Below are 56591 nucleotides of genomic sequence, written 5' to 3' on the forward strand. Positions count from 1 at the left end.
GATCCTACAGAAGGTTTGGTTATCAATGAAGTTGTGAACGAAGGCGAAGTAACAGGTTCTGATCCTGCAGGCCAGCCAGCTTCCGAGGAAACGGAGAATCCTGCGGCTGCTGAGGGACAGCAGGCTGCTGAAACAGAGCAAACTCCAGCAACAGAGTCGAGTGAGAACAAGGCTGAAACGAATGAAGAAGCAGATAAAGGAACGGCCACCACACCTGATGCCAGCAGTCAAACAGAGGGAAGTGCAACCAAAACGGATGAAGAAGTACTGAAGGAGATGGAAGAACAAAATACGGCAGCATCCGCAAGCAGTCAGTTCCAAAATTATCAATGGCAGCGTGAAGAGAGCAACAATCGCAAGTATGAGGAACTTATGACCATTGCCGGCGATCTGAGCAAAACGCCAGAGGAAAATGCGAAAGCGACTGAAGAGCTCCGTGCATTGGAGGAAAAAGAAGCCAAAATTAACGGCATTGAAGAAACGCTGTCCCAACAGTTCGCCAATGCGATTGTGCAAGAAGATGCTGACAAGTATAAAGTAGTCGTGCTTAGTGATAAACTGGATGTTAAGCAAGCAGTTTCTATCGTCGACTTGGTCATGAAAGAGCTCGCGGTTACGCAAAACAGAATTAGCGTGCAATACGTGACAGAACAGTAATCCGATCCATGGAGAAGTGCCCCGGGAGCTTGTTAAAGTCTCGGGCTCTTTCCATTTTTAACGATTATGATATAATACATAAAGCCATATGACCGTCCTAGTGAGACTGGCATGATGCCGAAGGAGTGAATAATGGAAATGTTTAAATTGAGTGAGATCAAAGAACTGATCAAACTGGTGGATGAAAGTTCCGTTCAGGAGTTGGAAATTGAAAATGAAGGATCACGTCTGTCGATCCGCAAACCGGGTAAAACCGAAATCGTTCAGGCAGCTGCGGTTCAACCGCAAGTCATTGCTGCTCCGCAGGCACAACAACCTGCTGCAGTCGTAACAGAAGCTGCTCCGCAAGTGGATACTACAAGCCATTTACATAAAATTGTATCCCCGATGGTGGGTACTTTTTACAGAGCTTCCTCACCGGAAGCGGGTCCTTTTGTAAGCGTTGGTGATAAGGTTGTTGATAAAACAACGGTATGTATCATTGAAGCGATGAAGCTGATGAACGAGCTTGATGCCGACATCAAGGGAGAAATCGTTGAAGTGCTGGTTGAGAACGGACAGCTGGTCGAGTATGGACAGCCCCTGTTCCTGGTTAAACCGGAATAACGGTAAATCGCCGGAGAGCGGCAACCGCATGAGCTTCGAAGGAGGACAATAACGAAATGAAATTTCAAAAAATACTGATTGCGAACCGTGGAGAGATTGCGGTACGCATTATTCGTGCCTGTCGTGAGCTCGGTATTTCGACAGTTGCGGTTTATTCGGAATCGGACAAGGACTCGCTGCATGTACGTCTTGCAGACGAAGCCTATTGTATTGGACCTACGTTGTCCAAAGACAGCTATCTGAATTTCACCAACCTAATGAGTGTGGCCACATTGACGGAATGTGACGCAATACACCCTGGTTATGGATTCCTTGCGGAGAACGCCGATTTTGCGGAAATTTGTGATTCCTGCAACATCACCTTTATCGGTCCTTCCCCTGAAGCCATAACCAAGATGGGTGACAAAGCTGTCGCCAAGCAAACGATGAAAGACGCAGGCGTTCCTGTTATTCCTGGATCCGATGGTCTTGTCGAAAGCATGGAAGAAGCGATTATGCTTGGCCGGGATATCGGCTACCCTGTTATTATCAAAGCTACTGCAGGTGGCGGAGGTAAGGGGATTCGTATCGCGGAAGATGAAGAAGCCCTAATCAAACAGATTACGGCTGCTCAGCAGGAAGCGCAAAAGGCTTTTGGCAACGGCGGGGTGTACCTGGAGAAATTCCTGACAGGCATGAAACACGTCGAGATTCAGATCATTGCCGACAAGCATGGGAACGCAGTACACCTTGGCGAGCGTGATTGTTCTGTTCAACGCCGTCGTCAGAAGCTGGTGGAAGAAGCACCTTGTCCAGTGCTGAATGAGGAAGTACGTACACGGATGGGCGAGGCTGCCGTTCGTGCAGCACTGGCTGTGGACTACTCCGGAGCAGGAACACTTGAATTTTTGCTCAGCCCTAACGGTGAATTCTATTTCATGGAAATGAATACGCGTATTCAAGTGGAACATCCCGTTACCGAAATGGTGACAGGCGTGGATCTGATTCGCGAAATGATCTCGGTAGCAGAAGGTAACCCGCTGTCATTCCGTCAGGAAGATGTTGTCATCAACGGATGGTCGATCGAATGCCGAATCAATGCCGAAGATCCGGATCGCAATTTTATGCCTTCACCAGGTAAAATTGGTTTTTATCTTGCACCAGGTGGTCCAGGTGTCCGCGTGGATAGCGCAGCTTATCCGGGCTACACGATTTCTCCGTTTTACGACTCTATGATCGCTAAATTGATTGTGTGGGGTGCGAACAGGGAAGAGGCGATTGCCAAGATGAAACGTGCGCTTGCTGAGTTTGCCATTGAAGGCATCTCAACGACGATTCCTTTCCATCAGAAATTGCTGGAACATCCAACGTTCATTCGGGGCGATTTTGATATTAAATTCCTCGAGGAAAACGAGATTTAACAAGCATATTGGGCTTGTTTGTCATAATCTAGCCCAAATGATATAGTATGTAATAATAAGAGCGCATGTCTCCTGCAAGGGATAAGCCCACACGTTTCGTGGTAAAGTTTGCTTGCAGGGGTTCCGGAATAGCCCGGACCGGCAGGGTGTCCAAAGCCATCAAGCCTGTAGGACAGCGCCCTGACGGATGGCCGCAAACTTATTACGCGAAAGGTGTGTTGAACAGTTATGAGTACACTACCGACAGAATTTGAACGAACGGATATCGGTGAAATCCAGATCGCACCTGAAGTCATTGAAGTAATCGCTGGGCTGGCTACGGTAGAAGTTAAAGGAGTAGCGGGCATGAGCGGTGGTTTCGCTGGTGGATTTGCTGAATTGCTTGGTCGCAAAAACCTCTCCAAAGGCGTTAAAGTGGAAGTGGGCCAACGCGAGGCTGCAGTGGATGTATCGGTTATCATCGAGTATGGTTATCGTCTTCCCCAAGTAGCTACTGAAATCCAACAAAATGTTAAACGCTCCATTGAGAATATGACTGGATTGAATGTGAACGAAGTTAATGTGCACATTCATGACGTTCAATTCAAAAGCACTGAAAAAGTGGAAGAGATTGACCTGAACAGTCAGCGTGTAAAATAAAAGAAGACAGATTCCCCCGGCATGACTGCCGGGGGTTATCCCGTCTTGGACATGTCTTCATCCTCCATTGGACATATGGATGAAAATGTTGACATGATATGCATATGTACAGGTTACAGCAACGTTAGTGAGCAAGGGAGGCTGTGCAGTTCGTGGCGAAAATACTGGATCGGCTTCTGTTGTTTATATACAGCATAAGCGTTGGAGCAATATCGGCAGTTGTCATTCTACTCATTAGTGGAGTACTGCCTTACGAATTGAATTACCAGCAGGAACAGAACGTCATTGTTGCAGCCGTTGTTGCAGCTGCGATCTTGTTTATCCTGAGTTTGCGCTTTTTTTACATCTCGGTACGGCGTGGGCGGGCTTCGTTGCCATCTGTAGATCAGCGTACGGAATACGGTGATGTGCAGATCTCAATGGAGACCATTGAAAATCTCTGCCTGAAAGCCACTTCCCGCTTCCGGGGAGTACGCGATGTTAAGGCACGTATTCGTGTGGTTGAGTCGGGATTGGAGATTATGATCCGTGCAGTGGTCGATGGCGAGACGCCAATTCCAACGCTGAGTTCGGATTTGCAAAAGGCCATACATGATCATGTACACGAGATTACGGGCATCCCGGTTTCGAATGTAACCGTGTATGTTGCCAATGTTACCCAGTCGCCTAACTACAAGAGTCGAGTGGAATGAGGTGAGTTTCACTGATGCTGTGGAGAGAGATTTGGGATAGTCACAGAGGCCGGATAACCGGAATTGTGGGCGGCATCTTTTTTGGATTTCTTTATTTGTTTACCGGGTTTTGGGATATGTTGTTCTTTGCACTTTTGGTGTTCATCGGTTATACATTAGGCAGACGAAGCGATTCGAAGCTGGGCTTGTTCATTCCCTGGAGGGAATGGGGACAATGGCTCGGAGAGCGCTGGCGTCCGTTTAAGTGAGCCACCTGAACCCTGCAATATGTTTCTTCCGAAAAGAGCTTAGTTTAATATGCCCGTTTTTTGGAGGAAACGTATTGCAGGTTTTTTTGTGAAAAGGGATAACAATAACCATATCGTAAAGGCCACTTCAATTCGCATCACAAACATGATGCGTGGATGGTTCTTTTATTTTAAAATAAGCATGATGACGCTCGAATGAGCGCTGCAGGAGGCAGGACATGAAAAGACGTTTGGCAAGGGAAATTGCGGTACAAAGTCTGTATCAGATGGAAATGAATGAAGTGGGTGCAGCTGAAGCTGTAAATATGCTGATTAACGAAGCGGCCGAGGAAAATGAAACGGAAGTCGTTATTCACGATGCAGATGTAATGCGCAGTTATGTAACGGAAATTGTTCAAGGAGCATGGAATCACAAGGAAGCCATCGACGGATTGCTGGTGGATTATCTCAAGGGCTGGCAAATTAGCCGTCTGTCTCGGGTAGACCGTCAGATCTTGCGGCTGGCCGCTTATGAAATGGTATTTCGGGATGACGTTCCGGCGAAAGTATCGGTCAACGAAGCGATTGAACTGTCCAAGCATTTTGGTACAGAAGAATCCGGGAAGTTCGTTAACGGTGTGCTTGGACGCATGATCCAGGAAGTTGACACGATCAAAGCAAAATTGTCCTAAAATAGCGAGTTACTTATTAAATGTTCACATAAGGGAGAGAGAGTACAATGACAGCATCTATTATTAACGGTAAAGAAGTGTCCCAGGAGATCCGCGCAGGCATAACTGAAGAAGTAAAGCAGCTTAGCGAACAGGGGGTTGTGCCTGGTCTGGCTGTTGTGCTCGTCGGGGAAGATCCGGCATCCCAAGTCTATGTGCGAAATAAGGAAAAAGCTTGTCACGATCTCGGTTTTTACTCCGAAGTACATCGTCTCGATGCAGATACGTCCCAAGAGGACTTGCTTGCTCTGGTGGACAAGCTGAACAATCAGAATTCGATCAACGGGATTCTCGTTCAGCTCCCATTACCGAAGCATATTGAGGAAAAAGCTGTTATTGATGCAATAGCGGTTGAGAAAGATGTGGACGGTTTCCATCCGGTCAATGTGGGTAACCTTGTGATCGGCGATGACAGTTTGCTGCCATGTACACCTGCTGGAGTGATTGAACTGATCAAGCGGACTGGATTGGAAATGTCGGGTAAGCATGCAGTTGTGATCGGACGCAGCAATATTGTGGGTAAACCAGTATCTTTGCTGCTTCAACGTGAGAATGCAACCGTAACAATGTGTCATTCACGTACGGCAAACATGAAAGAAATTACACGTCAGGCCGACATATTGGTTGTAGCGATCGGTCGTGCAAACTTCGTGGATGCCGATTATGTGAAACCGGGTGCTGTAGTTATCGATGTGGGTATGAACCGTTTGGACAATGGTAAATTGGCTGGAGACGTGGATTTTGAAAGTGTGAAGGAAGTTTCCGGTCCGATTACTCCAGTTCCGGGTGGCGTTGGACCTATGACGATCACCATGTTAATGCAAAATACACTGATCGCTGCCAAACGCGCTCACGGATTGGCCTAGGTACATCTGTGGCAGATCGGCAGATCTACTCCATCAAAGACCTGAATCGGTATATCCGAATGAAATTGGAATCCGATCAGGTCCTGTCGGACGTCTGGCTGCGTGGGGAGATATCCAACTTCACACATCACTCTAGCGGCCATATGTATTTCACATTGAAGGATAAGGACAGCCGGATTAAGGCTATTATGTTCGCGTCCCATAATCAGCGATTGCCCTTTGTGCCAAAGGAGGGTGCAAGGGTTATTGCTCGTGGTAATGTATCGGTTTATGAGCGGGACGGTCAATATCAATTTTACGCTACTCAGATGCAGCCTGACGGGATCGGAAGCCTCTATCTGGCATATGAGCAATTGAAAAAGAAACTCGAGGATGAGGGGCTTTTCTCTTCGTCCAGGAAACGTGCTATTCCGCGGTATCCCAAAACGATCGGTGTAGTTACGTCTCCTACAGGAGCAGCGGTACGGGATATCATGATTACATTGCAGCGCAGATACCCTTCTGCGAAAGTGCTTCTATATCCTGTTCTGGTTCAGGGTAAAGGCGCAGCACCTTCAATCGTAAAAGCCATTCGTAACTTGAATCTCCTTGGTGAAGCGGACGTGCTGATTGTAGGCCGGGGCGGGGGATCACTGGAGGAACTGTGGGCTTTTAATGAAGAGATGGTCGCCAGAGCCATTGTTGATTCAGATATCCCTGTGATCTCTGCAGTCGGACACGAAACCGATTTTACCATTGCAGACTTTGCTGCAGACCTGCGGGCTGCGACGCCAACAGCGGCTGCTGAACTGGCTGTGCCAAATCGTGCAGAGCTGCTGGACCAGATTGCGCTAAGACAGCGTCAGCTCCAGCATAGTCTGCGTCAACGGGCTGCACATAACCGTGAACGACTTGCAAGATTACAGCGTTCGCCGGTACTTGTTCACCCAAGACGGACATTGATGCAGCATACAGAACGATTGGACATGCTGCATCAGCGGCTTTTGAGGACAGTAGATACACGAATGAAATGGACCGCGGAGAAACAGGAGCGTCTTCGTGCTGCTCTGCAGCGGTTTAATCCGCGTGAACAGGTGAATACGGCTCAACGGGAAAATGCCGCAGCGCGGCGTCAGCTTGAACTTGCGATGAGGTCTATCGTCAGATCGAAGCAGCAGCAATGGAAATCTTCCGTGCGCCACCTCGATGCTCTAAGCCCGCTAAAAGTGATGTCTCGCGGATATAGTCTGGTATATGACGAGCAGGAGCAAAGACTGATCAAATCGTTGAAGGAAGTGCAGCCTGGAGATTCAATTAAGATTAAATTAACAGACGGACAGCTGGACTGTCAGGTTTGGGGAATGAAGGAGGATGACAACATCCATGGCGAATGAACCGGAACTGAATTTTGAAGAGGCAATGGCGGCACTTGAAGATATCGTAGCTCAGCTGGAGCATGGGGATGTTCCATTAGAACAGGCCATTGATTTGTTTCAGCGAGGAATGAAACTCTCCCAGTTATGCGGAATCAAGCTGGAACAAGTGGAACGCAAGATTGAAATGATCGTAGAAGAAGATGGGGAACTTCGGAAGAAGCCGTTCGGAGCTTCGGAAGTTGAGAGCGGTGAAGGCAATGAGTAGTCGTCCCTCCTTTGAACAGTATCTCCAACAGACAACAGATGAGGTTACGGAAGCTTTAAAAGAGATTCTCCCAGTTCACTGGGATGTGCCTCAATCCCTGCGTGATGCGATGCAGTATTCACTTATGGCTGGAGGCAAGCGCCTCCGTCCTCTTCTGGTCGTCGCTGCGGCGGAAGCCCTCGGAGCACAGCGTGCAGCTGCGCTTCCGGTAGCCTGCGCCGTGGAAATGGTACACACGTATTCACTTATCCACGATGACCTGCCTGCAATGGATAATGATGACTATCGTCGGGGAAAATTAACGAATCACAAGGTTTATGGTGAAGCCACAGCTATTCTTGCAGGGGATGCTTTGTTGACTCATGCGTTCTATAGTGTGGTGCAAGCAGGCCGCAAGAACAGTGTGCCGACAGAAGCTTTGCTTTCTATTGTGGAGGATCTTTCCGAACTGGCTGGTGCACGTGGCATGGTTGGTGGGCAAGTGGCCGATATGGAAGGTGAGCAAGGGATGACTGATCTGGAACAACTGCAATATATTCATTTGCATAAAACCGGTGATTTGATCGTGTTCTCCTTGCTGGCTGGTGCCCGTATTGGTGGTGCAACAGAAGGACAGCTTGATGCGTTGCGTGTATTCGGGCGTGATCTTGGTCTTGCTTTTCAGATTCAGGACGATATCCTTGATCTGACTGGGGATGAGCAAAAAATGGGCAAGAAAACCCAAAGTGACGTCAATCAGCAAAAGGTGACTTATCCATTTTTCATAGGTATGGAAGCGTCTCAAGAACAGGTGAAGTCCTTGACCCAATCTGCAAAAGAGGCCCTTGGCAGAGCGGAGTTGGCAGATTCATCGCGGTTGATGGAGATTGCAGATTATTTGATGCGCAGAGATCATTAGTCTAAAAAGTAAATGAAACTCTCCTGCGGCTGTTTCGTAAGATTCAGATCGGTGTAATAATGTTAATGTGCTTTTTGCACGGTGATTACATTTGACATAACGGATACATAATAATGGTTCAATTCATTTATCTTGCTGGCGAAAAAGCTCGCAATCTGGAGTATGAAGCCGTAAATTATGATTCCTGTTCTTTTATGTTATAATGATTTAATGTTATTTAATAAAATTCAGTTTTAAAAAGTTTTATCCAATTAATCAAACAATCTAGGAAAGCGGGGAGATTCTCGTGCTGCTTCCACAAATTAAACAACCCAGTGATCTAAAATCGATGTCTCCGGATGATCTTGTTTTATTGTCCGCAGAGATTCGGCAATTTCTGATTGAGAAATTGTCCGTAACGGGGGGGCATCTGGCACCGAATTTAGGCGTGGTTGAGCTCACGGTAGCCCTGCACTACTGTTATAACAGTCCGGTAGACAAAATGATTTACGATGTAGGGCATCAAGCGTATGTGCATAAAATTCTTACTGGACGCATGGACCGTTTTGATACATTGCGTCAGCACAATGGATTGTGCGGGTTCGTCAAGCGTAATGAAAGCGAGCATGATGTATGGGAGGCTGGACACAGCAGTACATCCTTGTCTGCTGCCATGGGTATGGCACTTGCACGTGATTTGAAGGGTGAAGATAATCAGGTTATTGCCATGATTGGCGATGGAGCTCTTACAGGTGGTATGGCCTTTGAGGCACTGAATCATATTGGTCATGAGCAGAAAAAACTGATGGTCATTCTGAATGATAATGAAATGTCCATTGCGCCCAATGTTGGGGCGATGCATAAATATTTAAGCAAAATCCGTTCCGATCGCCATTATCTAAAAGCCAAGGATGATGTGGAAGGAATGCTCAAAAAGATTCCTGCCATTGGAGACCGTTTGGCCAAATCGGCAAGCTGGATTAAGGATAGCGTCAAATATATGATGGTTCCGGGTGTTTTGTTTGAAGAACTTGGCTTCACTTATTTGGGACCCATCGATGGACATGACATTCCCAAATTAATTGAGACGTTCAAACAAGCGGATAACGTGGAGGGACCAGTTCTCGTTCATGTTCTCACAACCAAGGGCAAAGGATACCAGCCAGCGGAGGCAGACTCACACAAATGGCATGGCATCTCCCCATATAAAATAGAATCCGGTCAGGTGCTCAAGGCAGTTGGCAAACCAATGTACACCGAAATATTCGGGCAGACACTGGTTGAACTCGCGAAAGAAGATCAGCGTATTGTTGCTGTAACGCCTGCTATGCCGACAGGATCGGGGCTTATTCCATTTAGCAAGGAATTCCCGGACCGCATGATTGATGTAGGGATTGCAGAGCAGCATGCAGCAACCATGTGTGCTGCACTGGCCATGGAAGGTCTGAAGCCTGTCTTTGCCGTATATTCTACGTTTATGCAGCGGGCTTATGATCAGATCGTGCATGATATCTGCCGTCATAATGCCAATGTGATCTTTGCCATTGACCGTGCGGGATTTGTTGGACCTGATGGAGAGACGCATCAAGGCGTATATGATGTGGCGTTTATGAGACACATTCCTAACATTGTACTTATGATGCCGAAGGATGAGAATGAACTGCGTCACATGATGAAAACGGCACTTGATTATAATGAAGGACCTATTGCTTACCGGTATCCTCGAAACAATGTGGTAGGCGTTCCAATGGATGAGCAGCTCGTACCGATTCCAATTGGTACTTGGGAACAGCTGCGACCATCTGAAGGTTATGCCATCATCGCTTCGGGTTCCATGGTACAAATTGCTGAAGAAGCAGCTGAAACCGTGAAAAAGGAAGGCATTACAGCCGGAGTGATCAATGCACGTTTCCTCAAGCCACTGGATGAACAAATGCTTCGTGATCTCGCGATTCGTGGTACCAAACTGATTGTGCTTGAAGAAACTTCTCAAGCAGGCAGCATGGGCAGCGCAGTGCTTGAGTTCTATGCTGAACAGGGTCTGCATGATGTACATGTTGATCTTATGGGCATTCCGGATCGCTTCATTGAACATGGCAGCATCAATGAACAACGGGCTGAAGTTGGGCTTACGGTGGACAATGTATGTGTGAAGCTGCGCAGTTTGGCAGCTCAAACCTCTTACGGCATGTCCAGAACCCGCTTTCCTTCTTGATCAATGGAATGCTTTACCTAAATAAATGAATTAACTATATGATAGGAGAAAGACATGTCACTCCCGAAAGAACGAATTGATGTTCTGCTGGTCGAGCAGGGTTATTATGAAAGTCGTGAGAAGGCAAAAGCGGCGATCATGGCTGGGCTGGTGTATGCCAACAATGAACGAATTGAAAAGGCAGGCATGAAAATACCACGGGAAGCTGAACTAAAGGTTAAAGGCTCGGTGCATCCTTATGTGGGGCGGGGTGGATTGAAGCTTGAAAAAGCGATTAAACACTTCGGTCTTGACATGAATGGTCTGGTCATGCTTGATATTGGTTCGTCAACGGGTGGATTTACGGATTGTGCATTACAACATGGTGCATCGCATGTATATGCCATTGATGTAGGATACAACCAACTGGACTGGTCGTTACGCAATGATGACCGGGTTACCGTGATGGAAAGAACCAATTTTCGTTATGTGACATCTGAAGATTTAATTGGACCTGAGCCGAACTTTGCCAGTATTGATGTATCCTTCATATCGCTGCGCATTATACTGCCTCCCTTGCTTGCTCTTCTGAAGCAGCCGGCAGATATTGTAGCATTGATCAAGCCTCAATTTGAGGCAGGACGTGAGAAGGTAGGTAAGTCTGGTGTGGTTCGGGATCCAAAAGTACACAAGGAAGTACTGGAAACCATGCTTCACTTCGCGAATGAACTTGGTTTAAATCTTCGGGGCTTAACCTTCTCGCCTATTACCGGTGGAGAGGGCAATATCGAATTTCTCGCTCATTGGCGTCTGGAAGAACCGGATGCATCACAACAAGAGAAGGATCTGGCTTCACTCGATGCACTTGCTCATCAAGTTGCTATGGAAGCCGCTCATACTTTTACGGGAAACTCATCATAGGATGAGTTTCTTTTCGCTGGAAAGGTGATCCTAATAACAGGAGATTGACTGCCGGACCTCGAATAAGTCTTCGAGGTGAACGATGATGAATGGGCAATCCGACACAATCGTTATTGGTGTACTTGCTGTCATTTTAATCATATGGCTCTTTTACGGTTTGCGTAATTGGCTGAATCGACCGGTACCGGTAAGTTTGTCAGGCATGCAGCTGAATTCCGACATACCGCATTCCCCGGTTGTTGATCTGCTTGAAGCAGAGGGGTATGAAGTCATCGGAGGCAAAATGAAGATACCGCTCGCCTTTGAGGTCAATGAATCCGTTTTTTATAGTCGGTTGTTCGTTGATTATGTTGCCGAGCGTGATGAGATCAGATATTTGGTCAAAACGTCAAGGCGTAGACAGCCGTTGGAATTCACAGGTCCTGCCATACGGGATCGCTTTTTGTACTATTTATTGTTGTATCCAGGTTGTGAAGGTATATTGTATGTGGATACGGAAGAATCCAGCGTAAAGATCATCCGTTTGATGGATTATGAGGAAGATGTATACGATGGGGATGATCTGAGCTAGGAATCAATGGTAACTATTTAAACTGGAGGCATGTATGAAAGGACAACGACACATTAAGATACGTGAAATTATTAGTCAGAATGAAATAGAAACCCAGGATGATCTGGTTGAAGCGCTGCGTCAAGCCGGTTTTCAGGTGACACAGGCCACGGTATCCCGTGATATTAAAGAATTGCTGTTGATCAAAATTCCAATGGATGATGGTCGTTACAAGTACTCATTGCCAACAGACCAACGTTATAATCCAATCCAGAAGTTGAAACGGGCATTAGTGGATAACTTTCTTCATATTGACCACACCAATAATCTGGTTGTAATGAAATGTCTGCCAGGAACGGCAAACTCCATTGCGGCCTTGCTGGACAATATTGAATGGACTGAAGTTATGGGTACAATCTGTGGTGACGATACGATTCTCATCATTTGCCGTACTGAAGATAATAGCGTGACGGTTATCGATCGAATTATGGGTTACATTTCTTAAAATCCGATTTTAAACATAATTGCTGAGTTTGTCATCCGGAGGTGCTTTGGCCGATGCTAGTTACATTATCGATTCGTAATCTGGCTGTTGTAGAAGAAGTGGATGTAGTATTTCACGCAGGATTTCATGTGTTATCAGGGGAAACAGGTGCAGGTAAATCAATCATTATAGATGCGCTCGGTTTGATCGCAGGTGGTCGGAGTTCGGCCGATCTGATCCGTTACGGTTGTGACAAAGCGGAGATGGAAGCTCTGTTCGAGATGGAACAGGGTCATCCAGTGTGGGAAACACTGGAGAAGCTTGGGATTCATTGTGAACCTGAAGAACACCTCGTTATTAGACGGGAGCTGAATACCCAGGGTAAGAGCACATCCCGCATCAATGGTCAGTTGGTCAATCTGACGATGCTGCGAGAAGTGGGAGAGAAACTGATTAATATTCATGGTCAGCATGAGCACCAAAGTTTGCTGCGTGCTGAAAGTCATCTAGGCTTATTGGATACCTACGGAGCAGCTATCATTGGTCCAGTAAAGTCGGAATATCAGGAAAGGTACAGCCGGTTCATTACTGCTGAGAAAGAACTGCGTGCCCTTCAGGAGTCAAGTCAGCGTGCATATCAGCTGCTGGACATGTATCGTTTTCAACTGGAGGAGATTGCTGCCGCCGGGTTAACAAGTGGTGAAGATGAATTACTTGGTGAAGAACGGGTCAAGCTATCCCATAGTGAGAAAATGATGGACAGCGTTGCCGGTGCATATGATCTGCTCAGTGGTCAGCGCGGACTCGAGGCAGTGAGCATTGCCCTCTCTCGGATAGAAGATATCTCTGGTTACGATAGCAAAGGACTACAGCCTATTGTGGAACAGCTGCAGTCGGCCTTTTATCAATTGGAGGATGCTACATTTCAATTAAGGGATTACCGTGAAAAAATAGAGTTTAACCCCGGTCGACTGGAAGAGGTTGAGCAGCGCTTAAACTTGATTTCTGGTCTAAGACGGAAGTACGGGGACAGTGTTGACCTTATTTTGAATTATTATGAACAGATTAGCCATGAAACAGACCAGTTGGAAAACAAGGACGAGCGCCTGGAGAAACTGCGTGCTGAGCGTGACAAGCTCCTGGTTCTGGTGATGGATTCTGCAGAGGATCTGAGCCGGGTACGCAAGCAGTGTGCCGATGAACTCGCTGCTCAGGTGGAGAGTGAGCTGAAGGATCTTCAAATGGAGCGTACAACGCTGCGTGTACAAATAACGCCATCAGAAGATCCAAAGGGGATTGAATGGAATGGGCGCAGGCTTCGGCTGAGTCGTCAGGGAGCAGACAATGCGGAATTTCTCATCTCGCCGAATCCGGGCGAACCGCTGCGCCCATTAGGTAAAATTGCATCAGGTGGTGAGTTATCCAGAATGATGCTTGCCATGAAGAGTATTTTCGCGCGTCACGATCGAATTCCCGTCCTCATATTTGACGAGGTTGATACTGGAGTTAGCGGACGGGCGGCACAATCCATTGCAGAGAAACTGTTCCGTTTATCCTCAACCTGCCAAGTATTTTCGATTACACACTTGCCACAAGTCGCCTGTATGGCAGATCACCAGTACCTCATTGAAAAACATGTCGTTGACGGGCGTACAATGACGCAGGTGGAATCGCTGTCAAACGAGGGTAGAGTGAAGGAATTGGCACGTATGCTCGGCGGTGTTGAAATTACAGAAAAAACACTGCATCATGCACAGGAAATGCTGAATTTGGCGGAAGCCAAAAAAGGAGGAAACGAGCGACCGGCGTAATGATTGACAGTAATAAAAGCCTGGGGGCAAGGTTATCTTATAGGTACGCAATTGGCGACCACCTTTCGTCAAGCGAAAGAAGCAAAGGGAGTGTGACAGCCATTGAATTCCCCCCTCAGGAAGAAATTGCTAGGTCTTTTATTTGCCTTCTTTCTATGTGTAATCAGCCAGGCCATTCAGCCTGTGCAGAGTTATGCCTCCTTACCTGACGAATTACAGGTATTTGCAGGCAGGCAAGCAGATGTACGACTCGCTGTACCGGCTTCTTCCAGCGCCGTTGTAGACCGACCGGATATTGTTGGTTTAGATGGACAGGAGCAAGCAGTGCATGTCACGAAGCAGCAACCATTGCATCTTCATCCTCAGCAGACAGGGCAAGCGAAATTAACCTTGAAGCTGTGGGGCAAAATTCCGGTCAAAACGGTTAATGTGAACGTGATTCCGGATTTGCGAGTTGTACCCGGGGGTCAAACCATTGGCGTAAAAGTAAAGTCCGCTGGGATTTTGGTAGTAGGTCATCACTTGGTCCGTGCTGAAGGAGACCAAAGAGTCTCTCCAGGAGAAACAGCAGGCATTAAACTTGGGGATCTGATAACCCATATGAATGGCAAACGTCTGGATGGCGTTGCAGGCGTTGCTGAAGCTGTAGAGCAAGCGGGAAAAAGCAAAAAAGGGATCGATGTGGTATTGCAACGTGGGAAGGAAACCGTTAAAACACGACTCACACCAGCATACGATGCCGAAGATCAGGCCTGGAGGCTTGGATTGTACATTCGTGATTCTGCGGCTGGCGTAGGTACATTAACGTTCTATGCACCAGACCAAGGCGTGTATGGAGCTTTGGGGCATGTGATTACGGATATGAATACTCAAACATCCATTGTCGTAGGCAGTGGACAGATTGTCCAGTCGAATGTGACGTCTATATCCAAAAGTGAATCCGGAGATCCGGGTGAAAAGCGTGCACATTTTCTTAAGGAAAGCAAAATATTAGGCAATATTGAGCGTAATACGGCTTTTGGCATATTTGGTAAGATGTCTGACAATCCTGATCACAGTTTATACACCAAAGGAATTCCTGTCGCTTTCTCACATGAAGTGAAGGAAGGACCGGCAGAAATTCTGACTGTTGTCGATGGTCAGCAGGTTGAACGTTTCGCCATCGAAATTGTCCATGTGGCCGATCAATCGGAGCCTGCAACCAAAGGTCTTGTGCTTCGCATTACAGATCCTAAGCTGCTTGATAAAACGGGTGGGATCGTTCAGGGAATGAGCGGCAGCCCAATCGTTCAGAATGGCAAGCTCATTGGCGCTGTGACACATGTGTTTGTTAATGACCCTAAATCAGGTTACGGGTGTTTCATCGAGTGGATGTTACAGGATGCCGGCGTGATGATCAAAAAGGAAAAAGCAAAAAATCTTAAGGCTGGGTAAACCGCCTTAAGATTTTTTTGTCGAATGAAAAAGATAATTATCACATAATGAAATAAATTATTTATTATATAGCAATGCGAAAAAAAAATAAAGAAAAATAATTTTCGACAGAAGGAATTTCCTCGCCTGTGTCGAAAATTTAACCTGTAAGGAAATGTACGAAACAGTGGTTAAACCAAAGGAGGATACCGTTTTGCAAAAAATCGAGGTATTGCTGGCTGATGATAATCGTGAATTTACGAATTTGCTTGCCGAATATATATCCGAACAGGAAGATATGGAAGTTACCGGAATTGCCTACAACGGGGAAGAAGTACTGCAGTTGTTGGAGCAAAGTCGTGATGTGCCGGATGTATTGATTCTGGATATTATTATGCCTCATCTGGATGGGCTGGGTGTATTGGAGCGTCTGCGCAACCTGAACCTGAATCCACAACCGAAAGTGATCATGCTTACGGCATTCGGTCAAGAGAACATCACACAGCGTGCCGTGCAGCTCGGTGCTTCTTATTACATCCTCAAACCTTTTGACATGGAGGTACTCGCTAATCGGGTTCGCCAGCTTGTAGGATCCCAGACAACCGTCTCTTCAAGCACGAACAGTGGTTCATCCATGTTTATGACCAACAAATCCAATGTGGTGCCAATGGGCAAACACAAAAATTTGGATGCCAGCATCACGTCCATCATACATGAAATCGGCGTTCCTGCGCATATTAAAGGATATCAATATTTGCGTGAAGCCATCACCATGGTATATAACAACATCGAAATTTTGGGTGCAATTACCAAAACGCTGTACCCTGCGATTGCCGAGAAATTCAAAACAACGCCGTCCCGCGTTGAACGGGCTATCCGCCATGCGATTGAAGTGGCCTGGACACGCGGAAACATCGACAGCATCAGCCACCTGTTTGGTTACACGATCAACATCAGCAAGTCGAAACCGACGAACTCCGAGTTTATCGCAATGGTTGCCGACAAGCTGAGAATTGAGCATAAGGTGTCTTGAAAGGACCGGGAGTAGTTAGGTAATTATGAAAGCAACAGCATACTGAATGCCGTGATTTACAGGTCGATTAGCGTCCTATAGATTGCGGCATTGTTTTTTGTTTTCATAAGTTTGAAATAATATTTAACAAAAAACGATGTGTTGGCAACAAACTGATGGATAACCCGGTTTGGAACTGCATTTCAGCGGTGAAAGAAGGTTGTCTGATCGAGATTGATTGTAACTTCTTCTATGATTCTGATATCTATAAAAATTGTTTTGTTTTTATCCATTGTATTTTGATAAGATTCCCATTAAACTATGGATTAAGTGATAATGAGAATCGATATCAAATACTCGATGTTAGGGATCGAATTAACGGAGGTAACTTTAATATGGATCAGCAGTTGGAACTATATGATGTAACCATTATCGGCGGAGGTCCCGCCGGGATGTACTCTGCCTTTTATAGCGGTATGCGGGATATGAAAACGAAATTGATTGAAGCACGGGACAGACTCGGCGGACGCATGCTCTTTTATCCGGAGAAGATGATCTGGGACGTGGGTGGTGTAACACCGATTTTATGCGCAAATCTGATTAAGCAGCTGGAAGAACAGGCGAGAACGTTTGAACCTACGATTGTGTTTGAACAGCAGATTGAAGGTTTCGAACGTCAGCCGGACGGTACAATTATTCTGACGGCTGCTACTGGTGAGAAGCACTGGACTCGGACCGTCATTATGGCAATCGGTTACGGAATATACAAAATGGCGAAGCTGGAACTTGAAGGAGCTGACCGTTACGAGGTAACGAATCTGCACTACACAGTGCAGGAGTTGGAACCTTTCCGGGGCAAACGTGTCCTTATCTCTGGGGGAGGCGATTCTGCAGTCGACTGGGCCAACGAGCTTGAAGCTCTGGCAGAACAAGTCACGGTTGTACATCGACGCGATCACTTCGGCGGACTGGAGCGAAATGTCATTCGTATGAGAGAATCCTCGGTGGATGTTCGTACACCCTATGCAGTGAATACGCTGCACAGTGTTAGTGGAGAAGTAATTGAACAAGTGACGATATCCCACGTGGAAACAGGTGAAAGTGAACTGCTGGAAGTCGATGCAATTATCGTTAATCACGGCATGAAGAGTGACTTTGGCCCCATTCGGGACTGGGGGTTGGATCTTGGAGAGTGGCATGTAACCACAACAGAGAAGCTTCAAACTAATATTCCGGGTGTATTTGCGGCAGGCGACTTTGTAGATTATGGCAGCAAGCTATATCTTATTGCAGGAACATTCACGGATGCTGCCCTGGCGGTCAACAGTGCCAAACTTTACATGGATCCTGAGGCAGAAAAAGTTGCCTACGTATCTTCTCATAACAGCCGATTCAAAGAGAAAAACAAAGCTCTCGGTGTTGTAGAAGAATAAATACCCAATTAAAAAACCATAACCTTAATTACCTTGACTGAATACCAGGTATTAGGGTTGTGGTTTATTTTTGTGCGTGTTTAAAATTTATTAAGCTAAAATGTCAATTGATGTATTAGGGTTTATCATTGTCGGAGAATTCGAATGTTGTTTGTTGTCCATAACCTCGTTGTTATCCGAAAGTATATCGTCTTTATTGTCCTTTTCCGCTTTCACCTCTTCTGTAGATGATTTCTCAGCAGTCGGTTCATTGCGTGGAGCTGTATCGTTTATATCTTTGAGTAATTCCCCAATTTTCTTATCCGTACTTCTAATGTGGGATTTAACTTCCTGAACCATTTCTCGCTTCATCTGAAAAACAGTATGCTCTGCATTTTCAAGCATTACCGATTTTCCGTTATCTGCATGAGGATTACTATCTAATAAAGTACGATCAAAACGAACGCCGCCCTCAAGCGTGTTGATTGAAGCTTGCATTTTCTCACGGGAGCCAACCAGCTTTCCCAATTGATCGTATGTATTGCTATTCTTAATTACAGAACCGAGTGAGACCGTATCTTCAGGTTGAGAATCAGAACTTTTGGGCCTTTCATTCTCTTTTTGGCGTGTCTTTTCCTGAATTTCTTCTGCTTTAATTTGAGCAATTTGAGCGTCAATTTCCTGGATACTGGAGGTCAAGGTTTGAATGCGCTGCATTTTCGTTTTTGTATCCAGTTTTTCATTGGATCTCACGTTTGCATTTCTTCGCTTAGTCTTGCCTTCTGTTTATTTAGGTCCTGAATGATCTTGTCCGTTTTGGTAGCTGTATTACTGCTGCTCTGATTGGTTCCGGTGCTTCTGTTCGATGATGAAACGGATAACATAAGGGATTCCTCCTGGGTGTGATAGTTGCATGATTTTTTAATCATACTTATTATAATATCGGAATTTTGGGTTATTCTGTTAAGAGACACTGAAACATGCAGTAGCTAAGATTGTATGGCAGTTTGATCAGTTCCGAAGTGAAAACTATAATATGAAAATAGACGAATAAATCTGACAGAGTGGAGAATACGGGGTGGAGTATGTCTAAAATGTTTCGGAGTTTCATTTCCTCTGTCCTCAGGGTTACCAAAGGAAAGAAACGAATCAAATACGCAGCCATTTATCTTGCTGTTGCCGGTGCTTTGCATCGATTACTGGTTGAGAGTAGGCGTGAGCGATCGGCAGCCAAACGGCTGCAGCAGGATCTTCCTGTCGCAGAACTTGGGCAAATGAAGCTGGAACCGGGAGATATCGTGTATACGCCAAGTTCGGAATCAACCTATTATGCAGGACATATGGGGATTATTGGGCTGGACGGCAAAGTGTATCATGTTCATCCTTATGGACCCGTGTTCGCCGATTCCCTGGAGTGGTATCTTACAAGGTTCTATGAAGGAGATCGTTTCATTGTATTTCGTTCACGTTTAAACCAGGCTGGGCAGCGTGCGGCTGAGTGGGTGCATGAACACTACAAGCAGGTTAAGTTCTATCGATTGCAGACCAATCTGCGAAGTATTGAACGAAATTATTGCTCCAAATTTGTATATCAGGCCTATCAATTTACCACAGGGCTGGATCTGTGGAGCAGAAGGTTTACCCGGTTTAATCAAGGGTACATCTATCCGTTTCGAATTGAGCGTTCACCGGCACTGGAAGTGCTGGGTACCTTTTATAAATGAAGAATCACCACTGGCATGGCTGTCCTTGACCCTGCATAGGGAGGATAGCTTTTGTCGGTTTTTTTTGATATGTGTATCGATTAAAGACAGGAAAAGGCTCTAAAACGTCGAATAGATTATGAGATAGACGTGCACAACTGGGAATTGTATACATAATACCGGCAAGTTCAATTTGACCGGAGAACGACGAAGAATGGCTGCAATCTAGTCTAGAGAAAGAGTGAGAGTGAGATGAAATGGCTGGGCTTCTTACGCGGATTCAGACGCAAACAAAACGTAGTGAAGCTATCGGACTACACACCCAAAAAAGAAAGGAGGCACTACTGCTCCATATGCAAGAAAAAAGTTGAATCAGTCGTTCATTACGCAGCGCCTCAGGGAAATGTTGCAGGTGTATGCAGTTCCTGTAAGCTATTGGCGGATGAACGTGGAATGTACCCCATTTAATAGGAAGAATCATGCTCAGGAAATAACATTGCTTTGATTTATGAGCATTTTTGTAGTACATTAGCAAATGTATTCGAAGGAGGATTCTAATGTACTCAGGTAGACAAGACGATACTTTATACATCATGACCTACACCTTAAACAGCGGTATCAAGGGTACGGTTCCACTGTCTAATAAGCAGATTGTTGAGTGGCTGGATTGCTACAGAAATGAGAAGCGCTTCGTGACCGAGATTGGGAAAGAGTTCTTTGGATTGAATGCAGGCCTCGTGGCAGACTTCAAAGTTCAAAATCATTTATCCGATTATCAACAGACCATCATGCCCACACAGCAGCAGGATAATCTGGAACGCTTGTCCAGTGCATATAAATCAACCGAGCTATTGATGAAAATTGATTGCAAATGCGGTACGGCATATGTAACGGAATCTCCATATAAGCGAACCAAATGGTATTGTACGAAGTGCAAAGAGATCGTATTTCTGGACGCCAAAAAAGGAATGGTAGAAACGTCCCGCGGTGACGCATACTACATGACCAACAAATATTTTGTTTCCCGCGACTAGTGGGAGACTACGAATTAGAGCATCGCTGTGAAGCGGTGCTTTTTTGTAATGAATGTGAACCGGGTAGAGCACATGCAATAGTTAAGCAAAAAAAGCCCTTCAGGGCTTTTTAAGAATAGACAGGTCAGACTCAGAGTTCTGTCTCAGAGGACCTGCGGAATGTATAATAAAAGCTGAACTAGCATTCTACTTTGTGAGGAGGAATGAAACAGCAGCGGCAGCGTGGTTCGTAGGCTTCGGAATCGCCAATCATGACAACCGGGCCAAGAGTGACTGGCTCTCCGTTCACAATACGCTGAGTGAAGGCAGCATCAGGGCTTCCGCAAACCGCACAAAATGCGGAGAGTTTCTCGATGTCATCTGCCATAGCGAGCAGACCCCCAATATATCCGAATTCCTTGCCTCGATAATCCATATTAAGACCATCTACAATCACGTGTTTGCCGCAATAGGCAAGCTCGGAGACCAGGTCCATAATGGCACTGCTGAAAAATTGCACTTCATCAAAAGCAACCACATCAGCATCTTTGGTCTGGGCAAGAATCATCTCCACGGATTCCGGAGTTAATTGCCGGGGGATGGAATGGGCAGGAAGGCGATATCCGATTCGGCTGACAATCTCGTCCTGAGCAAACCGATCATCTTCGGCTGGTTTGTAAGCAACGACCTTTTTACGGCCAAATTGAATTAATTTCTGACAACGGCGAATGAGTTCACCGGATTTTTCACTGAACATAGGTCCAGTAATTACGGTAATACGTCCTGTTTGCACGGTGCTGCTACTCCTCTCACATACGGATTCAACAAAAAAAGCGACCATTACAGAGTACCACAAAATCTCCGGTCAGAGCTAGAACTAATCCAAGCTGCTTTGTGTTACTATATGGATTATTACACTGTTGGTAACGGCAGTTGTGAAGTTGTAGTATTGGAAAAGAGGTGTTTTACAAGTGAATGAAGCGATAAATGAAATGCAGCAACGGTATGAGGAATTAAAGGGACAGGCTGTCCTTCATGAAGGCGCGGAGGCGCTGATTGCCGATCTGTTTGCGGAAATAGAGCGGCTGCAGGCCAGCAATTTAACCCTGCGCAGAACCATTCTGAAGTCTTCTTCCAAAGAATCCCGCATGTCAACGAAGCTGAGGGATGCATTATACGAATAACCCGGAGATTACTCCGGGTTCTCTTCTGTCTGCAATTTGCGAGGAAATAGAATACCTGCTGTAATTCTGGCAATCATGGCAAAGGTAAGGCCAATGCCGGCATACATGTAGATCACGGTAAATGCTTTGCTGAATCCGGTGGTAGGCACAAATTCAGGATGCCCCACCGTCGTCAGAGTCACGGCGCAGAAATAAAGCGCATCGATCCAGTGCAGCCCTTCCACACGGGTATAGAACAAGGTTCCTGACAGCAGTGTTGCTGCAGTCAAGATAAAGAGTGCGAGAAACTTGGGGTCCTTGAACGCGTGGAAAATGCCCTTGAGCAATCTTTTCAGCGTCATGAGAAACGATATCATGTTAAACCATCCTGTCTTTTTTTGATGTCGATCATTCGCATCATTTTCTTCTAGTTACGTGCGGGATGATGCAGAGATATCCATGTGAATAAATAAGCATTATACCTGATCCTGTTTGAATGATAAAGCTAGGGAGAACAGCAAAAAGCCCGGACTTATGAAAGCTTGCCGGGTGTCTCTGCCTGTTCGGTTGTGTTTTTGGAACGGAAACGGGGACCCACATAATTGCGTTTACGGTCACGGAACAAAATCCAGCCCCCCAAGAAACTCATGCCTGCAGCAAATAGGAGAAGCCCGCCTCCAAAGGAAAGCCACTGGAAACCTGGTGAGATCTGATCATTCCCGTGCTCAGCATAATATAGGAAAAGGGCGTCTTTCATCATCAAAAAACCTTTCATGGCCATTAGTCCAGGAATAACCAGGACCAAAATCGCCAAAAACCGTGCAAAGACCAGTCTAGTATTCATCACCATTTAACCCCTTCTGCCAAATGTCGACGTAAAATAAAGGTTGCGTTTACAGGTCATGCCTGATTCCATCATAGCTTGGTTTGTGCACGCTGTCCATGTGTTAGGACAAACTTTGAGTTGACTGTCCAAGGGGAGTACAATGGAATATAGTAAAGTTCTGCAAAAGGCTTTTCATCATCATCAACAACGTTCCATTCATAATTAATCATATTGATAGAGGAGAACATAAAAGATGCCAATTACATGTGATGTTGCCATTCTCGGAGGAGGGACCGGGGGTTACGTTGCCGCAATTCGTGCTGCCCAGTTGGGTAAACAGGTCGTCATTATTGAGAAGGACAAGCTTGGGGGTACCTGCTTGCATCGCGGGTGTATTCCTAGCAAGTCGCTATTGAGAAGTGCGGAGGTGTACGCTGAGATTCAAGAGAGCGAATCGTACGGAATCGAAACAGCTGGAGCAACGCTGGTATTTCCCAAGGTACAGGCGCGTAAGGATGCTATTGTGGAGCAGCTGCATCAAGGTGTTCAATATTTGATGAAAAAAAATAAGATCCAGGTCGTATACGCCAAAGGGCGTGTAATCGGACCGTCCATATTCTCACCTCAGAGCGGAGCAGTAGCTGTGGAGTTTGAAGATGGGGAGATGGATACGGTTGTGCCAACCAATCTCATCATTGCTACCGGGTCACGTCCGCGCGTACTTCCGGGCCTGGAGCCGGATGGCCGGTACATCATGAGCAGTGACGAAGCTCTGCGGATGGATGAATTGCCAACATCACTCATTATCGTGGGTGGTGGCGTGATTGGGCTGGAATGGGCATCCATGCTGAATGACTTCGGGGTGGACATTACGGTTGTCGAAGCTGCCGATCATGTATTACCCGCAGAAGACGAAGACGTGGCAAGGGAGATGCAGCGGTTGCTTGGCAAACGTGGAGTACGCTTCCTGACAAAGGCTAAAATCATGCCAGAATCATATGAGGCTGGTCATGAAGGTGTTCGAATTGATGTTCAGATGAATAACGATCAGCAGGAGACGCTCAGTGCGGACAAAATGCTGATATCAGTCGGGCGGCAGGCTAATGTCGAAAATATTGGACTTGAAAACACCGATATCAAACTGGACCGCGGATTCATCGCGGTAAACAAACATCTACAGACTGGTGAAGGACATATCTATGCGATCGGGGATTGCATTGGTGGATTACAGCTTGCACACGCTGCGAGTCATGAAGGCATTCTGGCTGTGAATCACCTGGCAGGTCAATCGGTTCATGCCGTCGAATCCCATCGCATTCCGCGGTGTGTGTACACTCGTCCTGAAGCAGCAAGCATTGGTTTCACGGAGCGCGAAGCGAAAGAGCGCGGTTTCGATGTTAAAACCGGCAAGTTTCCGTTTCAGGCGATTGGCAAATCGCTCGTTCATGGAACCCGGGACGGTTTTGTGAAGGTAATCGCCGATGCCAAGACGAATGATATATTGGGTGTACATATGATTGGTACCCATGTAACGGAACTGATTGCTGAGGCTTCGCTGGCACAAATGCTGGATGCGACGCCATGGGAAGTCGGACAGACGATCCATCCGCATCCTTCATTGTCCGAAATTATGGGCGAAGCCATGCTGGCCGTAGACGGAAAAGCCATTGGAATGTAGGTCTGGACAGACTTATGAGAAAGGTTCTTTCCTTTTTTGGGCAAAAGGGATTATAATAAGGTTAAGCCAAGTCTTAGTACCAGGTTATAAGATCGGGTTGTAAGACGGGCACAGGCTCTGATTAAAAGGAGGTACCTCATATGAGTTCACAAGGTACTGCAGATGCGGTCCACCGGCATGAACAGCTGGGACTTAGCGATGGAGAAGTATTGGACATGTACAAATACATGCTGCTTGCACGCAAGTTCGATGAACGTTGCCTGCTCTTGCAGCGGGCCGGCAAAATTAACTTTCACGTATCCGGAGTAGGTCAGGAAGCTGCACAAGTGGGTGCTGCTTTTGGACTGGACCGGGATCACGATTATTACTTACCTTATTACCGCGATTACGGCTTCGTATTGGCAGTAGGCATGACGCCTCGCGAGCTGATGCTCTCTGCATTTGCCAAGGCGGAAGATCCGAATAGCGGCGGCCGTCAGATGCCGGGCCATTTTGGCCATAAAAAGCTGCGAATTGTTACGGGCTCAAGCCCGGTTACTACTCAAGTACCGCATGCCGTAGGTTTTGCACTGGCAGCCAAAATGCAGAAAAAAGAATTTGTTTCTTTTGTAACGTTTGGTGAAGGCTCAAGCAACCAGGGAGACTTCCACGAAGGTGCTAACTTCGCTGGAGTTCACAAGCTGCCTGTCATTATTATGTGTGAGAATAACCAGTACGCCATCTCGGTTCCGGTCCATAAGCAGCTTAGCGGCAAGATATCGGATCGCGCACTGGGGTACGGCTTCCCTGGACTACGGGTTGACGGCAATGATGCGCTCGAAGTATATGCTGCCGTCAAAGAAGCGCGCCGCCGTGCAATTGCCGGTGAAGGCCCTACCCTGATTGAAGCCATGATGTACCGTTTATCTCCTCACTCCACTTCCGACAATGATCTGGCATACCGGACCAAGGAAGAGGTTGACGAGAATTGGAAGAAGGACGGCGTTCTTCGGATGAAAAATTATTTGATTGATTGCGGCATCTGGGACGAAGCCCGGGATGCGGATCTGGCTTCCCAGCTTGCGCTGGAAATGAAAGAAGCGACTGAATATGCAGACAACGCGCCATATCCGAAACCTGAGGACACTCTGACGCACGTTTACGCGGACAGCGAAGAAGGGGGACGGTAATCATGGCGGTTATGGAATATATTGATGCGATCCGTCTTGCGATGAAAGAAGAGATGGAGCGAGACGAGAATGTCTTTGTACTGGGTGAGGACGTCGGTGTCAAAGGCGGCGTGTTTACCACAACCAAAGGCTTGCAAGAGCAATTTGGCGAGATGCGTGTGATGGATACACCTTTGTCCGAATCGGCCATTGCAGGGGTAGCCATTGGGGCGGCTATGTATGGCATGAAGCCAATTGCGGAGATGCAATATTCGGACTTTATGCTGCCGGCAACCAATCAGATCATTAGTGAAGCGGCCAAAATCCGCTATCGTTCCAACAATGACTGGAGCTGTCCGATTGTTATCCGTGCGCCGATTGGCGGAGGGATCTTCGGAGGATTGTATCATTCACAATGTCCGGAATCCATTTTCTTTGGGACACCTGGTTTGAAAATCATCGCTCCTTACTCGGCATATGACGCCAAAGGTTTGCTCAAAGCTGCCGTCCGTGACCCGGATCCGGTATTGTTCTTCGAAAATAAGAAGTGTTACAAGCTGATTAAAGAAGACGTACCAGAGGATGATTACATCGTTCCGATCGGCAAAGCAAATGTGCTTCGTGAAGGCGCGGATATCACGGTTATCGGGTACAGCCAGCCGCTGCATTTTGTAATGCAGGCTGCGGAAGAACTGGAGCGTGAAGAAGGAATTACTTCCCACGTTCTGGATCTGCGTACACTGCAGCCGCTTGACCGTGAAGCGATCATCGCTTCCGCACGTCAGACAGGCAAGGTGCTTATTGTTCACGAGGACAACAAAACAGGTGGTGTTGGTGCCGAAGTTGCGGCGATTATCAGCGAAGAGTGCCTGTTCGATCTGGATGCACCCATTCAGCGTCTTTGCGGACCGGACGTACCGGCAATGCCAATCAGCCCAACACTGGAGAAATTCTACATGCTTAGCAAGGATAAAGCGAAGGAAGCCATGCGCACCCTTGCGGAGTATTAATTCGGTTGATCATAAGTATCGACAATCTATTCGAAAAAAAGGTTAAAAGCAAAGTTTGGAGTGATATAACAAATGGCTGAACGTATGAAATGGATCGAGGTCATTATGCCGCAGCTGGCAGAATCGCTGGTCTCGGCTACCATTGGAAAATGGTTAAAAAAACCGGGCGACCGGGTTGAACAATACGAGCCAATCTGTGAAGTAATCACCGATAAGGTCAATGCAGAGATTCCATCGACAGTTGATGGAATCATGGGCGACCTTCTGGTGGAAGAAGGTACGACGATTGCTGTTGGCGAAGCCATCTGCCGTATGCAGGTAGCAGCTGCAGATGATGAGCAAGTGGCAGAGCAAGTGACACCGATATCCCAGCAGCACAATGCACAGCAAGGATCAGCGACTCCAGCAGGTCATGATCCCAATCAGCCTATGCGTAATCGCTACTCTCCTGCGGTACAGTCACTTGCAGCAGAGCATGGTCTCAACTTGCAGGCCATTCAAGGCACAGGTGCAGGCGGACGCATCACACGCAAGGACGTGCTTGCTGTTATCGCTCAAGGTGGCCAAACAGGTATACCGTCAGCACAACCTTCCTCTGCAGCTAGTCCATCTGCTTCACCGTTTAGCGGTTTGAACAAAAGCGGTGCAGATACAGGAATCTCTGCAAGAGAAGCGATTTCTGCGGCGGATGCAGGCGTTCCCGTGAGACATTCAGGGATTCATTTGACGGAATCTCCGAAAATCCCGCAGATTGAAGTAGAAGGTGGTGGCCAGGGAAGATCGGAATATTTTATCGATGTTACTCCTGTGCGTAATGCCATTGCCCGGAACATGCGTCAAAGCGTATCGGAAATTCCTCACGCATGGACCATGATTGAAGTGGATGTTACCAACCTGGTCATGCTGCGTAATAAGCTAAAGGATGAGTTCAAGCGTAAGGAAGGCATTAATCTAACGTACCTCTCCTTCATGATGAAGGGTGTTGTAAATGCGATTAAGGATTACCCGATCATGAACTCGGTTTGGGCTGTCGACAAAATTATCGTTAAACGGGATATTAACCTGTCCATGGCGGTAGGTACGGAAGACTCTGTACTGACACCTGTAATCAAGCATGCGGATCAGCGTAATATCGCAGGTCTGGCCCGGGAAATCGACGATTTGGCACGCAAAACCCGTGAAGGTACCCTGAAGCTGGATCATATGCAAGGTGGTACGTTTACGGTCAATAATACCGGTTCGTTTGGTTCAATTCTATCGCAACCGATTATTAACTATCCACAAGCGGCAATTCTCACGTTTGAGTCAATCGTGAAGAAGCCTGTAGTCATTAATGACATGATTGCCGTTCGTTCGATGGCCAACCTGTGTCTGTCTCTGGACCATCGGATTCTGGATGGCGTCATCTGCGGCCGGTTCTTGCAGCGGGTCAAAGAAAACCTTGAAGGTTATAATATGGAAACAAAGGTGTATTAATGAAATAGAGTTGTCAAGGAAAAGTGTATGTGCCAAAGGCCGTGCACTTTTCCCGCTGTCTGCGGTTAAACGATCAAATATGGTTTGGACAATGAAGCGGAAGGGTGTGGGGAAATCATGAACAAGCCGCTGGATGTGACATACATACCGATGCTTGATTATGAACAGGCTTGGAACCGCCAAAAAGCAATTGTACAGCAGCTGGACGTAGGTGAGGGAATCGAGCAGATGCTTCTGCTGCAGCATCCTCCCACGTATACCATCGGATCTCAGAATCATCCGGAGCATTTGCTTCTCAGCAAGGAGGAGCTCGAGGCAAAGGGGATTACCTTGTTTCAAATTGATCGTGGCGGTGATATTACATATCATGGCCCTGGCCAGCTTGTTGGTTATCCACTGCTCGTTCTCGGCCGTGATGAAGCTCTTGATTTACATGGATATTTGCGCAATCTGGAGCAGGTCATCATTGATTACCTGGCAGATGAGGGTATTGAGGCTGGCCGGAAAGAAGCATACACCGGAGTATGGATCGGAGATATGAAGATCGCTGCCATCGGGGTAAAGTTCAACCGTTGTAAGCATCGGCGAGGATTCGTGACGAGTCATGGTTTTGCTTTTAATATTACTTCAGGTATTCAGGATGAAGGATTTCAGGGGATTATCCCTTGTGGCATAGAGCAGTACGGCGTGACCTCTCTCGAGGACATCACCGGCAGAACCTACACCGTGGAGCAAGTTGCCCAGCAGATTGTCCCCTATTTCGGACGCATTTTTCCATATGAGATGACTTGGAGAACCGAAAAAGAAGCCATTGTCCGTCTCTAGTTCAGACAGTCAAGGGCTTCAGATTCTATCCAAATAGTAGGGGTTCAAGAGCGATGAAAAGGGTAGACCCGATCATGGCAATCAGCATGAGATAGATCACGATTTTGAACCATTTCTTTTTTTGCATGAAGAGAGAACTCCTTTCAACAAATGAAAAATAAACAAGCATATTAATTGTATTGTACCGTATCCATGAGAGGGAGGAAAGTCCTATGATTAAACAGGAACGTGTCATACATCAGTTTATGGAACTGGTGCAGATCGACAGTGAAACGAAGAATGAACATAACATCTCCAACGTATTGAAGGAACAGTTTACCAAGCTGGGTCTCAGCATATATGAGGACGAAACCATGGAGAAAACCGGGCATGGCGCAGGTAACCTGATTGTTACCTGGGAAGCGGATGGTGCTCCGGAGGCAGCGCCGATCTTTTTTACCTGCCACATGGATACTGTAACTCCTGGACAAGGGATCAAACCTGAGCTTGGGGAAGACGGTTGGATTCGCAGCGATGGCACAACGATCCTCGGAGCAGATGACAAGGCAGGCATTGCTGCACTGCTTGAAGCGATTCGGGCGATCCAGGAGAACAAGATTCCACACGGGAAAATTCAGTTCGTCATTACCGTTGGCGAAGAATCCGGTCTGGTTGGTGCCCGTGCGATGGATCCAAAAGATATTGAGGCTGAATTCGGTTATGCACTTGATTCCAATGGTGCAGTGGGAACGATTTGTGTTGCTGCCCCGGCGAGAGCCGAGATACAGATGAACATTTATGGAAAATCGGCACATGCAGGGGTGAACCCCGAAGACGGCATCAGTGCCATCCAAGTGGCGGCCAAGGCCATTGCAGCAATGACACTGGGACGGATCGATGATGAGACTACGGCCAATATTGGCAAGTTTCAAGGCGGATCTGCACTGAACGTTGTGTGTGATTTTGTACAGATTGAAGCGGAAGCACGCAGTATCGTGCAGGAAAAAGTGGAAAAGCAAATTGCTCAGATGCGTGAAGCTCTGGAAACAACCTGCCGCAAATACGGTGCCACAGCCGAATTCCGCAGCGAGATTTTGTATCCTGCCTTCGGGTTCCATGATGAGCATGAGGTTGTGCAGCTTGCGCAGCGTGCGATTCGTAGCCTGGGTCTGGAAACAAGTACGTTTGCTTCGGGTGGAGGCAGTGATGCCAACATCTTCAATGGCTTCAACATTCCTACCGTCAATCTGGCGGTAGGTTATGAGGATATTCATACGACGAAAGAGCGCATTCGTGCGGATGATATCGTTAAACTGTCCCAGGTTGTCGTAGCCATCATTCAGGAGACGGCTTCTGGCAGTAAGTAAGCATATATAGAGGTGTTACTTGGAAGGAAGGAAACACCTCTCTACGTAAAAGTCCGAAACCGGTTAGCATCGGATTCGGACTTTTTGCGAATTCATGTTATATTTCATGAGAGAAATGAAAGTCAACAAGGATTACTTTCGTCCCGCAATCAGTTCACTTAGTTTGGCATCGGGGCCCCATTCACGCAGCCATTGCTTGAGTATAAGCTGGACTTGCCTTGCTTGTCCGACCACATGTACCGATTGAGATGTCACATAACTGTTCATTGGATATCCCCCTGATTTTGTTTTATATTTCTCGAAAGGCTATAGACTCACAATATGCCAAAAAACGGGGGATTATACGTATTGTGAATATAAAATCTTGAAAAAGTGGAGTTGATCCTATATGAATCCTACCAATCAAACGGGCTCTAACCACCCGTCTAATCCCAAGCTCGATGAAGTAACGGTCTCGACGAAGCCAATCTTCGAAGGAAAAGTCATTTCTCTTCAGGTCGATACGGTCAAGCTGCCTAATGGACAGACAGCTTCACGTGAGATTATCCGTCACCCCGGTGCGGTAGCTGTACTAGCCTTGAACGGGGATCGCATGCTGGTGGTTGATCAGTATCGTCAGGCAATGGGGCGAACCGAGGTGGAAATACCTGCAGGCAAACTTGATCCGGGAGAAGAGCCGGAGGCTGCGGCCGCTCGTGAACTACGGGAAGAAACCGGCTATGCAGCCAAGTCGCTGCGTCATCTGCGTTCATTCTATACATCACCTGGCTTCGCAGACGAGATCATTCACTTGTACATTGCCGAGGAGCTCGAAGCCGGAGACATGGCACTGGATGAAGATGAATTTCTCGAGGTATCTGAAATTACGCTTGAGGAAGCGTATCAGCTTATGGATCAGAACCGGATCAGTGATGCCAAGACGATGATGGCTGTGTACGCATGGGATCTGTACAGAACGACAGGGCGGTTTTAACGATGGCAGATCAGCAGACAACGTCTAACACGTGGGATTCCTGTTACGCAGACCTGCATATCCACATTGGGCGTACGTCCCGCGGTGAAGCTGTTAAAATCAGTGGCAGCCGGGATCTAACCTTCGAGAATATTGCTCGTGAAGCGTCAGAGCGCAAGGGAATTCATCTGCTCGGCGTCATAGACTGCCATTCACCGGTGGTACAGATGGATATCGAGCAGCTGCTTGAGAATGGCACGATGTCCGAGCTGAAGGATGGGGGCATTGCCTACCAGGACACCACGATTCTGCTCGGTACCGAAATCGAGCTGCGCGAACCGGAGATGCGAGAATATCACATGCTGGCCTACTTCCGTGATTTGACAACGATGAAGTCATTCACGAAGTGGATGCAGCGTTATATGAAAAATGTGAATCTCAGTTCACAACGGGTATATGTCTCTTCCCTTGAAATGCAGGCCGAGATAAAAGCCCGTGGCGGGCTGATCGTGCCCGCACATGCCTTTACACCTCACAAAGGCATCTATGGCAGCACGGCTCCGCGTATGGCGGATGTGCTGGATACAAGCCTGATTGATGCCGTGGAGCTGGGATTAAGCTCAGATTCATCCATGGCCAGCTACATTCAGGAGCTTGACCAGCTCCCTTTTCTAACCAATTCGGATGCACACTCCCTTGGCAAAATCGGACGCGAGTATAATGAGCTGCAGATTGCCCATCCTTCATTTGACGAATTCAGCATGGCACTGAAGGGTGAGGCAGGAAGAAATATTAAGGCCAATTACGGCTTGAACCCAAGGCTTGGCAAATACCACCGCACGTATTGTGCAGCCTGTGGCAGCATCATGGATGAACAAGCGATGTCAGCGGAACGCTGCCCCTATTGCGGTAGTACGAAGCTGGTGCAGGGTGTTCTGGATCGTATACTGGCTATAGCAGATCGGGAGAGCCCTCACGTTCCAGAATTCAGGCCACCTTACCACTATCAGGTACCGCTTGAGTTTATCCCGGGACTGGGCAAGGCAAAGCTGCGTCAGCTTCTGGAACACTTTGGCACCGAAATGAATGTACTTCATCGGACAAGTGAAGAGGAGCTTGCGAGTGTTGTGGGACCCGTTCTGGCCAGTCTTATCGTTGCTGCTCGAAATGGTCGACTGGAGTTGTCATCCGGAGGCGGGGGAACCTATGGCAAAGTCTCTGGTAAAGAAACGGACTAAGACAGGCAGGAGGGAAGGATAGGGCGAGTATCGGGACAAGGAGTCATACCCACGAACTTCGGTTCATAGAATGACTGTGTGGATTTCTTAGAGATCCTGCAGCATGATAACCGGAAAGGGGACCCGTTCCTGTATGCGTTCTTCCTACTTCACGTTCAAAGGTCAAACCTCGTTATATGTATTTGTAGCTGTCTTGTTTCTGGTCGGTGTCATTTTTGGCGCCTTGATGGTTAATGCCCTGTCTCTTGAGCAGCGTCAGGATCTGGAGGGCTATCTGGGCAATTTTTTCATGACAGTCCAGCACAGCGGGCAGATCGTCGAATCCGGAACCTATTGGGATATAGCGATACTACATCTGAAATGGGTTGGCCTTATCTGGATACTGGGCCTGTCCGTTATCGGATTGCCGGGTATATTGGTTTTGGATTTTCTAAAAGGAGTGCTGATCGGATTTACCGTTGGATATCTCGTCGGACAGTATTCCTGGAAAGGGCTGCTGTTTGCCCTGGTATCCGTCGCGCCGCATAATTTGTTCGTCATTCCGGTACTGCTGATCTGCAGTGTGTCGGCCATGACCTTTTCCTTATATATCATTCGGAATCGTGTACTCATGCAGCGGACGCCGGGTGGACAAAGGCCGTTTGCCTCTTATGTGCTGCTGACACTGGTTATGGCTGGTCTGCTGTTAGGCGTCGCGTCTTTTGAAACTTGGGTAACACCTGCAATGATGCGCTGGGTTACGCCAATGCTGCTCCCGGCGTAGCACCGTAACGGACAGTGTAAAATGTTGACTTTAATTACGCACTCCCCCTATAATGAAAGAAGTGGGTTAAGTTGCAGTGTGCAGTGATTTCCTAGGGGGAGGGAGAAAATGGAAGCACGGATCGATAAAATTAAGCAGCAACTACAGTCCCAAGGTTATAAATTAACGCCCCAGCGGGAAGCCACCGTAAGAGTACTTCTTGAGAATGAAGAAGATCATCTGAGTGCGGAAGACGTATTCATGCTCGTTAAAGAAAAAGCTCCCGAAATCGGTCTGGCAACCGTGTACCGTACCCTCGAACTGCTGAGTGAGCTGCATGTTGTAGAGAAAATCAACTTCGGCGACGGTGTAGCGCGTTATGATCTGCGCGGAGATACATCCAAGCATCACCATCATCACTTAATTTGCGTTCAATGCGGAAGTATGGATGAAATACGTGAAGACTGGCTTGGACCGCTTGAAGAGCGTCTGGAGCGGGAATTTAACTTTTCGGTAGTAGATCACCGACTGGATTTTCATGGGATTTGTTATCGTTGCAAAGCTAAAAATGACCAGAAGCCCAAAGATGAAGAATAACATAGCATATCTTCAAGCTCTCACCGGCGGTTTTGACGGGAGAGCTTTTTTGGTCCAGTATATGATGTGAGGTTATCTCTAATGTCATCTCTGATGTCATATTCCTGCGTTTGTCGTCATACCCTGATTCTAGATGAATTGGATTCAAACCAGGAGGGGGACAACCCATGATTATTTCACTGCGCCAAGGGCTTCGTTTTATACGATTTATTATAGTTTTTGCAGGATTGGTTTATCTGTTCTATCATGTTCTGGATTTGTTCAACGGCTGGATCTCACCTGTGGATCAGTATCAGATGCCTACAGGGAATGCAGTCAAAGTCTTTCAGGAGACGGATTGGCCAGGTAATGGAGAAGCACGTCTTACGCTGGCGGAGAGACTCCGTTTGTTTTATTGGTATGGGGAGTAGCCCGGACAGCCAGGGATGCAAATACGGAAGCAGGTTGCCAGTTAGGCAATGCTGTCAGATGAGGAGCGTTGTACATGAGACAGACGATACACCCCTATGCCTTATACTTGGAAGAAGATAAAGGGATGTCAAGCAGTACGCTGGAGTCGTATCTTCGGGACGTGGACAAGTTCATCGAATTTGCAGATAAGGAATACGGTATTCGTGAGGCAGAGCAGGTGCGTCGTACTCATGTTATCTTGTTTATCGGCAAACTGAAGCAGGCGGGGCGTGCCAATGCGACCATTGCTCGCAGCGTGGTATCCTTGCGTTCCTATTTTCATTTTTTGATGCGCCGTGGCGAGATTCTGCAGGACCCAACGTTTGATGTCGAGGCTCCGAAAGCGGACAAAACGCCGCCACAGGTATTAACGGTGGATGAAATTGAACTCCTTCTGGCCTCGCCCGATACTCGCTCTGCCCAAGGGGTGCGTGATCGTGCCATGCTTGAGCTTTTGTATGCTACCGGTATTCGGGTCTCGGAATTGATCGCACTGGATATACGGGATGTTCAACCTGGCATGCGGTTTATTCGCTGCGGAGGTGCAGGCAAAGAACGGATTCTGCCGATTGGTGCACCGGCAGCACATTGGGCAAGTGTGTATGTTAACGATTTTCGTAACCACCTGCTCAAAACAGACTCGGACGAGCAGGCTCTGTTCGTCAACGTGTCCGGAAGACGTTTAACCCGTCAGGGCTTCTGGAAGCTGCTCAAAAAAGCGGCGATGGATGCAGGGATTTCGGAAGAGATCACCCCGCATACGCTGCGCCATTCCTTTGCGGCCCACCTGATTGCAAGCGGGGCGGATACTCGTGCAGTGCAGGACATGCTGGGCCATGTGGAGCAGGCAGGACAACAATATGGGAATCATGGCCGCAAAACGATGAAGGAGATCTATGAAACTCATCATCCGCGAGCAAAATAATTGGCTTTAACGCTAAAAATTCAATAATAGATGCGGAACATATAGCTGATTTAGGATAAAATAAACTGTACACATTAAACGCCGTTATACATAAGCGAGTGCATCCGTCGGGAGGAATATACCTGAACGATGCATCAAGCTGACATAGACGGAAGTTTCAACTCAAGGGGGAACATTTGAAATGACAGCATTAAATCAACAGATGATTCAGGAAGCTGCATCTTACATTCAAAACAAAAGCTCCATCAAGCCGGAAGTCGGTTTGATTTTGGGTTCCGGTCTTGGCATTCTGGCCGATCTTATTGAAGATGGCGTCAGCATTGCCTATCAGGATATTCCTCACTTCCCGGTCTCCACTGTAGAAGGGCATGAAGGAGAATTGCTGGTCGGCACCATTAAAGGACGTCCGGTTGTTATGATGAAAGGCCGTTTCCACATGTACGAAGGATATGGCCCTGAGCTTACAGCGTTCCCTGTACGTGTCATGAAAGAACTGGGTGTATCTTCACTGCTCGTAACCAACGCGGCTGGCGGTGTGAACACTTCGTACGAGCCAGGTGATCTGATGCTGATCTCGGATCACTTGAATATGACGGGCAAAAATCCGTTGATCGGGCCTAATGATCCGGCAATGGGCGTGCGCTTCCCTGACCTGTCTGAAGCCTACAGCCGCCGTCTGCGCGCGCTGGCGAAAGATACAGCGGCTTCACAAGGTTTTGACGTGCGTGAAGGCGTATACGCAGGCTTGCTGGGTCCTAACTATGAGACACCTGCTGAGATCGTGATGCTGCGTACGCTGGGTGCAGACGCGGTGGGTATGTCTACGGTATCCGAGGTTATCGTGGCACGTCATGCTGGTCTGGAAGTGCTCGGCATTTCCTGCATCAGTAATATGGCAGCCGGAATCCTTGATCAGCCGTTGTCCCATGATGAGGTCATGGAAACGACCGAGCGTGTTCGTGAATCGTTCCTTGCGCTTGTTCTGGCCGTCATTCCGCAAATGTAAAACGTAAGCTTCAGTAAGACAACCTATGGTGATCCTTGGGATCATTCAAGAGGTTGTCTTTTTTTATTTTTTTACAAAAAAGTGAAATTCAGAAAATAAAGAAAGGGTAACATGGAAATGTTCTGCTTAAAGAAAAATCATTTAGTGTAGCAATAACGATCTACATGTCATGTACGGAGGTTTGATATGAATATTGATCGTGTTATCGGAGTCATACATATTGGAGTGCTGCTGCTGCTTTTCTTTGTTAAAACGAATATTGCGTTTTTGGCTGCCAGTATCATAATCGTTATGATCATGGTGTATCAAACCTACACCTCTCCGACAAAGTGGAACATCCGTATATCTGTCGTATTAACTTCGTTTCTTATCTTCTGGAATATCTATTCTTGGGATTTCGGGGGATGATTCCCTCTTTACAGTATCGTGGGTAACTTACGTGTTCTCTCTTCATTAGGGGGCACGTTTTTTTGTGCATTTGTTTGAGAATAGAAAAAGTTCGGGAAATCATTCATGGGATGGAATAATTTACTGTAAACGCGCCGACAATGATTAGCAGTACATGCATGGAGCATGCAGTAAGCAAGTCATTTGAGGAGGTTAACCCTAGTGAAGAAACGAATAATGGCATCGTTCATGACCCTATGTATTTTGCTACCCCTTATGGCATCAACAGTGCTGGCTGAAGAAGCACCCAAAACAGCAGGGGGGACAGATCTTGCCCCGTCAGCACGTTCTGCTATATTGATGGATGCCGATACGGGGACGGTTATTTTTGAGAAAAACAGTCATGATCAGCTGCCTCCGGCGAGTATTACAAAGATTATGACCATGCTGCTGACGATCGAAGCCATTGATTCCGGCAAGCTGAAGCTGACGGATAAGGTGAGAACGAGTGAATATGCTGCATCCATGGGTGGTTCACAGATTTTCCTCGAACCTGGCGAAGAGATGACTGTCGATGACATGTTGAAAGGAATCGCCATGGCTTCCGGTAATGATGCATCTGTTGCGATGGCAGAGAAAATTGCCGGATCAGAAGAAGCTTTTGTACAACTGATGAATGAACGGGCCAAAGAGCTCGGCATGAAAGATACTCACTTTGCCAATTGTAACGGACTTCCAGTGGAGAATCATTATTCTTCCGCACATGACATTGCGCTGATGAGTCGTGAACTGCTGAAACATTCAGGCATTACGAAATACACGGGAGCATACCAGGACTATCTTCGTAAAGATACGGAAAAGCCCTTCTGGCTGGTAAATACCAATAAACTGGTCCGTTTCTACTCAGGCGCAGACGGCTTGAAAACGGGTTATACATCAGAAGCCAAATTCTGCTTGTCGGCTACCGCTATGAAGGACGGACTGCGTACGGTTGCTGTAGTGCTGGGTGAACCGAATACGAAAACTCGAAATGCTGAAGTGTCTTCGATGTTCGACTATGCGTTCGGACAATACACAATGAAACCTTTGTACAAAGCAGGAGATCAGCTGGGCAGTCTGAAAATTGAAAAAGGGGAAGTCGCTGAGCTGCCGCTGACGGCAACGCAAAATTATAGTGTGCTGATGCGCAAAGGCGCCAAATCCGATGAGTTCCGCCATGAGCTGTTAATGGCAAAAGAAGTGAAAGCACCCGTCAAGGCTGGTCAAAGCGTAGGTAAGCTTGTCGTATACCAAGGAAACGAGGTCATCAAGGAGTTCGATATCCAGGCTCCTCAGGATGTGAATAAGGCTGGCTGGTGGAAGCTGTTTAAACGAACAACATCGAACCTGTTTGATTAAACGCCGATTTGCGCGTTCTGCATACATTCCTTGAACGTATTTTGTAGTTAAATAGGGGTTTTCTTCTAGTTTTGTCGGGGGGCAGGAAAAGCCTTCGGAAACGTAGAAATCCTTGTTCAAGACTGGGAGGAGAGTGAGCAAACGTGAACTTGCATGTGGAAATGGAACATCACCGCGGGATTCTGATTGTGCGATTATCCGGGGAGCTGGATCACCATACAGCCGATATGGTTCGAATGCAAATGGATGAGGCCATCCAGCGCAGACAGTGTGAACATCTGGTGCTTAGCCTGAAAGATCTTCAATTCATGGACAGTTCGGGTCTGGGTGTCATTTTGGGCAGATACAAACTCATTAAAAATAAAGGCGGCAAGATGGTTGTATGTGATGTTAATCCGCCGGTCTATCGTTTGCTGGAAATGTCGGGTTTGTTCAAGATCATGCCGATTTACGAAAATGAGGGAACAGCTCTCTCGGGTCTGGAGGTCGTCTCATGAGTGAAGGTACGGGAACAAATTTCATGAATCTGCAATTTGCGGCCAAGTCGGAGAACGAATCGTTCGCAAGGGTGACTGTCGCTGCGTTCATCTCTCAGCTTGATCCCACAATGGACGAGCTCAGCGATCTGAAGACGGTTGTCTCGGAAGCGGTGACGAACAGTATCATCCACGGGTATAACAACAATCCCGAGGGTGTCGTGTCCATTCAGGCGCAAATTCGCGAAGACATGATTACAATTATTGTGGAAGATCGCGGAGAAGGAATCGAAGACCTGGAACTGGCCAAACAGCCGCTATATACGTCCAAACCCGAACTTGAGCGGTCGGGCATGGGCTTCACCATTATGGAAAACTTCATGGATGAATTCGAAGTCAGCAGCGAGCCCGGCAGAGGCACCTCCATCAAGATGAAGAAGAGGATTGAATCCAAGAAAGCAATGTATAATTAGGGGTTGGTCTAATGGATGCTGAAGTGAAACAGTCTTCACAGACCTATTTGGACGATGCCGAGGTCAAACGGCTGATTGCGCTCAGTCAGTCGGGTGACCATGTCGCGCGGGATACGCTGGTGAACTGCAACATCAGACTTGTCTGGTCGGTCGTCCAGCGCTTTATGAACAGGGGATATGAACCGGAGGATCTGTTCCAGATTGGTTGTATTGGCCTGCTCAAGTCGGTGGACAAATTCGACCTTAGTTATGATGTGAAATTCTCAACCTATGCGGTACCGATGATCATCGGAGAGATTCAACGTTTCCTGCGGGATGACGGAACCCTCAAGGTGAGTCGTTCCCTGAAGGAAATGGCGAATAAAGTCCGCAAAAAAAGGGACGAGCTGTCCAAACACCTTGACCGTCTGCCAACGATCAAGGAAGTGGCTGAACAGTTGGGAGTGACTCCGGAGGAGGTTGTCTTCGCCCAGGAAGCGAACAAACCGCCGACGTCGATTCATGAGACCGTGTTTGAGAACGACGGGGATCCGATTACATTGATGGACCAGATTGCCGACGAATCTCAGGAACGCTGGTTTGATAAGCTGGCGCTCAATGAAGCGATCGGCGGCCTTAGTGAGCGGGAACGACTGATCGTTTATCTACGGTATTACAGGGATCAGACGCAGTCGGAGGTCGCGACTAGGCTGGGGATTTCCCAGGTTCAGGTTTCCCGGCTGGAGAAAAAGATACTTCAATCGATTCGCGATCAGATCGCGCAGTAGATGGTGGAGTACGGACTCCAAGCACGGGTGCCGAATCGCCAATATACGACAACTAACAACCTTTCATCGCGCGCCTAATGCGAGTGAGGTTGTTTGTCGTTCAACCGTTTAGATGATCCTGAGCGATTGGATTGCATGACCAGAATCAACCCGATAATACAGGCAGTACCCATCCATTGATAGAAACCAAAGGGTTCATGGAGCCATACGACGGTTGTACCAACAGCAGCCAGAGGTTCAGCACTTCCAAGCAGGCTGGTCTCCTTGGGTGTAAGGCTTTTTAAACTCGCAATGTAGAACCAAAAAGCAAGCATCGTTCCAAAGATAATCGTAAATATCAAATACCCGTAGATTTCAGTCGAGATGCTGGCAAAGTCGGCTTTCCATGGCGGATGAATCAAACTAAGGCTCAGACCACCAATAATCATGGTCCAGCCAACGATAACAAGTGAGTCGAATTTCTTAATCAGCTGTACAGCATAAAGTGTATAGAATGCAGCAGCTACCCCGGACAATAACCCCCAGATCACCGCAAGCCAGGAGACAGATAACTGTGTAACCGAGCCATTCGTCAGCAGTAGAAAACAGCCCAAAAGTGCGAGGATGCCGCATGCAAGGTCCTTGCGCGTGAGTGCAGACTGCTTCCGTAGTGCGATGTAAATCATGATCATGATGGGGGAAAGATACTGAAGGAGAGTGGCAACCGCGGAGTTACCGTGTTTAATGGAAGCCATATACGTATACTGTACGGCTAGCATACCTGCTAATCCAAATAGGATCAGTTGTATAGCTGTCTTCTTATGTCTCCATACATCAATAATCTGAGATCTACCGTGTGTAAAAGATTGAATAACCAGAAGCAGAATACCCGCGCTCAGCAATCGAACGGTTACATACCAATTGACTTCAATACCATCCAGTTGAAATAGTTTTTGAGATACGGTTCCTCCGATCCCCCAGCATAGGGCTCCTGTTAGAACGAGCAGGATACCCGATAGCTTGGTACTTGCAGATGTTGTCATTCTTGATCGCCTCACCTTAAATATAAGAATAGTGCTATATTAAGGATAAATACGATATATTAATATCAAAATTGCACGTAAAAATATAAATATATTGAGATGAGGCTTATGCAAAAGACTGAATTTAGTATTGATCAAAATTTGAAGGAAATGACGAAGCATCGGACCGATACTTTATCCGTTGCCTGTTATGAAACAACCATTGTGCATAATGTACATGGACACATCCCCCTGCACTGGCATGATGAATTGCAATTTGTTGCGGTACTCCAGGGTACAGCGTTGTTCCATATCAATGACCAGAGAATTAGTGTACCCACAGGTGATGGCATTTTTATAAACAGTGGGGCCATGCATATGGCCGAAGATCATGGAGGGAACCATAACTGCATCTATCTATGTCTGAATGTGACGCCCCAACTTGCTGCACCTTCAGATCTGTACGTAAAATATGTGCACCCTTATATAACGGCTACCAATTTGCCTTTTCTCTATATCAATGGGGGCATTGCCTGGGGAGCACAGATTTTGGATGGCATCAGGCTAATTAGAACGGAGCTTGTGAGTCAAGCGCCCTATTACGAATTGAAAGTTGCTTCAACGCTGCTGGATATATGGACTCTTCTCATTAAGAACGGATATGCGTTGGAGCATGATGCATCCGAAATGACCAGGAGCAGAAGAATGAAGGATATGCTGCAGTGGATTCATCTGAACTATGCCGATCCGGTCAGGTTGGAGGATATTGCAAGGATGGGACAGTTAAGCCGAGCGGAGACATGTCGCTATTTTAAGCAAATCCTGCGAACTACACCCATGCAGTATGTTTTGGATTACCGGATCCAGAAAAGCATTGAACTTCTGCGGCTCTCCGACCGCAGCATCACCGAAATCGCGTATGAGGTCGGCTTTAACAGCACGAGCTACTACATTAACCAGTTTCGGAAAAGCATGAAAAAGACGCCTTTACGATTCAGAAGAGAGCTCACCGAGAAGAAACGAGAGGAACGAAACGATTAACCTTTTTTCTGCCAGGTTATCCAGTCTAGTCGCCACATGGCGGCTTTTTTTGTTGTGGAATAGGATAGCTTTAAAACGGTTTTCCTCTCGACTACCTACCCTGCAGCTTATTTTTTCAGTCTTTTGGAAAGCGGGGATACGTGCAGCGGAGGGATGGAATCGGTCAAGGGAGCGAAGCGCTCGCCTTTAGCACCGGATTTCCTCCTTGAAAAGGAGTGATCAAGAAATCCGGGGATAACAGCGGCCAGTGACCGATCCATCTCGGAGCGTCTGTAGGTTACCGAACCTTTTTCCAACCGGAATGTAATAAATTTGCACATTCTTCAAATACTAACCTAAATTACGCAGTAAAGGAGTGTTTCGGATGTCTCTGACACCCACTCCAACGGTCTACATTCGTCTGCGCAGCCGTATCCGCATCCAGAGGGGAAGAAGCGTCAAGCTTGGTGATATCGCTCATGTGTTAACCTCTCCGGAGGATGGGGAACGAAGGCTGCTTGAGCTTGAACTGCTGCGCCCGGGACCGGAGGACGGCAATCTGATCCTGATTGACATTTTGCAGATCATTCCTCAGATACGGCGCATGCTACCGGAAGTTACCGTCGAACTCATTGGTTCGGGGCATACGCTGGTCGAGGTCGTTGCTGGAACGGGCAAACCTTCCAAATCCCTCTTCATCCTGGTCTGGCTGCTGTTGTTCTTTGGATCGGCACTGACCATCATGAATTTCCATGCAGATGTGAACATGCAGGAAGTTCAGATTCGAATCGTGGAAATGATAACGGGTCGCCGGGACGAGCATCCTTATCTGTTTCAGGTGGCATACTCCATCGGAATCGGGTTTGGTATGGCTGTTTTCTTTAATCATTTATTCAAGAAAAAGTGGAATGAAGAACCTACTCCGCTTGAAGTGGAAATGTTTTTATATCAGCAAAATGTAGACAAGTTTGTCGTCATTGAAGAAACCGAACGAATGCATGAGCAGGAACGCGGGGAGATGAATGCCGATGAGCGTTCTTAATGGAGCGATCAGTATCGTACTTGGGATTGCGGGAGGAGTTGCCGTAGGAAGTGGCGTGATCGCCCTCATTCTCGTGCTTGATATGATTCCCAGATTGGCACAGCTGACCCGTTCTTATGACAAAACGCATTGGTATGAAGGAGCATTGATCGGAGGGTCGCTCGTCGGAACCATCGCTGATTTCTGGCATTGGAAGGTACATGGAGTACTGATCCTGAGTCCGATTATTGGGTGCTTTTGCGGTGTGTTTATCGGCCTGCTTGCCGCGGCACTGACCGAGGTATTGAATGTGCTGCCAGTACTTGCTAAACGTCTGGGCATGAAATCGTATTTGTTTGGACTGCTGCTGGCCATGATTTTGGGCAAAATGACAGGTTCCTTATTTGACTTTTTTGTATATCAGCGTTAGGTCAAGGAATCGAAGGAGGAAAGAAAATGGATGTGAGATCTGACAATACTGGACAGGGTACAGGTGAGGGAGTACCCGAAGAGCTGATGCACAAGACGCCTTATGAAATTCAAAAGGAAGAGGAGCGCAGGGCGTACGAAAAAAAGAAGCAGGATGAGATGTCCGATAGTGTTGAAGAATCGGTACAGTACTGGCAGGACAGGGATGATATCTCCGCTCGCATGAGTGAGAACAAGTATACATTGAAGCAGGTTTTGGGTCTCGGGGAGTCCTTTGATGTCAATATGAGAGAGATGGTCCTGGGAGGCAAAAATGTTGGATTATTGATGCTGACGGGATTTGCAAAAGACCAAATTTTGCTGGAAGTGTTGAAAAGACTGACCTATCTTACCCCTGATCAAATATCAGGCCATGCGCTTAAGTCGTATTTCGATTGCTACATTCCACATATCCAGGTAGAGAAAGTCGATAAAATGAGTGCTGTCATCAACAAGGTTCTCACGGGCATGAGTGCTTTGTTTGTTGAAGGAGATCGCTCTGTATTAGTAATGGATACACGGAGTTATCCGGTACGATCACCCGAAGAACCTTCTCTCGAACGCGTTGTCCGGGGGTCAAGGGATGGCTTTACCGAAACACTTCTGACCAACGTGACATTGGTGAGACGGAGGATTCGCGACCCTGGATTGAAGTTCGAGATCATGCAGGTGGGCCGTAGAACACAAACCGATGTTTGTGTCGTGTACATCGATGATATCGTCGATAAAGTTCAGGTGGATTCGGTCCGCGAAAAAATTAAACGGGTAGATATCGACGGAATTCCGGCAGCAGATAAACAGCTGGAGGAAGCGATTATCAATAAGGGATGGAACCCATTCCCTTTGGTTCGCTACTCGGAAAGGCCCGATGTTACAGCATCTCACCTGCTTGAAGGCAGAGTCGTCATATTTGTTGATACCTCGCCAAGTGTAATGATTTTGCCTACAACCTTCTTCGATCTGTGTGAGCATGCAGAAGAGAACAGACAGACTGCGTTTATGGGGACTTATTTGCGTTGGGTCCGCTTTGCCGGCATTTTAATCTCGTTGTTTTTGCTGCCGCTATGGATGCTGATGGTCATTGATCCTGCGCTCAAACCGATGGGGCTCGAGTTTATAGGTCCCCAAGAGAATGTGAAGCTCCCCATTATTTTGCAGTTCCTTCTGATTGAACTTGGGGTCGATTTGTTACGTATGGCGGCAGTCCATACCCCTACACCTCTTGCATCGGCAATGGGCTTGATTGCAGCAATATTGGTCGGGGATATCGCTGTAAAAACAGGATATTTTGTCAATGAAGTCGTTCTGTACATGGCCATTGCCGCCATTGGTATGTTTGCCACACCAAGCTATGAGCTTGGGCTTGCGAATCGGCTGGTGAGGCTGTTCCTGCTGATCGCTGTTGCCATTTTCAAAGTGCCGGGGTTTGTGGTCGGTACAACATTACTAATTATAGCGCTGACCATACATCGGTCCTATAATTCCTCTTACTTATGGCCGTTTATACCGTTTAATGCAAAGGCCCTGGGGAACTTCCTGTTCCGTATGCCTCTGCTTGAAAGTAAGAAACGTCCATCATTCAACAAAACAAGAGATAACACAAAAATGTCCGACGATCCGGACGGTGAAAAGCGAAAAAGTAAAAAACACAAATGATCTGCCTAAAAATCCATTCTTCTCGCTGACGAATTTGATATACTGGTGTAAAATCATTGGAATAGAAGAAGCTGTTCCAGTATATAAAAAAGTGAGGAATGCTGATTATGTATTTACATGGTACAAGTAAAATAAATGCTCAAGGCCATCTGGAAATTGGCGGAGTAGATACAACGGACTTGAAAGAACAATTTGGAACACCACTTTATGTTGTGGACGAGCAATTGGTTCGCGATCGCTGCAGAGAATACATGGATGCATTCCGTGCTTCTGGACTGGGATTCCAGGTTGCTTATGCAAGCAAAGCATTTTGCGTTATGGCCATGTGTGCTCTCGCTGCGGAAGAAGGGCTCTCACTGGATGTGGTTTCGGACGGTGAACTGTTTACAGCACTGCAAGCAGGATTCCCTGCTGAACGCATTCATTTCCACGGCAATAACAAAACATTGGAAGAGATCGAAATGGCACTTGATGCCGAGATCGGCTGCTTCGTTGTGGATAACTTCAATGAATTGCACTTGCTGCAGGCTGTAGCCGCAGAGAAGAATCGTCAAGTAAACATCCTGCTTCGTGTGACGCCTGGTGTTGAAGCGCATACGCATGAATATATCTCCACAGGTCAAACAGATTCGAAATTTGGATTCGATATCGGTAACGGAACAGCATTTGAAGCGATTGAGCTGGCTTCCAAGCAGTCCAACCTCGTCTTGCTGGGTGTTCACTCCCACATCGGTTCTCAAATCTTTGAGGTGGAAGGCTTCCAAATGGCGATACAGCGTGTAGCTGAATTCGCTGCAAGCGTATATGAGCGTATTAACGTAGCATTCAAAGTGGTTAACCTGGGCGGTGGATTCGGTATCCGCTATACAGAAGGGGATACTCCGCTTGAAGTCGCACAATACGTAAAAGCCATCACGGATGCTGTCAAAAATCACTTTGCCCAAATTGGATATGACGTTCCGGAAATCTGGGTTGAACCAGGCCGCAGTATCGTTGGTGAAGCAGGTACAACGCTGTATACCGTTGGTACGAGCAAAGACATCCCTGGTGTGCGCAAATATGTCGCAGTGGATGGCGGCATGACGGACAACCCGCGTCCGGCACTGTATGAATCCAAATATGAAGCTGTACTTGCCAACCGTGCAAATGAGTCTGCTCAGGAGACCGTATCGATTGCCGGCAAATGCTGCGAGAGCGGCGACATGTTGATCTGGGATCTGGACCTGCCTAAAGTTCAGAGCGGTGATCTGCTTGCAGTTGCCTGCACAGGTGCATATAACTACTCCATGGCAAGCAACTATAACCGGATTCGCCGTCCGGCAGTCGTGTTTGTCAAAGACGGCCAAGGTGATGTGGTTGTACGTCGTGAAACGTACCAGGACATCATTCAGAATGACCTCGTGCCTGAGCGTATTACTAAACAGCCTGTAACCCGTTAATGTTAAGAATTACTAAATAGTAAAAAGACAAAAAGGAACATTCCTTTTTGTCTTTTTTTTGCCTTTTGGCCCAACATTTTCGAAAAAAATTGCGGTTTATTTTGCGGTTGGACTCATTTCGGTGTACACTAAGAAAAGTGCTATAGAGCTTGGCCCAGGGTCATGACATGATGGCACATTAACGATGGTCAATACGAAAGGAGTCATTTACATATGGCGAAACAAGCGAAAATCAAAATGGCAAACGGCGGAGAAGTTCTAATCGACCTGTTCGATCAAGAAGCTCCAAACACAGTGGCAAACTTTGAGAAACTGGCTAACTCCGGCTTCTACAACGGTCTTGTATTCCACCGCGTAATTCCAGGCTTCGTCGCACAAGGCGGATGCCCTAACGGAACGGGTGCAGGTGGCCCAGGATACACAATCAACTGTGAGATCAACCCGAACAAACATGAGCGCGGAACACTTGCAATGGCACACGCAGGCCGTAACACAGGTGGAAGCCAGTTCTACATCTGCTACCAGCCACAGCCGCATTTGGATGGACAGCATACCGTATTTGGTAAAGTAACCAAAGGTATGGAGTTCGTAGATGCTTTCGAAGGTCGCGACAAAATGGAAACTGTTGAAGTCGTAGAAGTTTAATCGATATCCTAATCGATAAAAATGGCCGTTTCGTTGATAAGACGAAGCGGTCTTTTTTATGTCCTTTTGCTTATTAAAAGTTAGTATGTGACAAAAAGGAACAAAAAACAATTGATTTTTCGGCGTTAAAGTGCTAACATCCAATTAATAACGAAAGCGATCCTTCAGGGCAGGGTGCAATTCCCTACCGGCGGTGATGCACCTGTGTGAGGATATCTATCCAGCACTGTTGCAAAGTCCGTGACCTGTCTGCCTGTGGCAGATGGCTGATCTGGTGCAATTCCAGAACCGACAGTATAGTCTGGATGGGAGAAGGAGAGGGTGCAGCCCTAATTGGACTGCATTCCGCAGATGCGTTGCTGTACAGAAGAGGTTTTATTTTCTGTGCAGGGAATGTCGGTTATCCGGCTGTTTCCATACTTATGCCACATCATTGAAGCTCTTTACCTGTAATTGTGTTCTTTAGGTATGTGTTTGCTTTCACTTGCCTGAAATGGAATTATAGCGGAGTGCTGTTGGCAATCGTATTAACGACATCCTGCTGGTGACACATGTCTCTCATCATCCCTACCCGAACGATTGTTCGAGTGGGGATTTTTTATTTGATATGGTATAACCGCCTCTCTGCTCGATGGGAGGCCTATAATTTAAGATTCTAACCGTGGGGTGACCGGACTTGGAAATGATCAATGATGAATTTTATATGGGGCTTGCGTTGGATATGGCAGAACGTGCACAGGGGCAAACGGGGATTAACCCTGTCGTCGGATGTGTTGTTGTAAAAGAAGGCCGGGTCGTAGGTCTGGGAAGTCATCTCAAGCGGGGTACGGGCCATGCGGAGGTACACGCATTGAATATGGCAGGCAGCGATGCTGAGGGCAGTACAGTCTATGTTACGCTGGAGCCTTGCAGCCACTATGGCAAGACGCCGCCTTGCAGCGAAAGTTTGATTCACGAGAAAGTGAAGCGTGTCGTGGTGTGTTGTGAGGATCCAAATCCGCAGGTATCCGGCAGAGGAATCAGCATGCTGCGTCAACAAGGCATTGAGGTTGAGGTTGGCATTCTGCGTGACCGCGGAAGACGTCTGAATGAAAAATTCATTAAGTACATTACCACCGGTTTGCCGTTTGTCACCTTAAAAACGGCATCCACACTGGATGGCAAAATTGCAACCCGCAGTGGAGACAGCAAATGGATCTCCAACGAACCCGCACGGGAAATCGTACATGCACTCCGCCATCGTCATCAGGGTATCATGGTTGGTGTGGATACGGTTATCGCAGACAATCCGGAGCTGACCACCCGCCTCCAAGTGGAAGGGATCAGTCCTGTGCGAATTGTTGTCGATTCGAAGCTGCGTCTCCCGGTTGGAGCCAAGATGGTCAAGGATGGACTGGCACCGACATGGGTACTTACAACCGATGAGGCGAGCCCTGAGGCGGCCGAACGTCTGGAAGCCTACGGTGTAGAAATTATCCGCTGTGGTCCTGGACCACGTGTGGATCTGCTGAGTGCGCTTAGCAAGCTGGGAGAACGGGAAATCGGCTCCATCCTGCTTGAAGGCGGAGGCACGTTGAATGGTGCCATGCTGGAAGCCAAATTGGTCGATCGGCTGTTGATGTTTATCGCTCCAAAGATTGTGGGCGGATACGATACACCGGGAAGCTTCCGATTTGAAGGGGTGGAGCGCATGAGTCAGGCCATTCAATTGAATCAGCTGGAAATTGAGCAAGTTGGAGATAATATCAGTATTGGCGGAATTCCTGTTTGGCCTGAATAACGGAGCGAATGAGCAAGGCAAGATATAAGCATAAGGAGGCGGCAGCATGTTTACCGGTTTGGTGGAAGAGGTCGGTCAGATTCGGCGTATCGGTCGAAAAGGCGAAGCATTGGTCCTGAATATCGGAGCTTCCGCCATCATGGACGATCTGAAGATTGGTGACAGTGTATCTGTAAACGGAGTATGTCTTACAGCAACGACCCTGGAAAGCGGAGGATTTACCGCAGATGTCATGCCTGAAACCTACCGTCATACCAATCTGAGTCAGCTGCAATCAGGTAGTAAAGTAAACCTGGAACGGGCGATGCAGTCGGGTGGGCGTTTTGGTGGACACATCGTACAAGGACACGTGGATGGTACGGGAGTCATTGGCGGGATCACGCGTGATCAGAATGCGGTTGTTTTTGAGATCAAACCGGACGACCACGAACTGTTCAAATATTTGATTCCAAAAGGCTCGGTAACCCTCGATGGCATTAGTCTCACCGTGGTGAAGACAACAGAAGCCTCGTTTACCGTATCGATTATTCCCCATACCATTGGAGAAACGGTGCTTCAGGTGAAAAAGCCGGGGGATACCATCAACATTGAATGTGACATTTTGGGGAAATATGTGGACCATCTGCTCCATTACGGCAAAGGGCATCCCGAAACGGGTGCTGGCAAACCGAAAAGCATCAGTGAAGAGTTTTTGGCCAACCATGGCTTTGCATAAGGAACATAACCATTACAAAGAGAGACTGGAGGGGAACTTATGTCAGATCAATCCATACTAGATCCCATCGAGGAAGCGATATACGATTTGATGCGCGGCAAACCCGTCATTGTTGTGGATGATGAGGATCGGGAGAATGAAGGGGACTTTATCGCGCTGGCAGAGAAGGCTACACCTGAAGTGATCAACTTCATGATTACCGAGGGCAGAGGCCTGGTCTGTGTTCCCATTACACAGCAGCGTGCGGATGAGCTCAATCTGAAACCGATGGTTCAGCAAAATACGGACTTCCATGGAACGGCATTTACGGTGTCCGTGGATCACAAGGATACAACAACAGGCATATCTGCACATGAACGATCCATTACGGTGAAGGGTCTAATTGATCCGGAAGCCAAAAGCAGTGATTTCCGCAAGCCGGGGCATATGTTCCCGCTCATTGCCAAAGACGGAGGAGTGCTCCGCCGTGCCGGTCACACGGAAGCTGCTGTTGATCTGGCGATCATGTGCGGTTCCTATCCGGCTGGTGTGATCTGTGAGGTCATCAAGGAAGATGGCACGATGGCGAGACTGCCTGATCTGCAGGAGATTGCCCGCAAGCATGACCTGAAACTGATTAGTATTCAGGACATGATTCGTTACCGTAATGAGAAGGAACAGCTGGTTCAACGTGAAGTGGCTGTCCGCATGCCTACGGATTTTGGGGAGTTTCAAGCAGTGGCCTATACGAATGCAGTGGACAACAAAGAGCATGTCGCATTGGTCAAAGGTGAAATCGACTCTTCCAAGCCCATATTGGTTCGTGTTCACTCCGAATGTCTTACAGGCGACGTATTCCACTCCCATCGCTGTGACTGTGGACCGCAATTCGATGCAGCCCTCAAACAGATTAATGATGAAGGCAATGGCGTTCTGCTCTATATGAGGCAGGAAGGCCGGGGCATTGGACTGATTAACAAACTCAAAGCCTATAAGCTGCAGGAGGAAGGTCTGGACACCGTAGATGCCAACCTGAAACTGGGGTTTGCTGCTGATCTGCGTGATTACGGTATTGGCGCACAGATTCTGAAAGATCTCGGCGTTCGCCAAATTCGTCTGTTAACCAATAATCCCCGCAAAATCAAAGGCCTTGAAGGTTATGGTCTTGAAGTGGTGGAGCGTGTTCCCATCCAGATGGAAGAGAACGAGGATAATACGCTTTACCTGCATACCAAGCAGGCGAAGCTTGGGCATATGTTGAAGTTCGATGATATCGAACAGAACGAAGAGAAAAACTAATTTTTCTGTTCATGTAATTTATGGAAATATGAATGCTCGTAAATCGGTTAATTACATTACATTATACATTAGAGGAGATGACTTAAATGCCAAACTTTTTTGAAGGACATTTGGTATCGGAAGGTTTAAAATATGGAGTGGTTGTCGGACGTTTTAACGAATTTATCACAAGCAAATTGCTCAGCGGAGCACTCGATGCGTTCAAACGTCATGGGGTGCAGGACAGTGAAGTTGACGTAGCCTGGGTTCCAGGAGCATTCGAAATCCCGCTGATTGCACAGAAAATGGCGGAGAGCGGCAAATATGACGCTGTCATTACACTGGGAACCGTTATTCGTGGCTCAACGACACATTATGATTATGTGTGCAACGAAATGGCAAAAGGAGTGGCGGCTATTAACCTCAAAACCGGCGTGCCAACGATCTTTGGTCTGGTTACAACAGAGAATATTGAACAGGCGATTGAACGCGCTGGTACGAAGGCTGGTAACAAAGGTTGGGATGCTGCCACGGCTGCAATTGAAATGGCGAACTTGACGAAACAGCTAAAATAGTGCTTATTTAATGTAGTGCCCTGCTCTGCGCAGACGAATTCGGGAAATCGGATTCGGCGGCTTAGCGGGGTTTTGTATTTTTCTGGCGGGAGGATTCGTCTAGTGACGGTAGTTACATATAAACTGGAAACTTTTGAAGGGCCTTTGGATCTGCTGCTTCATCTGATCGATAAGGCAGAAATTCATATCCAGGATATTCCCATCAGCGATATTACCGATCAATACATGGCGTATCTGCATTCGATGCAGGAATTGGAGCTGGATATTACGAGCGAGTTTTTGGTAATGGCAGCAACGCTTCTGTCCATCAAGAGCAAACTTTTACTGCCCAAACCACCGGTGATTGAAGACTTTGAGGATTATGATTATATGGAAGAAGAAGATTATGATCCACGTGCGGAGCTGATTGCACGTCTGATAGAATATCGCAAATACAAAGGAATAGCCCGTCATCTGCATGAGCGGGAATGGGAACGGAGCCTTATATTCTCCAAAGAGCCAGAGGACCTGAGGCCTTATATGCCTGTGGAGACCCAATCAAATCCGGTAGAGGGTTTGCATACTTCGGATCTGATTGCTGCTTTTCAGAAGGCACTGCGTAAGGCAGAGAAGCGTACAACGGTTACACGAATTCAGCGCGATGAGATCTCGGTGAAGGATCGTATACGTGATGTCGTTGGAGCTCTGGAGAGTATGGGACCGGGAGGAAGGCTGTTATTTTCCAAACTGCTGGATGATCAGATTTACCGGCATGAAATTGTAGTCACTTTTTTGGCCGTACTGGAACTGATGAAGATGAAACAAATTGTCTGTTATCAGGAGCGGATGTTTGAGGATATCGTTATGGAGTGGAGAGGGGAAGCTAGGAATCATGGATTTTCCGAAATTGAAGTCGATTATTGAGGGGCTGCTCTTTTTGTCCGGAGAGGAAGGTCTAAGCATCAAACAAATTGCCGAGATCGTGGATCAGCGGGTAGAACTGGTATCAGATGCCGTAGAGGAGATGATCGCTGACTTCATGAACCAGGGACGAGGCGTTCAAATTCTCAAAATTGCGGGAGTGGTCCAGTTGGGAACGCTGCCGGAGCATGCTGCGTATTTTGAAAAGCTAGCTTATTCTCCTGCACGGACCTCGTTATCTCAGGCTGCACTTGAAACACTCGCCATTGTGGCTTATCGTCAGCCCATTACACGGGTCGAGATCGAAGAGATTCGCGGTGTGAAATCCGAACGGGCCATCCATACACTGGTCAATAAGGATTTGATCCAAGAAGTAGGACGAGCAGAGGCGATTGGACGACCTATATTGTACGGAACAACCAAATCGTTTCTCGACTATTTTGGACTTGCTTCACTTAAAGACCTTCCGGAACCGGGCTTGTTTGAAGATTCTGAGAATCTGGAAGAAGAGACACAGATGCTGTTCAACAAGCTGGATGGACAACAGGTGGACTTGGGAAGCACGGACCAGAATGATTTTGATAACGAAAATACGGATAACAATCATGCGGTTCATGAAGAGGATCTGGACTCGTAAGGTCGAATCGTCCATATGAAACAGTAATAAACCGGTACCTGATAAGGTGGCGGTTTTTTTGCATGCCAAGGGACCTCAGCAAACGTGGAGATTTCGAATTCTTAAATGGAATTTTCAGGTCAGCCGTGAATTATTTCCTATATAGAGTGCCATACTAGACGTGTAAAGAATTGAGGGCTTGGAGGTAAGGCCTGTGTGGATTTGGCTTGGAGGAATCGGCTTGTTCGCCGCACTGCTGTTTGCCGCTGTTCTCATCTCGAATGTTCATGTGCATGTTACGTTCCGTAAACATAAAAGCGATGATTACGCTCGGATCAACGTTCGTCTCCTCTACGGTATTGTACGAATTAACTATGAAATACCAAGTATCGTCTTTCGTAACATGAAAGAGGGTTTTTTGGTGAAAACCGAACAGAATGTGAATCATACGCATGGAAAAGCAGAGGGGAACGAGCGGATTAACAAACGCAAAGTCAAAAAGTGGGCAAAAGAAGTAAAGATCATGATGAGGGCTACGGATGCGCTCAAAATATGGGTCAGGGAAACATTAAGCCATGTACAAATCACCAAGCTCTCCTGGTCTACCCGAATAGGTATTGGTGATGCAGCTTATACAGCTATTCTCACAGGCTGGGTTTGGAGCATCAAATCAATTATTGTCGGCTTTCTGTCGTATCAAATCCGTTTTAAGCGTACGCCCATGCTTGAAGTGGTTCCTGTTTGGGATGATGAAATGGAATTTCAAACGGAGCTGGATTGCAGAATGAAAATTCGTATTACGGCGGTTATACTTGCTGGAGTGAGGCTAATGACCCGGGTTTTGGAAGTGGATGGCGGATGGCGGATGTGGCTGAAAATAGTACGGGAACAACGGCGCAGACACAAGCAAAAATTGAAGGAACAACAAGGCTAATTGGGATAAGTGCATTCGTTACTGTATTTCGGTTGCAATGGGTTCTGAAGTCGCGAAGTGTCCCCAAGGAATGTTGGGTGCTGTTTCCTTGCTTGTTCTGCACGGAGACTTACATAGTCTGTTCAGGTTTGGGGATGATATGGTTAGATCAAACCTAGTTCAAATTGAAACTGGAGGGAATTCAAATGTCAGATCATCCAATTCAAGGCTTAATGGAAACCGCAATGGAGAATATCAAGGCCATGGTGGATGTTAATACCATTGTTGGCGATGCGGTAGAAACACCAGACGGCACGGTTATTCTGCCGATCAGTAAAGTCGGTTTTGGATTCGCCGCTGGAGGCAGCGATTTTCATGTGAGTGATGGAAAGAGCAAAGAAGGCAGCTCTGTTCCTGGTGCAAAGACTGAAAGTGCTCATTCAGCCAACGTTGCTTCACCATTCGGTGGAGGTAGTGGCGGTGGCGTATCCATCCGTCCGATTGCCTTCCTTGTTGTTGGAAAACAAGGCGTGCACATCGTGCCACTGGACAACTCCACTCATCTGTTTGAGAAACTCATTGATTCTACACCTTATGTTCTTGACAGAATACAGGGGATGTTCCAGCGTAATAATTCGCAGAATGATGACTCTGGCGTACGCGTTACACCGGATCATACCACTTACAGCTAAGCCGTTTTATCCGGATCCCTTATCACAGATTTTTGTGAGAGGGATTTTTGCTGTTTGGAAAGATGGGACATACTTTAGGTTGTCCGAACATAAGTTAGTACAAGATTCCAGTGACCCGGAGGAATGAATTGATGCGAAAGTTTAAAAAAGTAATGATTGGTTTGCTTGTACCGTTGCTGCTTCTGCCTTTCATACAGGTTGCTGAAGCACAAGGAACGATCCCCGGCCCATCAACCCATGCGCAGAGTGCAGCTCTCATTGATGTGACTTCCGGAAGAATCCTATACAGCAAGGACGGGGATAAGGAACTGCGCATAGCCAGTTTGACCAAAATTATGACAGCCATTGTCGCCATTGAACAAGGGAAACTTGATGACAAAGTAAAAGTATCCTCAACGGCTTTTGCCAAGGAAGGGTCATCCCTTTATCTCAAATTGGGAGAAGAAATGACACTGGAAAACATGTTATACGGTTTAATGCTGAGGTCAGGTAATGATGCCGCTTCTGCTATCGCAGAGCATGTTGGGGGTTCGGAAGAAGGCTTCGTCCTATTAATGAACAAAAAGGCAGAGGAAATCGGACTTAAGCATTCGCATTTTATGAATCCACACGGTCTTGATGCAGATGGACACTATTCCACAGCCAATGACTTGGCCCGTTTAACGGCTTATGCACTGCACAATCCTGTTTTCAAACGAATCGTTGCTACCGAGGACAAATCAGCGCCTAATCCGAATGAGAGTTGGGAGTACTCCTGGCACAACAAAAATAAAATGCTGCGATTGTATGAAGGCGCTGATGGGGTGAAAACCGGATATACCAAAAAGGCGTTTAGGTGCCTGGTTAGCTCCGCAACCCGGAATGGTCAGCAGCTGGCTGCCGTCACGTTAAATGATGGAAATGATTGGAATGATCATGCGCGCATGCTTGATTTTGGATTTGAGAATTTCCCTTTGGTGGAGATTGCTCAAAAAGAGCAGCCGGTGGCTAACACGGATGTTATAACGGGGCGTGGATTTACTTATCCACTTGCGGAAAGTGAGAAGTCGGCCGTAACCAAAAAACTGGTGTTAACGACCAATCCAACAGAGACCAGAAGCGAAAAGAATGAGGAGCAGCTGGATCCATCCTTCGGCCTCGCTGGGCGCATTGATCTGGAGCTCAAAGGGGAGTTTATTGGCTCAATCCCGGTGTATCGCAAAGGCAGCTACATCCCACCTGAGTCGAAGTCAGAAGAAGCAGCTCTTGGCGAGATCGGTGAAGTTTCAACATGGGCAACCGCATGGCGCGCGGTGCTAGGTCACTTGTTATCTCCATAATCATCAGGAAGCATGAGTACGTCATTCATGTTGTACAACACGATGTACTATGCTTCCAGAGGAGGTTTTAACGTTTTGATTAACGTAATCTGGCTTATGATGATTGTTGTCGGGTTTGGCTTTGCTGCCGCGAAAGGAAATATTGAAGTTGTTACCCAGGCTGCTTTTGATGGGGCGGCAACAGGTGTAACCGTATGTTTTGGATTAATTAGTGTGCTTGTCTTCTGGATGGGGATGATGAAAATGGCAGAAGATGCGGGGTTGCTTGGCAAAATAGCCAAACTGCTGGGTCCGGTCGTTGCCTTTTTGTTTCCTGATGTGCCCCGGAATCATCCGGCTATGGGGTATATTTTGTCCAACATGAGCGCTAATCTGCTTGGTCTCGGCAATGCGGCAACGCCAATGGGAATTAAGGCCATGCAGCAACTGCAGGAGCTGAATCCCGATAAACAAACGGCTTCTCCAGCGATGTGTACATTGCTCGCACTAAATACGGCAAGTATAACCATTATCCCGACCACCCTTATCGCCATTCGTTTGAACTATCATTCAGCCAATGCAACAGAGATTGTGGGCACCACGCTGATGGCAACGATTATCGCCACACTCGCCGCGATTATGGCAGATCGCTGGTATAGGAACAGGACCTTAAACAGACCGCCACGTGTTATAAAGAGCGGTAATTCCAGCATGAAAGGATGAGTCCATCATGTTAACCTTCATCAACTGGATTTCCGTCTGGGCCATTCCGGTTATTATCGCGTTCGTTCCCTTATATGCGTTTACTAAAAAAGTTCCGGTATATGAATCCTTTGTTGATGGAGCAAAAGATGGATTTTCCACGGCGATCAGCATTATCCCGC

66 protein-coding genes and 1 riboswitch (2 of these 67 running past the window's edge) are annotated in these 56591 nt (G+C 47.2%); of the genes, 57 read left to right on the forward strand and 9 right to left on the reverse strand.

What is annotated here, in order from left to right:
• The 19 genes from CHI14_RS19275 to CHI14_RS19365 all read left to right on the forward strand — a co-directional run.
• A protein-coding gene (locus CHI14_RS19275; RefSeq protein ID WP_095290427.1) for a SpoIIIAH-like family protein crosses the window boundary here: on the forward strand, positions 1–657 show its 3' portion. The gene continues 174 nt to the left of window position 1, outside the view; 657 of the gene's 831 nt are visible here — the last part of the coding sequence; its start codon lies beyond the left edge, outside the window; the stop codon is at positions 655–657.
• A gap of 138 nt (positions 658–795) precedes the next feature.
• Positions 796–1263, forward strand: coding sequence for an acetyl-CoA carboxylase biotin carboxyl carrier protein (gene accB, locus CHI14_RS19280; protein WP_095290558.1), 468 nt, complete (start codon positions 796–798; stop codon positions 1261–1263).
• A 56-nt stretch (positions 1264–1319) separates the two neighbouring features.
• Complete coding sequence (accC, locus tag CHI14_RS19285) at positions 1320–2663, forward strand: acetyl-CoA carboxylase biotin carboxylase subunit (RefSeq protein ID WP_095290429.1); 1344 nt, start codon at positions 1320–1322, stop codon at positions 2661–2663.
• Positions 2664–2891: 228 nt separating this feature from the next.
• Positions 2892–3302, forward strand: coding sequence for an Asp23/Gls24 family envelope stress response protein (locus tag CHI14_RS19290; RefSeq protein WP_024630996.1), 411 nt, complete (start codon positions 2892–2894; stop codon positions 3300–3302).
• A 152-nt stretch (positions 3303–3454) separates the two neighbouring features.
• Positions 3455–3994, forward strand: coding sequence for an alkaline shock response membrane anchor protein AmaP (gene amaP / locus CHI14_RS19295; RefSeq protein WP_095290430.1), 540 nt, complete (start codon positions 3455–3457; stop codon positions 3992–3994).
• 14 nt (positions 3995–4008) lie between these two features.
• Positions 4009–4242 carry a DUF2273 domain-containing protein gene (locus CHI14_RS19300; protein WP_095290432.1) on the forward strand — a complete coding sequence of 78 codons (234 nt, stop codon included), beginning with the start codon at positions 4009–4011 and terminating at the stop codon, positions 4240–4242.
• Positions 4243–4460: 218 nt separating this feature from the next.
• Complete coding sequence (gene nusB, locus CHI14_RS19305) at positions 4461–4913, forward strand: transcription antitermination factor NusB (RefSeq protein WP_095290434.1); 453 nt, start codon at positions 4461–4463, stop codon at positions 4911–4913.
• Between the two features lie 47 nt (positions 4914–4960).
• Complete coding sequence (gene folD / locus CHI14_RS19310; protein ID WP_095290435.1) at positions 4961–5818, forward strand: bifunctional methylenetetrahydrofolate dehydrogenase/methenyltetrahydrofolate cyclohydrolase FolD; 858 nt, start codon at positions 4961–4963, stop codon at positions 5816–5818.
• Between the two features lie 8 nt (positions 5819–5826).
• Positions 5827–7191 (forward strand): exodeoxyribonuclease VII large subunit, encoded by a 1365-nt coding sequence (gene xseA / locus CHI14_RS19315; RefSeq protein WP_095290437.1) that lies wholly within the window; start codon positions 5827–5829, stop codon positions 7189–7191.
• A complete protein-coding gene (gene xseB / locus CHI14_RS19320; protein ID WP_095290439.1) occupies positions 7181–7438 on the forward strand; it encodes an exodeoxyribonuclease VII small subunit in 258 nt (85 codons plus the stop codon). The genes xseA and xseB overlap by 11 nt, the downstream gene beginning before the upstream one ends.
• The gene (locus CHI14_RS19325; protein ID WP_095290441.1) at positions 7431–8336 is read left to right on the forward strand and encodes a polyprenyl synthetase family protein; all 906 of its coding nucleotides are present in this window, start codon (positions 7431–7433) and stop codon (positions 8334–8336) included. The genes xseB and CHI14_RS19325 overlap by 8 nt, the downstream gene beginning before the upstream one ends.
• Before the next feature lie 286 nt (positions 8337–8622).
• A complete protein-coding gene (dxs, locus tag CHI14_RS19330) occupies positions 8623–10530 on the forward strand; it encodes a 1-deoxy-D-xylulose-5-phosphate synthase (protein ID WP_095290443.1) in 1908 nt (635 codons plus the stop codon).
• Between the two features lie 54 nt (positions 10531–10584).
• Complete coding sequence (locus tag CHI14_RS19335; RefSeq protein ID WP_095290445.1) at positions 10585–11430, forward strand: TlyA family RNA methyltransferase; 846 nt, start codon at positions 10585–10587, stop codon at positions 11428–11430.
• 85 nt (positions 11431–11515) lie between these two features.
• Positions 11516–12001, forward strand: coding sequence for a hypothetical protein (locus CHI14_RS19340; protein ID WP_095290446.1), 486 nt, complete (start codon positions 11516–11518; stop codon positions 11999–12001).
• Positions 12002–12035: 34 nt separating this feature from the next.
• A complete protein-coding gene (gene ahrC / locus CHI14_RS19345) occupies positions 12036–12485 on the forward strand; it encodes a transcriptional regulator AhrC/ArgR (protein ID WP_095290448.1) in 450 nt (149 codons plus the stop codon).
• Positions 12486–12538: 53 nt separating this feature from the next.
• On the forward strand, positions 12539–14275 hold the full coding sequence (recN, locus tag CHI14_RS19350) for a DNA repair protein RecN (RefSeq protein ID WP_095290450.1): 1737 nt from the start codon (positions 12539–12541) through the stop codon (positions 14273–14275).
• A gap of 102 nt (positions 14276–14377) precedes the next feature.
• Positions 14378–15709, forward strand: coding sequence for a SpoIVB peptidase (gene spoIVB, locus CHI14_RS19355; RefSeq protein ID WP_095290452.1), 1332 nt, complete (start codon positions 14378–14380; stop codon positions 15707–15709).
• Between the two features lie 193 nt (positions 15710–15902).
• Positions 15903–16721, forward strand: a complete 819-nt coding sequence (spo0A, locus tag CHI14_RS19360) for a sporulation transcription factor Spo0A (RefSeq protein WP_095290453.1) — start codon at positions 15903–15905, stop codon at positions 16719–16721.
• A gap of 374 nt (positions 16722–17095) precedes the next feature.
• Positions 17096–18133 carry an NAD(P)/FAD-dependent oxidoreductase gene (locus CHI14_RS19365; RefSeq protein ID WP_095290455.1) on the forward strand — a complete coding sequence of 346 codons (1038 nt, stop codon included), beginning with the start codon at positions 17096–17098 and terminating at the stop codon, positions 18131–18133.
• Positions 18134–18223: 90 nt separating this feature from the next.
• On the opposite strand, the gene CHI14_RS19370 is transcribed toward CHI14_RS19365, so the two are convergent.
• Positions 18224–18829: a hypothetical protein gene (locus CHI14_RS19370; protein ID WP_212677010.1), complete on the reverse strand. Its 606-nt coding sequence runs from the start codon at positions 18827–18829 to the stop codon at positions 18224–18226.
• Between the two features lie 32 nt (positions 18830–18861).
• Positions 18862–18996, reverse strand: coding sequence for a hypothetical protein (locus tag CHI14_RS30685; protein WP_283163916.1), 135 nt, complete (start codon positions 18994–18996; stop codon positions 18862–18864).
• A 210-nt stretch (positions 18997–19206) separates the two neighbouring features.
• Here CHI14_RS30685 and CHI14_RS19375 point away from each other — a divergent pair, with 210 nt between their 5' ends.
• A complete protein-coding gene (locus tag CHI14_RS19375; protein WP_095290458.1) occupies positions 19207–19836 on the forward strand; it encodes a hypothetical protein in 630 nt (209 codons plus the stop codon).
• A gap of 536 nt (positions 19837–20372) precedes the next feature.
• Positions 20373–20849 (forward strand): hypothetical protein, encoded by a 477-nt coding sequence (locus CHI14_RS19380; RefSeq protein ID WP_095290460.1) that lies wholly within the window; start codon positions 20373–20375, stop codon positions 20847–20849.
• Positions 20850–21027: 178 nt separating this feature from the next.
• On the opposite strand, the gene CHI14_RS19385 is transcribed toward CHI14_RS19380, so the two are convergent.
• Positions 21028–21621, reverse strand: coding sequence for a thymidine kinase (locus CHI14_RS19385; RefSeq protein ID WP_095290464.1), 594 nt, complete (start codon positions 21619–21621; stop codon positions 21028–21030).
• A gap of 178 nt (positions 21622–21799) precedes the next feature.
• Between CHI14_RS19385 and CHI14_RS19390 the strand changes: the two genes are divergently transcribed.
• Positions 21800–22012, forward strand: coding sequence for a hypothetical protein (locus CHI14_RS19390; protein WP_095290465.1), 213 nt, complete (start codon positions 21800–21802; stop codon positions 22010–22012).
• An 8-nt stretch (positions 22013–22020) separates the two neighbouring features.
• On the opposite strand, the gene CHI14_RS19395 is transcribed toward CHI14_RS19390, so the two are convergent.
• Both CHI14_RS19395 and CHI14_RS19400 read right to left on the reverse strand, forming a co-directional pair.
• Complete coding sequence (locus tag CHI14_RS19395; RefSeq protein WP_095290467.1) at positions 22021–22368, reverse strand: potassium channel family protein; 348 nt, start codon at positions 22366–22368, stop codon at positions 22021–22023.
• 155 nt (positions 22369–22523) lie between these two features.
• Positions 22524–22841, reverse strand: a complete 318-nt coding sequence (locus CHI14_RS19400; protein ID WP_095290469.1) for a DUF2627 domain-containing protein — start codon at positions 22839–22841, stop codon at positions 22524–22526.
• 229 nt (positions 22842–23070) lie between these two features.
• Between CHI14_RS19400 and lpdA the strand changes: the two genes are divergently transcribed.
• The 5 genes from lpdA to lipB all read left to right on the forward strand — a co-directional run bounded on the left by lpdA (position 23071) and on the right by lipB (position 28954).
• Entirely contained in the window at positions 23071–24495 is a 1425-nt protein-coding gene (lpdA, locus tag CHI14_RS19405; protein ID WP_095290471.1) for a dihydrolipoyl dehydrogenase, read from the forward strand.
• Between the two features lie 140 nt (positions 24496–24635).
• Positions 24636–25664, forward strand: coding sequence for a thiamine pyrophosphate-dependent dehydrogenase E1 component subunit alpha (locus CHI14_RS19410; protein WP_095290473.1), 1029 nt, complete (start codon positions 24636–24638; stop codon positions 25662–25664).
• Between the two features lie 2 nt (positions 25665–25666).
• Positions 25667–26653: an alpha-ketoacid dehydrogenase subunit beta gene (locus CHI14_RS19415; protein ID WP_095290475.1), complete on the forward strand. Its 987-nt coding sequence runs from the start codon at positions 25667–25669 to the stop codon at positions 26651–26653.
• A gap of 72 nt (positions 26654–26725) precedes the next feature.
• On the forward strand, positions 26726–28129 hold the full coding sequence (locus CHI14_RS19420) for a dihydrolipoamide acetyltransferase family protein (RefSeq protein ID WP_095290477.1): 1404 nt from the start codon (positions 26726–26728) through the stop codon (positions 28127–28129).
• A 117-nt stretch (positions 28130–28246) separates the two neighbouring features.
• Positions 28247–28954, forward strand: coding sequence for a lipoyl(octanoyl) transferase LipB (lipB, locus tag CHI14_RS19425; protein ID WP_095290478.1), 708 nt, complete (start codon positions 28247–28249; stop codon positions 28952–28954).
• Positions 28955–28979: 25 nt separating this feature from the next.
• Here the strand turns inward: lipB and prli42 are convergent, their stop codons facing one another.
• A complete protein-coding gene (gene prli42, locus CHI14_RS19430) occupies positions 28980–29081 on the reverse strand; it encodes a stressosome-associated protein Prli42 (protein ID WP_095290480.1) in 102 nt (33 codons plus the stop codon).
• Between the two features lie 85 nt (positions 29082–29166).
• On the opposite strand from prli42, the gene CHI14_RS19435 reads away from it, so the two are divergent.
• A complete protein-coding gene (locus tag CHI14_RS19435; RefSeq protein ID WP_095290482.1) occupies positions 29167–30300 on the forward strand; it encodes a M20/M25/M40 family metallo-hydrolase in 1134 nt (377 codons plus the stop codon).
• 132 nt (positions 30301–30432) lie between these two features.
• On the opposite strand, the gene CHI14_RS19440 is transcribed toward CHI14_RS19435, so the two are convergent.
• Complete coding sequence (locus tag CHI14_RS19440) at positions 30433–30567, reverse strand: Z-ring formation inhibitor MciZ (RefSeq protein ID WP_095290484.1); 135 nt, start codon at positions 30565–30567, stop codon at positions 30433–30435.
• 121 nt (positions 30568–30688) lie between these two features.
• On the opposite strand from CHI14_RS19440, the gene CHI14_RS19445 reads away from it, so the two are divergent.
• The 12 genes from CHI14_RS19445 (at position 30689) to sigF (ending at position 39711) form a co-directional block, all read left to right on the forward strand.
• Complete coding sequence (locus CHI14_RS19445) at positions 30689–31273, forward strand: NUDIX domain-containing protein (protein ID WP_095290485.1); 585 nt, start codon at positions 30689–30691, stop codon at positions 31271–31273.
• Between the two features lie 2 nt (positions 31274–31275).
• On the forward strand, positions 31276–32490 hold the full coding sequence (locus tag CHI14_RS19450) for an endonuclease Q family protein (RefSeq protein ID WP_095290487.1): 1215 nt from the start codon (positions 31276–31278) through the stop codon (positions 32488–32490).
• 133 nt (positions 32491–32623) lie between these two features.
• Positions 32624–33253, forward strand: coding sequence for a stage II sporulation protein M (spoIIM, locus tag CHI14_RS19455; protein WP_095290488.1), 630 nt, complete (start codon positions 32624–32626; stop codon positions 33251–33253).
• A gap of 108 nt (positions 33254–33361) precedes the next feature.
• Complete coding sequence (gene fur, locus CHI14_RS19460; protein WP_024630961.1) at positions 33362–33829, forward strand: ferric iron uptake transcriptional regulator; 468 nt, start codon at positions 33362–33364, stop codon at positions 33827–33829.
• A 167-nt stretch (positions 33830–33996) separates the two neighbouring features.
• Complete coding sequence (locus tag CHI14_RS19465) at positions 33997–34239, forward strand: DUF4227 family protein (protein WP_095290490.1); 243 nt, start codon at positions 33997–33999, stop codon at positions 34237–34239.
• 74 nt (positions 34240–34313) lie between these two features.
• Complete coding sequence (locus CHI14_RS19470) at positions 34314–35204, forward strand: tyrosine recombinase (protein WP_095290492.1); 891 nt, start codon at positions 34314–34316, stop codon at positions 35202–35204.
• Positions 35205–35385: 181 nt separating this feature from the next.
• Positions 35386–36210, forward strand: a complete 825-nt coding sequence (locus CHI14_RS19475; RefSeq protein WP_095290494.1) for a purine-nucleoside phosphorylase — start codon at positions 35386–35388, stop codon at positions 36208–36210.
• Between the two features lie 186 nt (positions 36211–36396).
• Positions 36397–36618 carry a hypothetical protein gene (locus tag CHI14_RS19480; protein WP_095290495.1) on the forward strand — a complete coding sequence of 74 codons (222 nt, stop codon included), beginning with the start codon at positions 36397–36399 and terminating at the stop codon, positions 36616–36618.
• A 255-nt stretch (positions 36619–36873) separates the two neighbouring features.
• The gene (locus CHI14_RS19485) at positions 36874–37995 is read left to right on the forward strand and encodes a D-alanyl-D-alanine carboxypeptidase family protein (protein WP_249281173.1); all 1122 of its coding nucleotides are present in this window, start codon (positions 36874–36876) and stop codon (positions 37993–37995) included.
• 143 nt (positions 37996–38138) lie between these two features.
• The gene (gene spoIIAA, locus CHI14_RS19490) at positions 38139–38492 is read left to right on the forward strand and encodes an anti-sigma F factor antagonist (RefSeq protein ID WP_036663380.1); all 354 of its coding nucleotides are present in this window, start codon (positions 38139–38141) and stop codon (positions 38490–38492) included.
• A complete protein-coding gene (gene spoIIAB / locus CHI14_RS19495) occupies positions 38489–38944 on the forward strand; it encodes an anti-sigma F factor (RefSeq protein ID WP_095290499.1) in 456 nt (151 codons plus the stop codon). The genes spoIIAA and spoIIAB overlap by 4 nt, the downstream gene beginning before the upstream one ends.
• Before the next feature lie 11 nt (positions 38945–38955).
• Complete coding sequence (sigF, locus tag CHI14_RS19500; protein WP_095290500.1) at positions 38956–39711, forward strand: RNA polymerase sporulation sigma factor SigF; 756 nt, start codon at positions 38956–38958, stop codon at positions 39709–39711.
• 74 nt (positions 39712–39785) lie between these two features.
• Here sigF and CHI14_RS19505 read toward each other — a convergent pair whose 3' ends face one another.
• Positions 39786–40733: a DMT family transporter gene (locus CHI14_RS19505; RefSeq protein WP_095290502.1), complete on the reverse strand. Its 948-nt coding sequence runs from the start codon at positions 40731–40733 to the stop codon at positions 39786–39788.
• Positions 40734–40841: 108 nt separating this feature from the next.
• Here CHI14_RS19505 and CHI14_RS19510 point away from each other — a divergent pair, with 108 nt between their 5' ends.
• Entirely contained in the window at positions 40842–41753 is a 912-nt protein-coding gene (locus tag CHI14_RS19510) for a helix-turn-helix transcriptional regulator (RefSeq protein WP_095290504.1), read from the forward strand.
• A 107-nt stretch (positions 41754–41860) separates the two neighbouring features.
• Here CHI14_RS19510 and CHI14_RS30120 read toward each other — a convergent pair whose 3' ends face one another.
• The gene (locus tag CHI14_RS30120) at positions 41861–42049 is read right to left on the reverse strand and encodes a hypothetical protein (protein ID WP_212677011.1); all 189 of its coding nucleotides are present in this window, start codon (positions 42047–42049) and stop codon (positions 41861–41863) included.
• 68 nt (positions 42050–42117) lie between these two features.
• Here CHI14_RS30120 and CHI14_RS19515 point away from each other — a divergent pair, with 68 nt between their 5' ends.
• The 16 genes from CHI14_RS19515 to CHI14_RS19590 all read left to right on the forward strand — a co-directional run.
• Positions 42118–42774: a stage V sporulation protein AA gene (locus CHI14_RS19515; RefSeq protein ID WP_095290506.1), complete on the forward strand. Its 657-nt coding sequence runs from the start codon at positions 42118–42120 to the stop codon at positions 42772–42774.
• Positions 42755–43183, forward strand: a complete 429-nt coding sequence (locus CHI14_RS19520; RefSeq protein ID WP_170948190.1) for a stage V sporulation protein AB — start codon at positions 42755–42757, stop codon at positions 43181–43183. The genes CHI14_RS19515 and CHI14_RS19520 overlap by 20 nt, the downstream gene beginning before the upstream one ends.
• 86 nt (positions 43184–43269) lie before the next feature.
• Complete coding sequence (locus CHI14_RS19525; RefSeq protein WP_095290560.1) at positions 43270–44877, forward strand: spore germination protein; 1608 nt, start codon at positions 43270–43272, stop codon at positions 44875–44877.
• Between the two features lie 107 nt (positions 44878–44984).
• Entirely contained in the window at positions 44985–46316 is a 1332-nt protein-coding gene (gene lysA, locus CHI14_RS19530; protein WP_095290509.1) for a diaminopimelate decarboxylase, read from the forward strand.
• A gap of 213 nt (positions 46317–46529) precedes the next feature.
• Positions 46530–46961 carry a peptidylprolyl isomerase gene (locus tag CHI14_RS19535; RefSeq protein WP_095290511.1) on the forward strand — a complete coding sequence of 144 codons (432 nt, stop codon included), beginning with the start codon at positions 46530–46532 and terminating at the stop codon, positions 46959–46961.
• Positions 46962–47117: 156 nt separating this feature from the next.
• Positions 47118–47282: riboswitch (FMN riboswitch) on the forward strand.
• A 355-nt stretch (positions 47283–47637) separates the two neighbouring features.
• Positions 47638–48741, forward strand: coding sequence for a bifunctional diaminohydroxyphosphoribosylaminopyrimidine deaminase/5-amino-6-(5-phosphoribosylamino)uracil reductase RibD (gene ribD / locus CHI14_RS19540; RefSeq protein ID WP_170948191.1), 1104 nt, complete (start codon positions 47638–47640; stop codon positions 48739–48741).
• A 46-nt stretch (positions 48742–48787) separates the two neighbouring features.
• Complete coding sequence (gene ribE / locus CHI14_RS19545; RefSeq protein ID WP_095290513.1) at positions 48788–49456, forward strand: riboflavin synthase; 669 nt, start codon at positions 48788–48790, stop codon at positions 49454–49456.
• Positions 49457–49495: 39 nt separating this feature from the next.
• Positions 49496–50734, forward strand: a complete 1239-nt coding sequence (locus tag CHI14_RS19550; protein WP_095290514.1) for a bifunctional 3,4-dihydroxy-2-butanone-4-phosphate synthase/GTP cyclohydrolase II — start codon at positions 49496–49498, stop codon at positions 50732–50734.
• 86 nt (positions 50735–50820) lie between these two features.
• Positions 50821–51288: a 6,7-dimethyl-8-ribityllumazine synthase gene (gene ribH, locus CHI14_RS19555; RefSeq protein WP_095290516.1), complete on the forward strand. Its 468-nt coding sequence runs from the start codon at positions 50821–50823 to the stop codon at positions 51286–51288.
• Between the two features lie 102 nt (positions 51289–51390).
• Positions 51391–52191, forward strand: coding sequence for a segregation and condensation protein A (locus CHI14_RS19560; protein WP_095290518.1), 801 nt, complete (start codon positions 51391–51393; stop codon positions 52189–52191).
• Positions 52160–52825 carry an SMC-Scp complex subunit ScpB gene (gene scpB / locus CHI14_RS19565; RefSeq protein ID WP_249281169.1) on the forward strand — a complete coding sequence of 222 codons (666 nt, stop codon included), beginning with the start codon at positions 52160–52162 and terminating at the stop codon, positions 52823–52825. Before CHI14_RS19560 ends, scpB begins: the two co-directional genes overlap by 32 nt.
• Before the next feature lie 193 nt (positions 52826–53018).
• Entirely contained in the window at positions 53019–53738 is a 720-nt protein-coding gene (locus tag CHI14_RS19570; protein WP_095290520.1) for a DUF2953 domain-containing protein, read from the forward strand.
• 185 nt (positions 53739–53923) lie between these two features.
• Positions 53924–54409, forward strand: a complete 486-nt coding sequence (gene ytfJ, locus CHI14_RS19575) for a GerW family sporulation protein (RefSeq protein WP_095290522.1) — start codon at positions 53924–53926, stop codon at positions 54407–54409.
• Positions 54410–54540: 131 nt separating this feature from the next.
• A complete protein-coding gene (locus tag CHI14_RS19580) occupies positions 54541–55728 on the forward strand; it encodes a D-alanyl-D-alanine carboxypeptidase family protein (protein ID WP_095290523.1) in 1188 nt (395 codons plus the stop codon).
• A 96-nt stretch (positions 55729–55824) separates the two neighbouring features.
• Positions 55825–56430: a nucleoside recognition domain-containing protein gene (locus CHI14_RS19585; RefSeq protein WP_371859959.1), complete on the forward strand. Its 606-nt coding sequence runs from the start codon at positions 55825–55827 to the stop codon at positions 56428–56430.
• 7 nt (positions 56431–56437) lie between these two features.
• Positions 56438–56591 carry the start of a spore maturation protein gene (locus CHI14_RS19590; RefSeq protein WP_095290528.1) on the forward strand. The gene runs 380 nt beyond the window's last position, so the window shows 154 of its 534 coding nt (coding positions 1–154); it begins with the start codon at positions 56438–56440; its stop codon lies off the right edge, out of view.

Origin of the sequence: Paenibacillus sp. 7516, assembly GCF_002272715.1 — a bacterium.
GTDB lineage: Bacteria > Bacillota > Bacilli > Paenibacillales > Paenibacillaceae > Paenibacillus > Paenibacillus illinoisensis_A.

Coding starts and splice junctions, on each gene's coding strand:
- CHI14_RS19440 (WP_095290484.1), bottom strand. CDS start 30,567: ATGAACAGTTATGTGACATCTCAATCGGTACATGTGGTCGGACAAGCA.
- CHI14_RS19480 (WP_095290495.1), top strand. CDS start 36,397: ATGAATATTGATCGTGTTATCGGAGTCATACATATTGGAGTGCTGCTG.
- CHI14_RS19465 (WP_095290490.1), top strand. CDS start 33,997: ATGATTATTTCACTGCGCCAAGGGCTTCGTTTTATACGATTTATTATA.
- CHI14_RS19475 (WP_095290494.1), top strand. CDS start 35,386: ATGACAGCATTAAATCAACAGATGATTCAGGAAGCTGCATCTTACATT.
- accB (WP_095290558.1), top strand. CDS start 796: ATGTTTAAATTGAGTGAGATCAAAGAACTGATCAAACTGGTGGATGAA.
- CHI14_RS19435 (WP_095290482.1), top strand. CDS start 29,167: ATGATTAAACAGGAACGTGTCATACATCAGTTTATGGAACTGGTGCAG.
- CHI14_RS19520 (WP_170948190.1), top strand. CDS start 42,755: ATGCCGATGAGCGTTCTTAATGGAGCGATCAGTATCGTACTTGGGATT.
- CHI14_RS19340 (WP_095290446.1), top strand. CDS start 11,516: ATGAATGGGCAATCCGACACAATCGTTATTGGTGTACTTGCTGTCATT.
- ytfJ (WP_095290522.1), top strand. CDS start 53,924: ATGTCAGATCATCCAATTCAAGGCTTAATGGAAACCGCAATGGAGAAT.
- xseB (WP_095290439.1), top strand. CDS start 7,181: ATGGCGAATGAACCGGAACTGAATTTTGAAGAGGCAATGGCGGCACTT.
- fur (WP_024630961.1), top strand. CDS start 33,362: ATGGAAGCACGGATCGATAAAATTAAGCAGCAACTACAGTCCCAAGGT.
- CHI14_RS19370 (WP_212677010.1), bottom strand. CDS start 18,829: ATGCAGCGCATTCAAACCTTGACCTCCAGTATCCAGGAAATTGACGCT.
- CHI14_RS19470 (WP_095290492.1), top strand. CDS start 34,314: ATGAGACAGACGATACACCCCTATGCCTTATACTTGGAAGAAGATAAA.
- lpdA (WP_095290471.1), top strand. CDS start 23,071: ATGCCAATTACATGTGATGTTGCCATTCTCGGAGGAGGGACCGGGGGT.
- CHI14_RS19585 (WP_371859959.1), top strand. CDS start 55,825: ATGATGATTGTTGTCGGGTTTGGCTTTGCTGCCGCGAAAGGAAATATT.
- ribE (WP_095290513.1), top strand. CDS start 48,788: ATGTTTACCGGTTTGGTGGAAGAGGTCGGTCAGATTCGGCGTATCGGT.
- ahrC (WP_095290448.1), top strand. CDS start 12,036: ATGAAAGGACAACGACACATTAAGATACGTGAAATTATTAGTCAGAAT.
- CHI14_RS19400 (WP_095290469.1), bottom strand. CDS start 22,841: ATGGTGATGAATACTAGACTGGTCTTTGCACGGTTTTTGGCGATTTTG.
- prli42 (WP_095290480.1), bottom strand. CDS start 29,081: ATGCAAAAAAAGAAATGGTTCAAAATCGTGATCTATCTCATGCTGATT.
- CHI14_RS19410 (WP_095290473.1), top strand. CDS start 24,636: ATGAGTTCACAAGGTACTGCAGATGCGGTCCACCGGCATGAACAGCTG.
- CHI14_RS19580 (WP_095290523.1), top strand. CDS start 54,541: ATGCGAAAGTTTAAAAAAGTAATGATTGGTTTGCTTGTACCGTTGCTG.
- folD (WP_095290435.1), top strand. CDS start 4,961: ATGACAGCATCTATTATTAACGGTAAAGAAGTGTCCCAGGAGATCCGC.
- CHI14_RS19290 (WP_024630996.1), top strand. CDS start 2,892: ATGAGTACACTACCGACAGAATTTGAACGAACGGATATCGGTGAAATC.
- CHI14_RS19445 (WP_095290485.1), top strand. CDS start 30,689: ATGAATCCTACCAATCAAACGGGCTCTAACCACCCGTCTAATCCCAAG.
- scpB (WP_249281169.1), top strand. CDS start 52,160: ATGGATTTTCCGAAATTGAAGTCGATTATTGAGGGGCTGCTCTTTTTG.
- CHI14_RS19515 (WP_095290506.1), top strand. CDS start 42,118: ATGTCTCTGACACCCACTCCAACGGTCTACATTCGTCTGCGCAGCCGT.
- ribH (WP_095290516.1), top strand. CDS start 50,821: ATGCCAAACTTTTTTGAAGGACATTTGGTATCGGAAGGTTTAAAATAT.
- CHI14_RS19375 (WP_095290458.1), top strand. CDS start 19,207: ATGTTTCGGAGTTTCATTTCCTCTGTCCTCAGGGTTACCAAAGGAAAG.
- spoIIAB (WP_095290499.1), top strand. CDS start 38,489: ATGAGTGAAGGTACGGGAACAAATTTCATGAATCTGCAATTTGCGGCC.
- CHI14_RS19450 (WP_095290487.1), top strand. CDS start 31,276: ATGGCAGATCAGCAGACAACGTCTAACACGTGGGATTCCTGTTACGCA.
- CHI14_RS19335 (WP_095290445.1), top strand. CDS start 10,585: ATGTCACTCCCGAAAGAACGAATTGATGTTCTGCTGGTCGAGCAGGGT.
- CHI14_RS19485 (WP_249281173.1), top strand. CDS start 36,874: ATGGCATCAACAGTGCTGGCTGAAGAAGCACCCAAAACAGCAGGGGGG.
- CHI14_RS19300 (WP_095290432.1), top strand. CDS start 4,009: ATGCTGTGGAGAGAGATTTGGGATAGTCACAGAGGCCGGATAACCGGA.
- sigF (WP_095290500.1), top strand. CDS start 38,956: ATGGATGCTGAAGTGAAACAGTCTTCACAGACCTATTTGGACGATGCC.
- CHI14_RS19550 (WP_095290514.1), top strand. CDS start 49,496: ATGTCAGATCAATCCATACTAGATCCCATCGAGGAAGCGATATACGAT.
- nusB (WP_095290434.1), top strand. CDS start 4,461: ATGAAAAGACGTTTGGCAAGGGAAATTGCGGTACAAAGTCTGTATCAG.
- CHI14_RS19525 (WP_095290560.1), top strand. CDS start 43,270: ATGCACAAGACGCCTTATGAAATTCAAAAGGAAGAGGAGCGCAGGGCG.
- CHI14_RS19325 (WP_095290441.1), top strand. CDS start 7,431: ATGAGTAGTCGTCCCTCCTTTGAACAGTATCTCCAACAGACAACAGAT.
- lysA (WP_095290509.1), top strand. CDS start 44,985: ATGTATTTACATGGTACAAGTAAAATAAATGCTCAAGGCCATCTGGAA.
- lipB (WP_095290478.1), top strand. CDS start 28,247: ATGAACAAGCCGCTGGATGTGACATACATACCGATGCTTGATTATGAA.
- CHI14_RS19505 (WP_095290502.1), bottom strand. CDS start 40,733: ATGACAACATCTGCAAGTACCAAGCTATCGGGTATCCTGCTCGTTCTA.
- spoIIM (WP_095290488.1), top strand. CDS start 32,624: ATGCGTTCTTCCTACTTCACGTTCAAAGGTCAAACCTCGTTATATGTA.
- CHI14_RS19535 (WP_095290511.1), top strand. CDS start 46,530: ATGGCGAAACAAGCGAAAATCAAAATGGCAAACGGCGGAGAAGTTCTA.
- CHI14_RS19380 (WP_095290460.1), top strand. CDS start 20,373: ATGTACTCAGGTAGACAAGACGATACTTTATACATCATGACCTACACC.
- CHI14_RS30685 (WP_283163916.1), bottom strand. CDS start 18,996: ATGTTATCCGTTTCATCATCGAACAGAAGCACCGGAACCAATCAGAGC.
- CHI14_RS19415 (WP_095290475.1), top strand. CDS start 25,667: ATGGCGGTTATGGAATATATTGATGCGATCCGTCTTGCGATGAAAGAA.
- CHI14_RS19510 (WP_095290504.1), top strand. CDS start 40,842: ATGCAAAAGACTGAATTTAGTATTGATCAAAATTTGAAGGAAATGACG.
- accC (WP_095290429.1), top strand. CDS start 1,320: ATGAAATTTCAAAAAATACTGATTGCGAACCGTGGAGAGATTGCGGTA.
- CHI14_RS19395 (WP_095290467.1), bottom strand. CDS start 22,368: ATGATATCGTTTCTCATGACGCTGAAAAGATTGCTCAAGGGCATTTTC.
- recN (WP_095290450.1), top strand. CDS start 12,539: ATGCTAGTTACATTATCGATTCGTAATCTGGCTGTTGTAGAAGAAGTG.
- CHI14_RS19365 (WP_095290455.1), top strand. CDS start 17,096: ATGGATCAGCAGTTGGAACTATATGATGTAACCATTATCGGCGGAGGT.
- CHI14_RS19420 (WP_095290477.1), top strand. CDS start 26,726: ATGGCTGAACGTATGAAATGGATCGAGGTCATTATGCCGCAGCTGGCA.